This is a genomic window from Rufibacter sp. JT3400010 (assembly GCF_054956755.1).
Genome location: NZ_JBUDXA010000026.1, coordinates 1 through 57,671 on the forward strand (window position 1 = coordinate 1; position 57,671 = coordinate 57,671).

50 protein-coding genes are annotated in these 57,671 nt (G+C 50.0%); 24 read left to right on the forward strand and 26 right to left on the reverse strand.

Going from position 1 to position 57,671, the window contains the following annotated elements:
* Positions 1–276: 276 nt before the first annotated feature.
* A complete protein-coding gene (locus ACY0JR_RS18435; RefSeq protein WP_462635635.1) occupies positions 277–1,536 on the reverse strand; it encodes an MFS transporter in 1,260 nt (419 codons plus the stop codon).
* 185 nt (positions 1,537–1,721) lie between these two features.
* On the opposite strand from ACY0JR_RS18435, the gene ACY0JR_RS18440 reads away from it, so the two are divergent.
* The 4 genes from ACY0JR_RS18440 to ACY0JR_RS18455 all read left to right on the forward strand — a co-directional run bounded on the left by ACY0JR_RS18440 (position 1,722) and on the right by ACY0JR_RS18455 (position 5,315).
* The gene (locus ACY0JR_RS18440; protein ID WP_462635636.1) at positions 1,722–2,156 is read left to right on the forward strand and encodes a hypothetical protein; all 435 of its coding nucleotides are present in this window, start codon (positions 1,722–1,724) and stop codon (positions 2,154–2,156) included.
* A 231-nt stretch (positions 2,157–2,387) separates the two neighbouring features.
* On the forward strand, positions 2,388–2,783 hold the full coding sequence (locus ACY0JR_RS18445; RefSeq protein ID WP_462635637.1) for a group III truncated hemoglobin: 396 nt from the start codon (positions 2,388–2,390) through the stop codon (positions 2,781–2,783).
* 1,029 nt (positions 2,784–3,812) lie between these two features.
* Positions 3,813–4,409 (forward strand): DUF6799 domain-containing protein, encoded by a 597-nt coding sequence (locus tag ACY0JR_RS18450; protein ID WP_462635638.1) that lies wholly within the window; start codon positions 3,813–3,815, stop codon positions 4,407–4,409.
* A gap of 18 nt (positions 4,410–4,427) precedes the next feature.
* Complete coding sequence (locus tag ACY0JR_RS18455) at positions 4,428–5,315, forward strand: YitT family protein (RefSeq protein ID WP_462635639.1); 888 nt, start codon at positions 4,428–4,430, stop codon at positions 5,313–5,315.
* 108 nt (positions 5,316–5,423) lie between these two features.
* Here ACY0JR_RS18455 and ACY0JR_RS18460 read toward each other — a convergent pair whose 3' ends face one another.
* Complete coding sequence (locus ACY0JR_RS18460; protein WP_462635640.1) at positions 5,424–5,633, reverse strand: hypothetical protein; 210 nt, start codon at positions 5,631–5,633, stop codon at positions 5,424–5,426.
* Positions 5,634–5,746: 113 nt separating this feature from the next.
* On the opposite strand from ACY0JR_RS18460, the gene ACY0JR_RS18465 reads away from it, so the two are divergent.
* The 4 genes from ACY0JR_RS18465 (at position 5,747) to ACY0JR_RS18480 (ending at position 9,187) form a co-directional block, all read left to right on the forward strand.
* The gene (locus tag ACY0JR_RS18465; RefSeq protein WP_462635641.1) at positions 5,747–6,346 is read left to right on the forward strand and encodes an RNA polymerase sigma factor; all 600 of its coding nucleotides are present in this window, start codon (positions 5,747–5,749) and stop codon (positions 6,344–6,346) included.
* Positions 6,321–6,551, forward strand: coding sequence for an anti-sigma factor (locus ACY0JR_RS18470; RefSeq protein ID WP_462635642.1), 231 nt, complete (start codon positions 6,321–6,323; stop codon positions 6,549–6,551). Before ACY0JR_RS18465 ends, ACY0JR_RS18470 begins: the two co-directional genes overlap by 26 nt.
* 187 nt (positions 6,552–6,738) lie before the next feature.
* Positions 6,739–7,416 carry an endonuclease III gene (gene nth / locus ACY0JR_RS18475; protein WP_462635643.1) on the forward strand — a complete coding sequence of 226 codons (678 nt, stop codon included), beginning with the start codon at positions 6,739–6,741 and terminating at the stop codon, positions 7,414–7,416.
* 262 nt (positions 7,417–7,678) lie between these two features.
* Positions 7,679–9,187 carry a serine hydrolase gene (locus ACY0JR_RS18480; protein ID WP_462635644.1) on the forward strand — a complete coding sequence of 503 codons (1,509 nt, stop codon included), beginning with the start codon at positions 7,679–7,681 and terminating at the stop codon, positions 9,185–9,187.
* Between the two features lie 4 nt (positions 9,188–9,191).
* On the opposite strand, the gene ACY0JR_RS18485 is transcribed toward ACY0JR_RS18480, so the two are convergent.
* Together ACY0JR_RS18485 and gldB are read right to left on the reverse strand one after the other, a co-directional pair.
* Positions 9,192–10,433 carry a glycosyltransferase family 4 protein gene (locus ACY0JR_RS18485; RefSeq protein WP_462635645.1) on the reverse strand — a complete coding sequence of 414 codons (1,242 nt, stop codon included), beginning with the start codon at positions 10,431–10,433 and terminating at the stop codon, positions 9,192–9,194.
* A 29-nt stretch (positions 10,434–10,462) separates the two neighbouring features.
* A complete protein-coding gene (gldB, locus tag ACY0JR_RS18490) occupies positions 10,463–11,458 on the reverse strand; it encodes a gliding motility lipoprotein GldB (protein ID WP_462635646.1) in 996 nt (331 codons plus the stop codon).
* A gap of 62 nt (positions 11,459–11,520) precedes the next feature.
* Here gldB and ACY0JR_RS18495 point away from each other — a divergent pair, with 62 nt between their 5' ends.
* Positions 11,521–12,213, forward strand: coding sequence for a porin family protein (locus ACY0JR_RS18495; RefSeq protein ID WP_462635647.1), 693 nt, complete (start codon positions 11,521–11,523; stop codon positions 12,211–12,213).
* A 450-nt stretch (positions 12,214–12,663) separates the two neighbouring features.
* Here ACY0JR_RS18495 and ACY0JR_RS18500 read toward each other — a convergent pair whose 3' ends face one another.
* The 3 genes from ACY0JR_RS18500 to ACY0JR_RS18510 all read right to left on the reverse strand — a co-directional run bounded on the left by ACY0JR_RS18500 (position 12,664) and on the right by ACY0JR_RS18510 (position 15,738).
* Positions 12,664–14,268, reverse strand: coding sequence for an Rne/Rng family ribonuclease (locus ACY0JR_RS18500; RefSeq protein ID WP_462635648.1), 1,605 nt, complete (start codon positions 14,266–14,268; stop codon positions 12,664–12,666).
* 219 nt (positions 14,269–14,487) lie between these two features.
* Positions 14,488–15,372 (reverse strand): tetratricopeptide repeat protein, encoded by an 885-nt coding sequence (locus ACY0JR_RS18505; protein WP_462635649.1) that lies wholly within the window; start codon positions 15,370–15,372, stop codon positions 14,488–14,490.
* Between the two features lie 60 nt (positions 15,373–15,432).
* Positions 15,433–15,738: an HU family DNA-binding protein gene (locus ACY0JR_RS18510; RefSeq protein WP_062543741.1), complete on the reverse strand. Its 306-nt coding sequence runs from the start codon at positions 15,736–15,738 to the stop codon at positions 15,433–15,435.
* 191 nt (positions 15,739–15,929) lie between these two features.
* On the opposite strand from ACY0JR_RS18510, the gene mutY reads away from it, so the two are divergent.
* From mutY to gldD, 4 genes are all read left to right on the forward strand, one after another.
* Positions 15,930–17,006, forward strand: coding sequence for an A/G-specific adenine glycosylase (mutY, locus tag ACY0JR_RS18515; RefSeq protein WP_462635650.1), 1,077 nt, complete (start codon positions 15,930–15,932; stop codon positions 17,004–17,006).
* A gap of 45 nt (positions 17,007–17,051) precedes the next feature.
* Positions 17,052–17,537, forward strand: a complete 486-nt coding sequence (locus tag ACY0JR_RS18520; protein WP_462635651.1) for a single-stranded DNA-binding protein — start codon at positions 17,052–17,054, stop codon at positions 17,535–17,537.
* A gap of 134 nt (positions 17,538–17,671) precedes the next feature.
* Positions 17,672–18,910, forward strand: coding sequence for a CBS domain-containing protein (locus tag ACY0JR_RS18525; protein ID WP_462635652.1), 1,239 nt, complete (start codon positions 17,672–17,674; stop codon positions 18,908–18,910).
* Complete coding sequence (gene gldD / locus ACY0JR_RS18530; RefSeq protein ID WP_462635653.1) at positions 18,897–19,496, forward strand: gliding motility lipoprotein GldD; 600 nt, start codon at positions 18,897–18,899, stop codon at positions 19,494–19,496. The genes ACY0JR_RS18525 and gldD overlap by 14 nt, the downstream gene beginning before the upstream one ends.
* A gap of 132 nt (positions 19,497–19,628) precedes the next feature.
* Here gldD and xth read toward each other — a convergent pair whose 3' ends face one another.
* Positions 19,629–20,402 (reverse strand): exodeoxyribonuclease III, encoded by a 774-nt coding sequence (gene xth, locus ACY0JR_RS18535; protein ID WP_462635654.1) that lies wholly within the window; start codon positions 20,400–20,402, stop codon positions 19,629–19,631.
* A 234-nt stretch (positions 20,403–20,636) separates the two neighbouring features.
* Here xth and recG point away from each other — a divergent pair, with 234 nt between their 5' ends.
* Positions 20,637–22,733 (forward strand): ATP-dependent DNA helicase RecG, encoded by a 2,097-nt coding sequence (gene recG, locus ACY0JR_RS18540; RefSeq protein ID WP_462635655.1) that lies wholly within the window; start codon positions 20,637–20,639, stop codon positions 22,731–22,733.
* A gap of 38 nt (positions 22,734–22,771) precedes the next feature.
* On the opposite strand, the gene ACY0JR_RS18545 is transcribed toward recG, so the two are convergent.
* Positions 22,772–23,002: a hypothetical protein gene (locus ACY0JR_RS18545; RefSeq protein ID WP_462635656.1), complete on the reverse strand. Its 231-nt coding sequence runs from the start codon at positions 23,000–23,002 to the stop codon at positions 22,772–22,774.
* 456 nt (positions 23,003–23,458) lie between these two features.
* On the opposite strand from ACY0JR_RS18545, the gene ACY0JR_RS18550 reads away from it, so the two are divergent.
* Together ACY0JR_RS18550 and ACY0JR_RS18555 are read left to right on the forward strand one after the other, a co-directional pair.
* Complete coding sequence (locus ACY0JR_RS18550; RefSeq protein ID WP_462635657.1) at positions 23,459–24,910, forward strand: hypothetical protein; 1,452 nt, start codon at positions 23,459–23,461, stop codon at positions 24,908–24,910.
* 81 nt (positions 24,911–24,991) lie between these two features.
* A complete protein-coding gene (locus tag ACY0JR_RS18555; RefSeq protein WP_462635658.1) occupies positions 24,992–25,624 on the forward strand; it encodes a hypothetical protein in 633 nt (210 codons plus the stop codon).
* Positions 25,625–25,718: 94 nt separating this feature from the next.
* Here the strand turns inward: ACY0JR_RS18555 and ACY0JR_RS18560 are convergent, their stop codons facing one another.
* The 6 genes from ACY0JR_RS18560 to ACY0JR_RS18585 all read right to left on the reverse strand — a co-directional run bounded on the left by ACY0JR_RS18560 (position 25,719) and on the right by ACY0JR_RS18585 (position 34,213).
* Positions 25,719–27,506 (reverse strand): acyl-CoA dehydrogenase family protein, encoded by a 1,788-nt coding sequence (locus ACY0JR_RS18560; protein WP_462635659.1) that lies wholly within the window; start codon positions 27,504–27,506, stop codon positions 25,719–25,721.
* 37 nt (positions 27,507–27,543) lie between these two features.
* On the reverse strand, positions 27,544–27,906 hold the full coding sequence (locus tag ACY0JR_RS18565) for a four helix bundle protein (RefSeq protein ID WP_462635660.1): 363 nt from the start codon (positions 27,904–27,906) through the stop codon (positions 27,544–27,546).
* 36 nt (positions 27,907–27,942) lie between these two features.
* Positions 27,943–29,121, reverse strand: coding sequence for an acetyl-CoA C-acyltransferase (locus tag ACY0JR_RS18570; protein ID WP_462635661.1), 1,179 nt, complete (start codon positions 29,119–29,121; stop codon positions 27,943–27,945).
* An 86-nt stretch (positions 29,122–29,207) separates the two neighbouring features.
* On the reverse strand, positions 29,208–31,610 hold the full coding sequence (locus ACY0JR_RS18575) for a 3-hydroxyacyl-CoA dehydrogenase NAD-binding domain-containing protein (protein ID WP_462635662.1): 2,403 nt from the start codon (positions 31,608–31,610) through the stop codon (positions 29,208–29,210).
* A 111-nt stretch (positions 31,611–31,721) separates the two neighbouring features.
* Complete coding sequence (locus ACY0JR_RS18580; RefSeq protein WP_462635663.1) at positions 31,722–32,165, reverse strand: MarR family winged helix-turn-helix transcriptional regulator; 444 nt, start codon at positions 32,163–32,165, stop codon at positions 31,722–31,724.
* Between the two features lie 281 nt (positions 32,166–32,446).
* Positions 32,447–34,213 (reverse strand): AMP-dependent synthetase/ligase, encoded by a 1,767-nt coding sequence (locus tag ACY0JR_RS18585; protein WP_462635664.1) that lies wholly within the window; start codon positions 34,211–34,213, stop codon positions 32,447–32,449.
* Positions 34,214–34,368: 155 nt separating this feature from the next.
* On the opposite strand from ACY0JR_RS18585, the gene ACY0JR_RS18590 reads away from it, so the two are divergent.
* The 5 genes from ACY0JR_RS18590 to ACY0JR_RS18610 all read left to right on the forward strand — a co-directional run bounded on the left by ACY0JR_RS18590 (position 34,369) and on the right by ACY0JR_RS18610 (position 38,628).
* On the forward strand, positions 34,369–35,517 hold the full coding sequence (locus ACY0JR_RS18590) for a formimidoylglutamase (RefSeq protein ID WP_462635665.1): 1,149 nt from the start codon (positions 34,369–34,371) through the stop codon (positions 35,515–35,517).
* A 454-nt stretch (positions 35,518–35,971) separates the two neighbouring features.
* On the forward strand, positions 35,972–36,202 hold the full coding sequence (locus ACY0JR_RS18595; protein ID WP_462635666.1) for a cytochrome b5 domain-containing protein: 231 nt from the start codon (positions 35,972–35,974) through the stop codon (positions 36,200–36,202).
* A 53-nt stretch (positions 36,203–36,255) separates the two neighbouring features.
* Positions 36,256–37,107, forward strand: a complete 852-nt coding sequence (locus ACY0JR_RS18600; RefSeq protein WP_462635667.1) for a BadF/BadG/BcrA/BcrD ATPase family protein — start codon at positions 36,256–36,258, stop codon at positions 37,105–37,107.
* The gene (murQ, locus tag ACY0JR_RS18605) at positions 37,104–37,910 is read left to right on the forward strand and encodes an N-acetylmuramic acid 6-phosphate etherase (RefSeq protein ID WP_462635668.1); all 807 of its coding nucleotides are present in this window, start codon (positions 37,104–37,106) and stop codon (positions 37,908–37,910) included. The genes ACY0JR_RS18600 and murQ overlap by 4 nt, the downstream gene beginning before the upstream one ends.
* Before the next feature lie 148 nt (positions 37,911–38,058).
* On the forward strand, positions 38,059–38,628 hold the full coding sequence (locus tag ACY0JR_RS18610; RefSeq protein WP_462635669.1) for a hypothetical protein: 570 nt from the start codon (positions 38,059–38,061) through the stop codon (positions 38,626–38,628).
* Between the two features lie 64 nt (positions 38,629–38,692).
* On the opposite strand, the gene ACY0JR_RS18615 is transcribed toward ACY0JR_RS18610, so the two are convergent.
* The 5 genes from ACY0JR_RS18615 to era all read right to left on the reverse strand — a co-directional run bounded on the left by ACY0JR_RS18615 (position 38,693) and on the right by era (position 42,031).
* The gene (locus ACY0JR_RS18615; protein WP_462635670.1) at positions 38,693–38,893 is read right to left on the reverse strand and encodes a hypothetical protein; all 201 of its coding nucleotides are present in this window, start codon (positions 38,891–38,893) and stop codon (positions 38,693–38,695) included.
* A gap of 51 nt (positions 38,894–38,944) precedes the next feature.
* The gene (locus ACY0JR_RS18620; protein WP_462635671.1) at positions 38,945–39,139 is read right to left on the reverse strand and encodes a hypothetical protein; all 195 of its coding nucleotides are present in this window, start codon (positions 39,137–39,139) and stop codon (positions 38,945–38,947) included.
* A 252-nt stretch (positions 39,140–39,391) separates the two neighbouring features.
* Entirely contained in the window at positions 39,392–39,589 is a 198-nt protein-coding gene (locus tag ACY0JR_RS18625) for a hypothetical protein (RefSeq protein ID WP_462635672.1), read from the reverse strand.
* A 63-nt stretch (positions 39,590–39,652) separates the two neighbouring features.
* Entirely contained in the window at positions 39,653–40,966 is a 1,314-nt protein-coding gene (gene der / locus ACY0JR_RS18630) for a ribosome biogenesis GTPase Der (protein ID WP_462635673.1), read from the reverse strand.
* A gap of 174 nt (positions 40,967–41,140) precedes the next feature.
* Entirely contained in the window at positions 41,141–42,031 is an 891-nt protein-coding gene (era, locus tag ACY0JR_RS18635) for a GTPase Era (protein WP_462635674.1), read from the reverse strand.
* Between the two features lie 626 nt (positions 42,032–42,657).
* Between era and hemH the strand changes: the two genes are divergently transcribed.
* On the forward strand, positions 42,658–43,686 hold the full coding sequence (gene hemH, locus ACY0JR_RS18640) for a ferrochelatase (protein ID WP_462635675.1): 1,029 nt from the start codon (positions 42,658–42,660) through the stop codon (positions 43,684–43,686).
* Positions 43,687–43,797: 111 nt separating this feature from the next.
* Here hemH and ACY0JR_RS18645 read toward each other — a convergent pair whose 3' ends face one another.
* Positions 43,798–44,379, reverse strand: coding sequence for an LOG family protein (locus ACY0JR_RS18645; protein ID WP_462635676.1), 582 nt, complete (start codon positions 44,377–44,379; stop codon positions 43,798–43,800).
* Between the two features lie 331 nt (positions 44,380–44,710).
* The gene (proS, locus tag ACY0JR_RS18650) at positions 44,711–46,189 is read right to left on the reverse strand and encodes a proline--tRNA ligase (RefSeq protein WP_462635677.1); all 1,479 of its coding nucleotides are present in this window, start codon (positions 46,187–46,189) and stop codon (positions 44,711–44,713) included.
* 202 nt (positions 46,190–46,391) lie between these two features.
* Here proS and ACY0JR_RS18655 point away from each other — a divergent pair, with 202 nt between their 5' ends.
* Both ACY0JR_RS18655 and ACY0JR_RS18660 read left to right on the forward strand, forming a co-directional pair.
* The gene (locus ACY0JR_RS18655) at positions 46,392–47,513 is read left to right on the forward strand and encodes a hypothetical protein (RefSeq protein ID WP_462635678.1); all 1,122 of its coding nucleotides are present in this window, start codon (positions 46,392–46,394) and stop codon (positions 47,511–47,513) included.
* Positions 47,514–47,534: 21 nt separating this feature from the next.
* A complete protein-coding gene (locus ACY0JR_RS18660; RefSeq protein ID WP_462635679.1) occupies positions 47,535–49,016 on the forward strand; it encodes an OmpP1/FadL family transporter in 1,482 nt (493 codons plus the stop codon).
* Positions 49,017–49,126: 110 nt separating this feature from the next.
* Here ACY0JR_RS18660 and lpdA read toward each other — a convergent pair whose 3' ends face one another.
* The 4 genes from lpdA to ACY0JR_RS18680 form a co-directional block, all read right to left on the reverse strand.
* Positions 49,127–50,530 (reverse strand): dihydrolipoyl dehydrogenase, encoded by a 1,404-nt coding sequence (gene lpdA / locus ACY0JR_RS18665; RefSeq protein ID WP_462635680.1) that lies wholly within the window; start codon positions 50,528–50,530, stop codon positions 49,127–49,129.
* Between the two features lie 107 nt (positions 50,531–50,637).
* Positions 50,638–52,278, reverse strand: a complete 1,641-nt coding sequence (odhB, locus tag ACY0JR_RS18670; protein WP_462635681.1) for a 2-oxoglutarate dehydrogenase complex dihydrolipoyllysine-residue succinyltransferase — start codon at positions 52,276–52,278, stop codon at positions 50,638–50,640.
* Between the two features lie 88 nt (positions 52,279–52,366).
* Entirely contained in the window at positions 52,367–55,132 is a 2,766-nt protein-coding gene (locus ACY0JR_RS18675) for a 2-oxoglutarate dehydrogenase E1 component (protein WP_462635682.1), read from the reverse strand.
* A 924-nt stretch (positions 55,133–56,056) separates the two neighbouring features.
* Entirely contained in the window at positions 56,057–57,655 is a 1,599-nt protein-coding gene (locus ACY0JR_RS18680) for a hypothetical protein (RefSeq protein ID WP_462635683.1), read from the reverse strand.
* Positions 57,656–57,671: the final 16 nt, after the last annotated feature.

Below are 57,671 nucleotides of genomic sequence, written 5' to 3' on the forward strand. Positions count from 1 at the left end.
CGGCTCTACCTTCAAAGGGGGAGTCTCTGCTTTAGAGGGCAGAAGTCCATTGCTACTTTCCCCTTTCCAGTCTTTCCCGAGCGCGCCTCGCTTTTGGCCTTGGATTGGCAAAACTAAGCGCAAAAGACATTGCAGGCCGAAAGGGCAGTGCGCGAGGGGAAGACGGGGCCTCGCGGCCGTGAGCGCACGGAGGGAAACCATGCAACAACAAAGCATAAGGGCACCGCATCAACCCACCGCCACGCCAGCAATGGCAAACTGCATGCACAGCTATCTCTACAAACTCAGCTTCCGCAGCTTATCCGCCTTCCATGCCGTAAACCCCACAATCAAAATTGTCATACTCCCGCCAAACACCACCGAGGGCACCACGCCTAAAAGCTTTGCGGCCAAGCCAGATTCAAAGGAGCCAATCTCGTTGCTGGAGCCTACAAAGATGTTGTTCACCGAAGAAACGCGGCCCTTCATGTGCTCAGGCGTGAGCGTATGAATTAAGGTGGAGCGGATAATGACCGAGATGCTGTCCAGCACGCCACTCAGCAACAGCAGCCCGAATGAGAGCCAGAAAAGCTGCGACAGGCCAAACCCAATAATACAGGCGCCAAAGCCAGCCACGGCCCATAGCATTTTCTTTCCGGCACTGAACGTGATCGGCCGGTAGGCCATGAACAAGGCCATAGTTACGGAGCCGATAGCGGGTGCCGAGCGCAGCAAGCCCAATCCTTGCGGACCAATTTTGAGAATATCTGAGGCGAAAACCGGTAACAGGATCACGGCGCCGCCGAAGAGCACGGCAAACATGTCCAGTGCCAGCGCACTCAGAATGATCTGGTTCCCGAACACGAATTTGAGACCCGTCTGCAGGCTTTCTTTGATCTTGAGTTTAGGGCCTTCGCTGATGGGCAGTGGGCGTCCGGCAATGGAGCTATACAGCAAAAGAGATAAAAACACCAGTGATGCATCTACGCTAAAAGCCGCCGATACGCCACCAAACGCATATACCAGTCCGCCAATGGCCGGACCGGCCACTGAGCCCGCCTGCCAGGTAGTACTGCTCCAGGTAATGGCGTTGGCGTACAGTTTCCGGTCTGGGAGTAGTTGCGGCATAAAGGCAAAGACGGCCGGTCCCATAAACCCACGGGCAATGCCGCTCAGGAAAATAACCGAGTAAATGGGCAGCGTCCCAAAGGCGTGCAGGATTTTACCAACATCTAGGGTATAGAATAGCAGCGCCAATGAACAGAAAAGCAGCACACTAAGCACCGTGGCAATGATGCGCTTGCGCGGAATGATATCGGCCACGTGCCCGGCGTACAAGGCCACCGTAATGGAGGGAATAGCTTCTACCAGCCCAATGAGCCCCAGGGAAAAAGGGTCTTTGGTGATGTCATAGATCTGCCAACCTACTACTACGGCCTGTATTTGCATGGCCAGCGTAATGCAGAAGCGGGCAGAAATGAATCGTCTGAATTCGGGGATGCGGAGAACGGCATAGGGGTCATGCCGCTCCTCGGGGAAAGGAGTAGGTGTCGTCACGGGTTAAAAGTCAAGAAGGCAAAGGTATTGCATTTTTCAATGGAGTTCATTTATTCTGCGTTTTTAACGAACGTTCAGGAGAATATAGATGTTCTCTATATTCTCTGCTCCTGACAAACATTTCGCCTGCGAAATAGCCCTCATTGTACATTAAGTTGTAAGTTTACCTCCTAATAATCCCGTTTATGTCTCCATCATTTTTAGACGCCGTTGCACTCACCTATCGCCCAGACCTGGACGTGTTGTTTATGCGTTGGCCACAGCCGGTGTATGCATTCACCGTGCGGGAAGTGTACCAGCAAGTATTGGAGCTGGCGCAGGACACACATGCCCGTTACTGGCTGTTTGACCTCCGGAGCCGCGGGCCTCTTTCTAAGGAAGACGTAACTTGGTTGCGCGAGTCTTATTTTCCCGCTTTGCATGGTCAGTTAGGGCATATTACACATGTCGCTTATCTGCTTTCACCCGCCCACGCCAATGACCCTGAAACAAAAGCATCGGGGGAAGAAATGAGAACCTTGCCCTGGTACGGAATAGGAGCAGATTTTGAGGGCTTCACCTCAGAAACCGAAGCCTTGTATTGGCTGAAGAGATGCCAGTTAGTAGAGGTAGAAAAGTAGACCTTGATTTCTAATTATAAAACTAGGCCCGGTTGGTTCACCTCCCGGGCCTTTTGCGTTATACCGCCTCCTATTTAAGAAGCGTTTTTACAAAATCGGTTTGGAAACGCGGCAGAGGAATTACTGGCCTGTTTTCCAGAAAAGAAGCTAAAATGACCAAAATCATTTCAGGCGTAGGAAGCTATTCTTATTCTTGCGTTGTTAAAGAGTAAAGATTTTAAGCCGAAGAGCATGCAGGAGAACAGAGCAGATTTACAGACCGAAGAAGATATCCGCAGATTGGTAGACACCTTCTATGACCACGTAAACCAGGACGATTTATTAGGCCCCGTCTTCAACGAGTTTGCTAAGGTTGACTGGGCACACCACCTGCCCAAAATGTATGAATTCTGGAGCACCGTGTTGTTTGGCTCTATGGCCTACAAAGGACAACCGTTCCCTAAACACCTGGCACTGCCTGTGGAACGTACGCATTTTACCCGCTGGATTGCCCTCTTCACCCAAACCGTAGACGAGCTTTTTGTAGGTGCTATGGCCGAACAGGCGAAACAGAAAGCCGCCAGCATTGCCAATATCTTCCAGATGAAAATGGGATTGTGGGCCACACCACTGGTGAAACCTTCCTAAAGCGTTTGAGCCCGGTTTTGCAGAAAGTACCCTAAAAGCAGAGACATGCTTAGTAGTCGGGTATTACAGCACAACCTTGCTTCACATGAACCCAGGAATCAAACAAGAGAGACAATCCACCCCGTCTCTATAGCTTTCATTCTTCCTAAATCAAATACGCATTCCGTCCCCCTTGGAAGGGGTAGGGGGATGATTACTTTTGCTGATTAGGCATTCCCGAGAATCGTTTTGAATTGCTTTATGGCTGTTGCTGATGGTTCTCCAACGGGCTTTGTCATCCCCTACCCCCTTCCAAGAGAGACGGAATGCACGGGAATTCTTGAGTTCACGTTTGGGAATAGTAAGCTCCTCTATAAAACAACAAAGGAAGCCTTACAGGGCTTCCTTTGTTGTTTGGTTAGGATGCAGATATAACTAGATGGCAGGCGGTACGGGTCACTTATTCAAATTCTGCCATTCGGAAAGAGAAAAGAAGAGGAAGCGGGCGGTTTTGCATTCCAACAACACCTTTTCAAATCGCCGCCACACTTCCTTATTCCAGTATAATACAATTACGCTTATGTTTATCAAATCAACTGTTACCAACTGGTTTTCAGTCTAATCACTCTATAAGTTTTTAACAGCATAGGCATCTATTTTACTCAATATGCTAATCACAGATTGAAAAAAGCTCATTAATAGCTTCAACCAACTACCTTAACGGAAAAAAACTCACCTAGTTGCCATGAAGTCTTTATTCTAAGCATTTGTCTTCGCTCTCATCTCTAAGTCTTTTCTGACTCACTTCTTAACTCAGACATCATGCTTATTTCATATTCCTTACACTAGACTATACGCCCCTAAAACCAAGAAGGATATACCCAAATTTTAACTTTTTACAGAACCTTTTTGCATCCTTTTACTAAAACTCACCAAAAGGCCAAATTTCTACTGTTCTCCTCTTTATCGTAGGGATAAGAAGTCGCGTATATAGCACCAGATTCACTTTCTACGACTATGAAAAGATTGGTTCTATACAGCTTATTGCCCATGCTGACATTCCTTGTCTCGCCAAAGGCAGTTTTCGCGCAGCAGAAAGCAGATTTGATTACACGGGCTACTATCAAGGACAATACCATTTTCTGGCACCAGGGAAAGCTGGTGCAGCACCGGGGCGGCAAATTATATGAACTGCAGGAGCCGGTGCAATATAGCAGCGGCACCGTAGTTTCACCCAGCGGGCAGGTACGTTTGCCAGATGGCCAGAACTATACCCTTAAGCCAAAAAACGCCGTCAACCCGCAGGGCAGGGTGGTACTGGTAGCTGATGATATTTTCACTCCTACCACCATAGTAGAGCACGAAAAGAAAGTAGTAGGAGACACCGAGGTGAGAATACAGACGGTAGACGGCAAAATGGTATCGGCGGGGAACAGCGCGCAGAAAGTGACCTACACGCTGCCCGAGGAGAAAAGAATTCGGTTGCTGGAGCAGATTGTGAAACTGCAGGAGCAACGCACGGCGCTATTAGAAGCCAACCTTACCCCCGCTGAGCGCAAAAACATTGAAGCCTACTACAATGGCCTCAACAAACAACTGACAGCCATCAACCAGCAACTGCAGGCACTGTCCCCTGCGGTTAAATAATCTAAAGCCTCCACTTCCTTGAATCAGCCGTTACCCCCAAAACTCTCTGCCTTAAAAATCAAGCGTCCTTGGGGCAGATTCCGTGATGCCCTGCTCATTGTTTTCGGGATTTGCTCTGCGGGCGTAGGCTTGAAAGGCTTTCTGATTCCCAACCATTTTATTGACGGGGGCGTGACAGGACTTTCCATGCTGTTGTCCAAAAGCACCGGCGCGCCTCTCCCGCTCCTGATTCTTTTCATAAACGCCCCATTTCTGATTGCCGGGTACACCTTGGTCGCCCGCTCTTTCGCGCTGAAAAGTTTACTGGCCGTACTGGGACTAGCCGTGCTGTTGCTCACCTTGGATTTCCCCACCATCACCGATGACAAATTGCTGACAGCGGTGTTTGGCGGCTTTTTTCTGGGGGCGGGTATTGGGCTCTCCATCAGGGGAGGCTGCGTGCTGGACGGTACTGAGATTCTGGCCTTGCTTTTAAGCAAACGCACCAGCCTCACCATCGGTGACGTGATTCTGCTCATTAACCTGTTCCTTTTCTTGGGCGCCGCTTTTCTCCTGGGTGCCGAACCGGCCATGTACTCGGTGCTTACCTATCTCACCGCCTCCAAAACCATTGACTTTATCATTAACGGGATTGAAGAATACACCGGCGTCACCATTGTATCGGTGCATAGCAAGACTATGCGGCAGGCTATTCTCACCCAGTTGGGCCGGGCCGTTACCATTTACAAAGGCCAGCGTGGCTTCACAGGCGAAGAGGTAGACATTCTCTACTGCGTGGTTACCCGCCTGGAAGTGCAGCGCCTCAAATCCCTGATTACGGAATTGGACCCAAGCGCTTTCCTTATCACCCACAGCATCAATGACACCTCGGGCGGCATGATCAAGAAGCGTCCTCTCTCCCATTAATTCGTTCCGGTTCTCTTTTTCGGGTTATTTCAGGAAAGTAGCAGGTAAACGCCAAAAGCAGTTACCCAGATAGGCTCTGCCTCAATAGGTTAGGAGCCACCATGCTTCTTACCCAAAAATATTTTCTTTTTTTCTGGCAGAAAAAAAAGGGGAGATCGCTTTTATTTCTCTGGTAGAAAGTAGTATCTTCAAGATCTGATCTAGTGCATTGGTGTGATTTTTGAGGCTTGTTGTTTTTCTTCTTTCTGTTGCTTTCTGAGCAGATTTTTGAAAAGGTCTCTCCAATGAAAAAAATATTTTTAGTTTTATTTTACCCATTGTATTTAGACGTCTTATTTTCTATATTTGGTAATCAGATAAAACCCATCTTAATAATCACCTTACCTCACAATATGGCATAAACCTCTACGTTACTTTAATTGTAGATTTAGATGAATACAGTACAGCTTAATGATTCGGCGTTAGTAACGTCGTATATCGCTGGTAACGAGAGTGCGTTTGAGGAATTGGTGACCCGTCATAAAAGTAAGGTCTACACCACTATTCTACTTATAGTAAAAGATACCTACACAGCTGAAGACCTGTTACAGGAAACCTTTGTGAAGGCGATCCATACCATGAAAAGCGGTCGTTACAACGAAGAAGGTAAATTTTCATCCTGGATCTGCCGTATCGCCCATAACTTGGCTATTGATTACTTCCGTAGGGAGAAGCGGAGCCCAATGATCACTTTGGAAGACGGCAGCAATGTGTTTAACACGTTAAGCTTCTCTGAGGAATCAGTGGAATCCATCCGGATTAAAGAGGAAACCCATGCCCGTCTGCGGGAACTGATTCAGCAGTTACCCGCCGCGCAGAAAGAGGTGCTGATCATGCGCCACTACGCTGATATGAGTTTTCAGGAGATTGCGGAGGCTACCGGGGTTAGCATTAACACGGCTTTGGGCAGAATGAGATACGCATTGATCAACTTGCGCAAAAAAATGTCCAATGATAAAACAGCCTATGACCAAAACCTTTACCCATCATGATCTAGTACAGTACCTTTACAACGAACTGCCTAAGACGCAACGACTTGCCCTGGAAGAAGCCTTAATGGTGGATCAGGAACTAGCCGAAGCCTGTGCTGATCTGCTCCTCACCCAGCTAAGCTTGGAGGAAGCGCTCACCCAACCAAGCGACCGGGTCACCGACGCCATTCTCACTTACTCTAAAACCGTACCCCTGCACCGGTAAAGGAGGCAGGCCATCTAACAGCAAGCGCTGATTGTCTACTGGCAATCAGCGCTTGCTGTTTTACCCCAGGTGAACCTATTACTTACAGCTTCTGGCCCTTTGAAACACCAGAAGGTTCCTACCGGCAAAGGTTAGCCATCATACGGCGAAAACCGTAAATTTGGGTCTAAAAAGACGTAAGCTTCCCATGCGCAAACCAGAGCGGTACCGCCATTTAATCTCCTATTTCACCCAGAACTTCCCAGAGGCCGAAACCGAATTGGATTACCGCAACCCGTATGAATTGCTGGTGGCCGTAGTCCTGAGCGCCCAATGCACCGACAAACGGGTGAACCTGGTTACGCCGCCCCTGTTTGAGGCTTTCCCTTCACCGGAGGTTTTGGCTACGGCTAGCGCCGAGGATATCTTCCCCTACATCAAAAGCATCTCGTACCCTAACAACAAAGCCAAGCACCTGGCAGGCCTGGGCAAAATGCTGACTGAACGGTTTAACGGCGAAGTGCCTTCTTCCATTGAAGAACTGCAACTACTCCCCGGCGTGGGCCGCAAGACCGCTAACGTCATTGCCTCCGTGATTTTCAACATGCCCGCCATGGCCGTAGACACGCACGTGTTCCGGGTTTCCAAACGACTGGGCCTGGTGAGTAGCAAAGCGAAAACGCCCCTGGAAGTTGAAAAGGAGTTGTTGAAGCACATTCCGGTAGATCTGGTCCCCAAAGCCCACCACTGGCTTATTCTGCACGGCCGCTACATCTGCACCGCCCGCACCCCACAATGCGAACGCTGCCCCCTCACTCACTTCTGCGCCTATTACCAAAAGAACTGGCCCAACAAACCAGATGACCCACAGAATAAATTGGGCTAAGCTAGCCGTTTGAAACAAAACACAGCCAAAATCTTTTCCTGCTTACCCATCACCTAGAAAGAACAATCAAGACAGAGTTCCGGCATGAGTATTTCCATCACACATAGTTTGCCTGCTTTTTTCAGAAAACGGCTTTAAAACACCTTGCTGCTAAAATCTTCGCGCTTTTGCCTTAAGCACAGAGGGTAAAAGAGGTTTAGCCTGTCTTTCTTCTAGCAGTGCTTTGGATACCATTGCTTTCCAAAAGAAAAGACCAAAGGTGATGATAACTTCCACAACGCGCAGGGTTCTGGCCCTGCTTCTCTCTTTCTTTTCGGCTCCTTTCCTAAGTCAGGCACAGGAACCTGCTTCGGCAGAACTGCACAAGGCCATCATGCGGCAAGACAGTCTGATGTTTAATGTAGGATTCAATACCTGTAACATTGGTCAGTTTGAGAACCTCCTCAGCAATGATTTCGAATTTTACCATGACAAAGGCGGCATCACCTCTTCCAAGGCGGAGTTTATTGCTGGTTTTAAGAACGGATTGTGTAAATCCCCAACCACCTACCAGTCGCGCCGGGAATTGGTAGCTGGCAGTTCCGCGGTTTTTCCGCTGTTCAAAAACAACGTGCTTTATGGCGCTATCCAGACAGGGCGGCACCGGTTCTATGAGAAAGAGGCGGGCAAAGCAGAGACCTTCGCCAGCACCGCCCGCTTCTCACATGTGTGGCAATTGGAAAACGGAAGTTGGAAATTCCTGCGGGGCTTGAGCTATGACCACCAGAGTGCCTCCACCCCAGACAAGGGCGCTCAGGTGTTCACCAATGATGCCGATCTGGAAGCCTGGCTCACCGACAACAAATTCCCGGCTCTGGCCCTGGGTATCATCAACGACGGCAAACTGCAGCAGATCAAAGTTTTTGGGGAGCTGAAAAAAGGCACTCCGGCTCCATACAACACCATCTTCAACGTGGCTTCCCTAGCCAAGCCCGTTACTACCCTGGTGACCATGAAACTGGTGGATGCCGGGAAGTGGAAACTGGACGAGCCGCTGGCCAAATACTGGACCGATCCAGACATTGCCCATGATCCCAGAAGTAAGAAACTCACCTCCCGCCATGTCCTCACCCACCAGACGGGTTTTCCTAACTGGCGCTGGATGAATGAATCCAAAAAGCTAGCTTTCCAGTTCGATCCCGGGACCAAGTACCAGTATTCTGGCGAGGGCATGGAGTATCTGAGAAAGGCACTGGAAAAGAAATTCAACCGAACCCTGGACCAACTCGCTGATTCTCTACTTTTCAAACCGTTGGGCATGAAAGACACCCGCTTCTACTGGGATAAAACGGTAGACGAAACCCGGTTCGCGCTTTGGCATGACACGCAAGGCGATCTGTACGAAACCTACAAAAACACCAGTGCCAATGCCGCCGATGACCTTTTAACCACGGTGGAAGATTACAGCAAACTTCTGATCTCACTCATGAACGGGGCTGGCCTCTCCAAAGAGACGTTCAATGAAATGGTTTCGCACCAGCATAAAACAAAAGAAGGACTCTACTTTGGGCTGGGCTTTGAGGTGTTCGATCTGGGTAACGGAGAATACGCCCTATCGCACGGCGGGTCAGACAAAGGCACCTCGGCCATCTTCTTTGCTTTTCCCAAATCCAAGAAAGGGCTTATCATCTTCACCAACGTAGACGACGGCTATCGTTCCTATGACAAACTGATTAAGACCTACTTGGGTGACAGGGGTCAGAAACTGGTGAACATTGCGTTGCAGGAGTAGTCTTTTACCGTTTGTTTCGGGTCACCTTTTCGAAAATAGCCTCTAAAACGGGTACCATCTGCAAACGGTCAAATTGCTCACGTGCCACCTGCATCGCGTTCTTCCGCATAGCCGCCATCCCCTGTTTTTCCCCAAGACGCTGTACCAAAGAGTTTGCTAACGCCCGTACGTCACTGGCGGGCACATACCAGCCACAGCTATGTTTCTCCACCAATTCCTTTGTCCAGCCGGGGTTCGTGACCACTACGGGCGTTCCTACAGCCAGACTGTCAAATAACTTCCCCGGCGAGTTCACCGCCAGCACCGGCAAATCAATAAACGACACCACTGATACCGCAGCAATAGAGAATAACTTGAAAACCTCATGCCTGGGAAGCGGGGCCAACAAATGAATATTGTGTTGCTGTTTTGCGGCTTCTTCCAGTAAAGGAGCATCAAAACCCTGCCCGGTGAACACAAAGCAGATATCCGGATGATCTTGGAGCAGTTTCGCCGTGTGTACCAGCAAGGGAATATCATTGGCCCGACCGTACGTGCCCGCGTACAGCACCACCTGCTTTCCTTGCAACTTCAAGCGTTCCCGTAAAGCATTCTGTTTTATCAAAGAGATAGGCTGCGGCGGAATATCAGTGCCGTTGACCAGTGTCGAGATTTTTTGGGGAGAAATGCCTTGCTGCGCTATGTACGCTTCCATGCCGGGAGAAAGCGGAATAAGGTGAGCCGCACTTCGGTACAAAGAGGCTTCCATCTTGTACAACTGTCGCTGAACCAATGCGGAGGGTACTGCGCCCATCTGAATAGGGAAAGAAGGCCAGAGGTCCTGCACCTCAAAGACCCAGGGCACTTTTCTGAACCTGGCTACCTGCGCCGCTGCCCAGGCGGTAGTCAAAGGCGTAGAGACACCCCAAATCACATCGGGCTTAGGCATCCGCAGTCCTTTTACAAACGCCTTGCTTGCGAAGGACCCGAAGGCTTGCAGGCGTTGCACCACTCCCATTTTATTGGAATACGGCGCCTCAATGGAAACCAGCTCTACTCCCGGCGGAACCCAGTCATATAAGTTGGTAAGGCGTTTGCTTTCCCAGGCGTTGGAGGTGATCAGCGTGATTTTATGCCGTTTCACCAATTCTGCCATAAACGTGTAATGCCGGCACGTAGCGGGGCAGTCTGGGTTATGGTGATACTGGTGAAACAGCGCAATATGCATAGAGACGAAGACGGGAAGAACTTTTAGGCCTGTTTTCATAAAAACTGGCCCAAAACAAGGGAAGTACGTTACTTTTTCTGCGGCTTGTATTTAGACCTATCCAGAATCTTACGGGCGTCTTTCTCTTCCATAAGCTGTTGCAGCGTCACGTCTGGGTTATTCTCCATGTACTTGCGCACAATCTGCCAACCTACCCACGCAGCCACTCGGCCCGGGCAACGCTCACTTATCTCGGGCACGTTGGGGCGCTCACCAATGTACTTCCTGATGATGAACTGGCTGGTTTCATAGAGCAACCCTTTCTCAATAAAATGCGCCCAAATCTTGCCTTCGTTGTAGTTCACATCGGCTAGTTCCTGGTCACTGTACCAGATAATGAGCGAGTCTGGGGTGCAGGGCAGCATTTGCTTCGTGAAATAATAAGACTTGCCGTAGTCTATCATCTCATCCAGCATCTCTTTGTTCACGAAATCTGTCTTGTTGAATTTGTTGGACACCAGCAGCATCACAGACGGCACCAGGTTCTCTTTTTCGTAGCGCTTCAGAATGTACTCGGGGGCCTGCGGCCGATAAGCGGCTTTCTTCCCGATGAAGAAGTCCAGCCCCATCACCACCAGACTATCGCTCACCAGCAGATCACGGCTGAGGCCCGAGATGAACGTCTGCACCTTGGGCACCTGGAAAGACGGATAGAAGTGTTTCACGTATTTAAAGCCATTCTCCAGCCCCTGCTCTATGTCTTGCATGTCCTTGAACTGCTCGTCACTCTGTCTGGCCAGTTTATGGATGCTGGTGTCGGTGGCCAGCCGAAGGAGGCTTTGCGCCATCAGCTCCTGGGAAGGATAGCGGTCGCGCAGCAGGAACTTGTCTCGCAGGAGCGACTCTTGTTGCAGAAAGGCCTGCATCTCTGGCACAGTTTTTATCTGGAAAAAGCGTTGCTCCAATCGGTCTATTTTCAGGTCTACCGGAATACGGGATATCTCTTCCGGTATTTCGCACGTTTCCTTTTTGGAACAACCCACACTTAACAATACAGTAATCAGCAGCAACAAATAGCCTCGCATCCTTTTTCTATCCTTTATCTTTAAGCAAATTTAACGTACTAATTCTTAATACCTCTTACCCTATGAAGATGATTCGCTTTACTCCCCTGGTTTTCGTTCTGGCCGCTCTTTTCTTCTGCTCGCAGGAAGCCTCTGCCCAAGTAGAGATTGGGGTGAAAGTATCTCCCTCCATTACCTCTACCCGCACCATTGCCAGAGACCAATATAACTTCAAGAACGACGGAGCCCGCGCCAGCTTCGGCATGGGCATCATTGCCGACTATTTCTTCGGGGCGAATTACGCCTTCAGCTCCGGTTTACTGTACAACGCAAAAGGAGGCGAGGTAGCGTATGACTACATCACGCCAGATGCAATGGGCGTACGCCGGTCAGGCTCTGATGACATTAACCTGCAGTACCTGGAGATTCCGCTTACCATCAAGCTTTTCACCAATGAGATTTCTGACGGTACGCGGCTTTACTTCCAGGCGGGCGGTTCTTTGAACACCATGCTGGCGGCCAAGGTCAACGACCGCAAGGTAGACAATGACAGCGGCGACCGCTTCACCAAACGTTTCAATACCTTTGAGATTGGAGCTTTGGTAAGCGCCGGGGCCGAGTGGGATTTAGGGCAAAGCACCAAGCTTTTCGGCGGACTGTCATACCACCGCGGCCTCACCGACATTGACAACGGCTACTACTCCAAACTCTTCAATGACAACAAAGTAGAACTCAAGAACAGCTCCGTCGCCCTAGACTTCGGCATTAAGTTTTAGTTTCGTTTCAGCCCTCTTTCAGAGAAAACAGCTCTGAAACGAAAGATACCTGAAAAGTTTTCCGCCGTAGTTGGTGCTCTCAAATGCCTACGCTGTTACAGGGTAACGGCGCTACAAAAGAAATGTAGCCTCGTTACCCTATAACGAGGTACTCGTGCAGAGGAAAACTTTGGTGTTCTCACCAACATCTTCTACTCCATTCAGTTTGAGGGCAGTTTTGGGAAAGGAACCGAAAAAAGGATTGTTGGCGATAACACCAACAATGGCACGAATAGCCCTACCTCTACTTAGCCTAATAGCTACAAGGTTACCGCCAACAATGGCGCGGGTTCTAATTCCGTTGCAGCCTTCTTTTAGAGAAAACAGGCCTAAAATGATAGTTACAGTAACGAAAAAGCCCCCGTTTCACAACGGGGGCTTTTCTTTTATATCGCAGGCATTAGAAGGAGTTTACTCGGTTTCTACTGCGCGGTCTTGTAACCCATTTACTTCGGTGTAAGCCGATTTCAGCTCAATTTCGTCGCCGTGTTCATCCATCACCTTGAAATCTGTGAGGGCAAGCGCCGTATCTTTCATCACGTTCACCCGCTTAAAGTGCTTCAGGAACCATCTCGTTTGCTTGGAGAGAATTCCTTTGGTGTAATACGCATGCAAGAACGGATGCACGTACAACGTAATGTTCTTTTGATTCTGCCGGGTCAATAGATCTTCAATGGTCTGATCTATCTCATCGGTTACCAGAATACTGGCAGATATTTTGCCGCTGCCTCCGCAGGTAGGGCATACCTCACCGGTTACAATGTTCTGCTCAGGCCGTACGCGCTGGCGGGTAATCTGCATGAGGCCGAATTTGGAAATTGGGAGAACCGTGTACTTAGACCGGTCTTTCTTCATCTCCTCCTTCACTACATCCTGCACGCGTTGCCGGTTGTCGGCTGATTTCATGTCAATGAAATCCACTACAATGATTCCGCCCAGGTCCCGGAGGCGCATTTGACGCGCTACCTCTTTTGCCGCAGTAAGATTCACATTCAGCGCGGTTGCTTCCTGGTCCGTCTCGGAGTTGGATTTGTTTCCGCTGTTCACATCTACCACGTGCAGGGCCTCTGTGTGTTCAATCACCAGGTATCCCCCGCCGGGAATGCTCACCGTCTTCCCGAAGAGGGATTTCAGCTGCTTTTCAATGTTATAGTGTTCAAAGGTCTTTACCTTGCCCGTGTAATGCTTTAAGATATTAAGCTTATCTGGGGCTATGGTTTCAATGTAAGTTCTGATTTCGTCATGCAATTTGGCGTCATCCACCACAATGCTGTCAAAACTTTCATTCAAGATGTCTCTCAACATGGAGGAGGAGCGTCCTAGCTCCCCAATTACTTTGTCGCGCTCCTTGGCGGTGCGTAACTTAGCAATGCCTTCTTCCCAGGTGGCTAGCATGGTACGGAGGTCTTTGTCTAATTCCGCCACTTCGCGGCCTTCGGCCACGGTACGGATAATCACGCCAAAATTCTCCGGTTTAATGGAGGTGATCAGGCGTTTTAGACGCGTACGCTCCTCTTTGCTCACAATCTTCTTTGACACGCTTACCGTGTTAGAGAAGGGCACAAGCACCAGGTACCGGCCGGCCAGGGAAATCTCACAAGAGAGCCGGGGCCCCTTGGTAGATATTGGCTCTTTTACAATCTGAACCAAGATTTGCTGTCCTTTTTTCAGGACATCGGCCATCTTGCCCAGTTTGTCTATTTCGGGCTCAAACTTCACAGAAGTAAGCTTGGCAGGAGTATTCTTCTGGGTTTGCACCATCTTCACGTATTTATTGAGAGTCTTGATGTTCTCTCCTAAATCATGGTAGTGCAGGAACGCGTCTTTGGTGTACCCAATGTCTATGAACGCAGCGTTCAGACCAGGCATTACCTTTTTCACGGTTCCCAGGAAAATGTCTCCTACAGAGTAGTTGGTATCATTCCGGTCGAAGTGATACTCCACTAATCGCTTATCCTGAAGAAGGGCTATTCGTTCTCCATCTTGAGTAGAATTAATAATTAATTCGTTACTCAATGTATTAGATGCTTAGTTGGAAGAATATACCAAAGCCCAGCATTACCTTAAAGGGTAATGTGGGCTCTTAGAATCAAAGGCCTAAACCTTATTTTTTCTTATGTCTATTCTTACGAAGACGCTTCTTTCTTTTGTGAGTAGAGATCTTATGTCTTTTTCTTTTCTTACCGCAAGGCATAGTGTTGATTTTTTATGTGTGAAAAATATTTTAACTCTGTTTTATTGCGCGCTGTTCAGGCGCTGCAGGTAACTGTCTACCGAGGCCTGCACCTCTGGGTCTTTGCTTATCTGCTTTACCTTCAGGAAAGATTTCTGGGCCTCGGCCTTCTTCCCTGTCTCGGCTAACGCAACGCCCATGTAAAAGGTGCCCTCTACGTGGTTAGGATTTACCACCAGCAACTCCTGAAAACGCTCTACCGCCTTCTCATACTGATTAGACTGGATAGACAAAACGCCCAGGTTGAACAAGGCTTTCTCGTTTTTAGGGTCCGCTGAGATCACTTCCCGCAGCAAGGTAATGCCCCGCATAGGCGTGCTGCTGGAGATATAGGTCATGGCCAGGTTGGTCTTCGCGTCCAGGTTGGTAGGGTTGTTTTTCAGTACCTGCTCATACAAGCCTTGCGCTTTGGCACTCAGCTCCTGCGAGCGTTCCTGCGTAGCGGCAAAGGTGAATGCCTCAAAATACTGGTCAGCCGCCTTCTGGAAGCTTTTCTCGCCTGGTCTTGCCTGGGCTACCTGCTCATAATAATACCCCGCGCTGTCATGCTTGGCAATGGCCGCGTACTTCTGCGCCAGTTCGTCTGCTAACTTTCCTTTGGCTTGCGGGCTGCCAGCCTGGTTGAACTTGGTGCGTAACTCCGCAATCTCTTTCACCTGGGCAGGGGTAGCCACCACGTGTGCAGCAGCGGGAGTCGCGTTTTCAGCGGCATGATCTTCATGGCCCTCATGGTTGGGGTCATGGGAAGACTGGTCTGCGCTGGCAGCGGCTCCGTTAGCGGCAAACGTGCCTTTCTTATCTTTGTTGATAATGACTTTAGGTAACAACGCCATCAAAACAGCCAGCACCACGGCAGAAAGAATAAGGGCTATCCGACCTTTTGACATAAGCTTGTTATCCAGAAATTATTATGACGCAAATAGTTAAGGCTGCAAAGGTACAAAAAACTAAGAAACTACCGTTTCTTTGATTTTTTTGCTGTTTTTGATCTTAGAGACAAATGTCTTTGATGGCTTAAAGGAAGGGATAAAGTGCTCGTCAATGATGATAGACGTGTTTTTAGAGATATTGCGGGCTACCTTTTTCGCACGCTTCTTGTTCACAAAGCTTCCAAAGCCACGCACGTAAATGTTATTACCATCGGCCATGGAGTCCTTCACCACTTTGAAAAACGCTTCTACTGTGGCCGCAACATCAGATTTTTCAATCCCTGTCTTATCCGCAATTTCTGATATAACTTCTGCTTTAGTCACTTGTTTAATCTTTTAAGGGTAATTGAGTAAAGATGAATATGTTTGTACAAACCTTATGCCGTAAATTCACAGCACCCTGAAATCGGGGCACAAAGGTAGGCGGGCTTTTCACAAAATAAAACTATTTCTTCAAAAATCTGTTGGTCTTTGCGCTGCCTACCCTCAGCATACCAATATGTTAAAGCCTTTTCATGGCCACTTCTACCCCTACCTTCTTCAGTAATGCCCTTCTTAACTGGTACCCGCGCCACCGCCGACCCTTGCCTTGGCGCGAGACCACAGACCCGTACGCCATCTGGCTTTCTGAAATTATTCTGCAGCAGACCCGCGTACGGCAGGGCTTACCTTACTATATAAAGTTCATAGAAAGATTCCCTACCGTTCATGATTTAGCAAACGCCCCTGAAGATGAAGTATTGCGTCTCTGGCAGGGATTGGGCTATTACTCACGGGCCAGAAACCTGCATTACACGGCTAAACAGGTGGTTTCTGAGTTTGGCGGCGAGTTCCCCAAAAGTTACGCGGGCCTGCTGCAGTTGAAAGGCGTGGGCTCCTATACGGCGGCGGCCATTGCCTCTTTCGCGTACAGCGAACCCGTGGCCGTGCTGGACGGAAACGTGTACCGCGTGCTGGCCCGGGTGTTTGGGCGGCACGAGAACATTGCCGCCCCAGCCAGTAAGAAAGTTTTTGAAGAGATTGCCAATAACCAGATTCCCGTAGACAATCCAGACACCTACAACCAGGCCATTATGGAGTTTGGGGCCATCCAGTGCACGCCGGTGGCACCAGACTGCCTGTTCTGCCCTTTGCAGCAAGAGTGCTTCGCGTTTCAGCATGGGTTGGTCAATGTGCTGCCGGTAAAAGAGAAAACCACCAGCAGCCGCCAGCGCTTCTTCCATTACTTGGTGCTGCAGCACGAAAACAAGCTCTATTTGAAAAAACGACCCGGAAACGACATATGGCAAGGTCTCTACGATTTTTTCACCGTTGAAACTGACACCCTGCATCCGGACCCCAGCCTTTTTCAGGCCCAGATTTCGGAAACTTTAGGCCTTCCGGCTATGCCTTTTAGGAGCACCGGCAAGGTGTACAAACATGTCCTGAGCCATCAAAAAATATCGGCTCAATTCTATCTCATTTCGCTTCCTTCTCGTTTAAGGGAGGAAACAGAACAAAATATTGGCTTACAACTATATTCTTTGGATGAAATAGAAGCATTGCCCAAGCCAATTTTAATACATTCGTTTTTACATGCGCATTTTTTTTAGTATTTTTATAAGCTAAATCAATTTCAAACCACCAGATTCTACTTTATGGCAAGCATTAATAAAGTTATCTTAATCGGCAACCTTGGCAAAGACCCGGAAGTGCGCCACTTAGAAGGTGGTGTGGCCGTGGCCCGTTTCCCGTTAGCTACTTCTGAAACATTCAAAGACAAGAACGGCGAGCGCCAGGAGCGCACCGAATGGCATAATATTGTAGTATGGCGCGGCCTGGCCGAGGTGGCGGAGAAATACGTCAAAAAAGGCCAGTCTGTGTACATTGAAGGCAGAATCAGGACCAACAGCTACCAGGACAAAGACGGCGTGCAACGCTACAACACAGAGATTGTGGCTGACAACATGACCATGCTGGGCGGCCGGCCTGAAGGCGGCGCAGCGCAGGGCGGCGGAAGCTACAGCAACGAGGCACCTGCTGCTAGCGTAAACAGCACTAGTGGCGGCAACGGCGGTCAGAGCAAAGGCGGAAGCTCCAAGTCTGTAGCCTATGACGAAGAGCCAGACGACCTGCCTTTCTAATCTATTGTTGAACCAAAATTTGACTTTTGGAAAGTATACCTCCATTAGGAGAGCCCTCCAGTTGGGGCTCTCTCTTACTTTTAGCTCTTCCGGTTTCTCATGAAACGGAATGGGTTCTCCCTTTTGCCCTCTTCGTGCTGCTTTTAGGCGGCAACCTAGCCATAACCGCTTCTCTGGCGGCTTACCAACAGTTTCTCAGCACTTCCAACTCAAAGACGGCCTCGCCCAAACCAGCGCTCTATGAGAAGCCGGAGAACGTGCTGTTGGCGGGTGTTTTCCTCACGGCAACGCTTCATTTGCTAGCGGGTCTGTGCAGTTATTGGCTTTTCACCCATCTTTTGGCTTTTTACCCAATAAACCCATGGCTCATTTTGCTGGGGGGCTCTGCGGTGGTGGCCACTCTTCTATTGGTACTCCGGGGGTATTTCTCCCATTGGGGTAGGCGCAAGCAGGAGGCCTCTCCCGGCCCCGTGCTGGTTTCTGTTCTGAAAGCTACCCAAGTCTTGGGGTCGCCATTTGTTTCCTTAATTCTGCCGTTGCGGGGCTTGGTAGGGCAAACGAGAGTCGCCTTCGGTACGCCTTCTCCGTCTGAAGAACTGTCGCATTCCTTAGACCAGGCACCCACAGAACCTGCCTCGCCAGAGGAAAAGGGCTTGTTGAAGGCCATCGTGAATTTCAGCGCCATTACGGTCAAACAAATCATGCGGTCCAGGGTAGATGTGATTGCCTTGCACCGGCGGTTGCCTTTTCCCGCGCTGCTCAAGCAAGTCCATCAGTACGGTTACTCGCGCATTCCGGTCTACACCGATGGGCTGGACAAGCTGGACGGTATTCTGTACGTGAAAGACTTACTGCCTTACCTCAACGCGCCGGTAACCTATGTGTGGCAAAACCTCATCAGAACGCCTTACTTTGTACCCGAAACCAAGAAAATAGACGAATTACTGCGCGAGTTCCAGGAACGCCGCGTGCACATGGCCTTGGTGGTAAATGAATACGGCGAAACTACCGGCCTCATTACGTTGGAAGATGTGATTGAAGAGATTGTGGGCGAGATCCATGACGAACTGGACGAAGAGGAAGACCATTATTACTCGCAACTGGACGAACACACGTTCCTGTTTGAAGGACGCACCTCTCTGCACGATTTCTGCAAAGTGGTAGACGCGCCCGCTGAGCTTCTAAAAGACATCAAAGGCGATGCCGAGTCAGTAGCCGGTTTGATGCTGCGCCTTTTCTCCCGCATACCCCATACCGGCGACGAAACCCAACTGGGGCCTTATGTTTTCCGGATTGAAGCCGCCGACAGTAAAAAAGTAAAGAAAGTACGGGTACACGAAGCAGTACCGCACCCTCATAATGAAAAAGAATAATCCCTTCTATTTTGTCTCCCTACTGAGTGGCCTGTTGTTTTTAGCCGGCTGCGCCGAAGAATACACGCCCAAACCCAAAGGCTTTAACCGCATTGACCTGCCCGAAGCGAAGTACATGACTTTGCAGGAGCGGCACCCCTACGTGTTTGAGCATTCGGTGTACGCCAAAATCCTGAAAGACTCTTCCCGCATTGCCGAACCGCATTGGATTGATATTTATTATCCGCGTTTTAAGGCGAATATTCAGCTTACGTACAAGAACTTCAACCAGGACCCTAAGATGTTCAATGACCTGGTAGAAGACGCGCGCAAACTCACGTCCCGCCACCAGATCAAGGCCTACGCCATTGAAGAAAGCCAGATTAAAACTCCTACCGGCATTACCGCCAGCGTGTTTGAACTGGAGGGTGAAGTGCCCAGCCAATTCCAGTTCTATCTCACAGACAGCAGTAAACACTTCTTCAGAGGGGCCCTTTACTTCAGAACCTCCACCTCCAATGATTCTCTGGCCCCCGTCATTGAATACCTGAAAAAAGACGCCGTACACCTGCTCAACACCCTGCACTGGACCGACCAAGTGAAGTAGAAGCGCCGTTTTGACGCTGATTTCGGGAAAACAGCGTCTAAATGGAATAAACCGATTAGTTCTTAGGTGCAGAAAGGCTTGCTTGGGATGGCATTCACCTCCCAAACAAGCCTTTCTGTTTAGTGTCTGTTTTCAATCTTTCAGCTCAATCCATACCGGAGCATGGTCACTGGATTTCTCCCAGCCTCTTGCCTCACGATCTACCCCGCCGGCCACCAGCCGATTGGTAAGGTTGGGACTGAGTAAAAAGTGGTCAATCCGTAGACCGGCATTCCGGCCAAAGGCATTCCGGAAGTAGTCAAAGAAGGTGTAGATGGTCTCATTTGGGTAAAGCTGGCGAAGGGCATCCGTCCAGCCTTGGGCCATCAGGCTATGGAACGCCGCGCGCGTTTCAGGCCGAAACAGGGCGTCCTCTACCCATCGTTCGGGTTTGTACGCGTCTTGCTCAGTGGGAATAACGTTGTAGTCGCCCGCCAGTACTACCGGGGTCTCTGAAGCGAGAAGTTCAGCCGCATGGGCCGTGAACCGTTCAAACCACCGTAATTTGTAGTCAAATTTAGGTCCCGGGGCCGGATTGCCGTTGGGCAGGTAAAGGCACCCTACCCGTACATCGCTCACCAAGGCTTCCAGATAGCGGCTTTGGTCATCCTCGGGGTCACCCGGCAACCCTCTCCGTACTTCCTCCGGCTGTACACCTCGCGCCAAAATAGCTACGCCGTTCCAACTCTTCTGCCCCTGCCAAATGGCCTGGTAGCCTACGTCCAGCAAGGCCTGTTCGGGAAATTTTTCCTGCGGGGTCTTTAACTCTTGCAGACAGACCACGTTTGGCGCTGTCTCCTCCAGCCAACGGAGCAGAACTGGCAGGCGGGCGTGTATTCCGTTTACATTGTAGGTGGCTATTTTCATGATCAAGGTAGCTAAAGGAACCTTAAAATTTTCAGTTTCATACGGGTAAAGCTTCTTGAAGGCTAAGAAAAACAGTCCCCAGGCAAAAGCAATATTCGTTACCAATCTACGCAAACTGGCTATTCTCATTAGCCAGCCTGCTATCTTTTCTGTAATTTTACACAGCGGCTTCGCTCCTGCTTACAGGCCAATTTTCCTAAAACAGACGTAAAACACAGCTGCTTTTCTTATTACGTGTCTTCCGGCTTCTTCCATACCAAAATAGAGTTTCTCAAGGGCGTTGGGCCACAACGCGCTACGTTGCTACAGACCGAGCTGGGTATTTTCACCTACGGTGACTTAATCCAGCATTATCCATTTCGGTACATGGACCGCACGCAGTTCCACGCCATCGCAGACCTCACCGAAGACATGCAATACGTGCAGATCAAAGGCCGTATTCTGGAGAAAAACCTGCTAGGCGAAGGCCGGAAACAGCGCTTATCCGTGATTATCAGGGATGCATCTGGGGAGCTGGAGTTGGTTTGGTTCAAGGGCGTGAAGTGGCTGAACGTGCAGCTGAAAGTGAACCAGGAATACATCGCTTTCGGGAAGCCCAGTCTGTTTAACGGGCGTTTTAACATGCCTCACCCCGAACTGGAAGAAGCCACCGAGGTCAAACAAGGCCAGAGCTTTCTGCAACCGGTGTACCACACCACCGAGAAGCTGAAGAACCACCGGGTAGACAGCAAAGCGATCAGTAAAATGATGGCCGATTTACTGAAGCAAGCGCCCACGCACCTGTCAGAAACCCTTACGCCCGAACTGGTAGACCACTACCGCATGGTTTCCAAGCGCGAAGCCATGCAGCAGATCCATTTCCCCAGCAACTGGGACACCTTACAAGCGGCGCGTTTCCGGCTCAAATTCGAGGAACTGTTCTATACCCAGCTCAAACTGCTGCGCACCCGCACCAAACGCAAAGCCGAGCTAGCCGGTCAGGTCTTCAGTAAGACGCCCACTTTGACCGAGTTTTACAAAAATCACCTGCCTTTCGACTTAACCAATGCCCAGAAACGGGTGGTTCGCGAGATCTACCAAGACGTGAACAGTGGCAAGCAGATGAACCGCCTGTTACAGGGCGACGTGGGCAGCGGGAAAACTATTGTGGCCTTCGTGACCATGCTTCTGGCTACCGACAACGGCGCCCAGGCCTGTATCATGGCACCCACCGAGATTCTGGCCGACCAACACTACCAGGGCCTGAAACAATATGCCGATAAGCTGGGCATTTTACTGGGCAAACTCACCGGCTCCACCAAAAAAGCCGACCGCCGGGTTTTGCATGAACAACTTCGCTCCGGCGAAATGAAAATGATTGTGGGCACCCATGCGCTGTTAGAAGACGAAGTGCAGTTCCAGAACCTGGGGCTCTGCATAGTGGACGAACAGCACCGTTTTGGCGTGGCTCAGCGCTCTAAACTCTGGCAGAAGAACCCCAGGGTCATCCCACACGTGCTGGTCATGACGGCCACGCCAATCCCCCGCACGCTAGCTATGACGCTGTACGGTGATTTGGAAGTTTCTGTCATTGACGAGCTTCCGGCGGGCCGGAAAGAGATTATTACCGTGCACCGCTATGACAGCAACCGCCTGCGGGTGTTCGGGTTTATACGGGAGCAGATAAAGCTGGGGCGGCAGATCTACATTGTGTACCCGCTCATAGAAGAGTCTGAGGGCCTGGACTACAAAGACCTCATGGATGGCTACGAAAGCGTGACCCGCTCCTTCCCAGAGTACCGCGTGAGCATGGTGCACGGCAAAATGAAGCCGAAGGACAAAGACTATGAGATGCAGCGGTTCGTGAAACACGAGACCCACATCATGGTAGCCACCACCGTGATTGAGGTGGGAGTGAACGTACCCAATGCCAGCGTCATGGTGATTGAGAATTCCGAGCGCTTCGGGTTGGCGCAGTTACACCAGTTACGCGGGCGCGTAGGCCGGGGAGCCGACCAAAGTTACTGTATCTTGATGACGGGCTACAAACTGAGCAAAGAAGGCAAAACGCGCATAGAAACCATGGTGCGCACCAACAACGGTTTTGAGATTGCGGATATTGATTTGAAGTTGCGCGGTCCGGGAGATTTGATGGGCACCCAACAGAGCGGGGTACTGGACCTTTTAATCGCAGATTTGGCCAAAGATGCCAAAATTCTGAAAGAGAGCCGCCACGCAGCCCTGGGCATTATAGAAAAAGACCCGGACTTAAGCCTTCCGGAGCACGCCAACCTGTTGCGGCACATCCGGTCGCTGAGTGCCAACGCCGTAAACTGGAGCCGGATCAGCTAGACTTGAGTCTGGGTCTTCTACAGAAAAAGAAAGAGAAATTAATTCAAAGAGTACGTAAAGGTTTCTCCAGTATTTTCTTTTTTAACGGTTGGTACTACTAGATTCTTAGTCTGCTGGGTTGCCGGAAAGTTCTGCGAATTGTTGAGGGAATAACTATCTTCCGTAGGCACTTTGGCATTGGTGACAACTTCATTGGTAGCATCTTCTTTTAGAAACTTTCCCACTAAAATCATTCCCACCAAGACTAACATCTTAAAAACAAACTTCATAAGCGTACTAGATTAAATGTGTTTCAATACTCTAAAGCAAAATACGTGTGTTCACCAGAATCAATAATTACCAAATCAATATTGTTTTGTTAACAAATATGTCTCTGCTAATTAGTCATAAGCCGGTTTAGTGCACTGGACTCATATGGGCGTATCATTATTTTGACAAGCCTAAGAGTGTACGGACTTACTAACGATGGGTTAAACTTCTTTCAAGAAAGTTTTCCACAGGTGAAAACAGCGTGCATTCTTATATTTTAATATTTTATAATAAGTTTTTGTTTGTCTGTCTTGCTCTTTTACAAGCGGTTGCAAAGGTAGAGATTAAATCCACAATTACACTATTCCGCTACACATTTAACAATTAGTTTAAATAAGGTTTGCGGTACTAGCATATAATTAATGCGATAGCGTGCGTTAAGGGGTATATTTGCCCAAAATCTAAATATTACAATTATGCGTTACAGCGCTCTGTTTACTTCACTTTTGCTTCTGGTAAATGTATGGACTGGAATGGGCCAGGCGCAGGCCCAAAAAATAAAATCATCGGCTTTCACCTATGTTCCTGAGGCCACAGGAGACCAGTACAACCAGCGTATTCCCCAGAAAGCTTTTGCGGTAAGTCCCACAGATTTTGTGATCCTCAGCCGGAAGTCAGATAACACGTACGCTCTCCTCCGGTACGGCGCAGACCTAAAAGAAACCTGGACCACTCCAGTAGCCTTAATAGGTCAGGAAACGGTAGAGGCTTTCTCCCACAACAAACAGACAGCCCTCCTGATTACTCACCGCGTCATGGCTGACCAAGGTAGCCAAGCCCTCTATGGGAGGTTATTTGACATAGCCACGGGCAAGGAAATCAAGCAGACTAAACTATTGGAGGCTCCCAGTAAAAGCCGAAGGTTGGCAGTTGCCACCTCGGCAGACGGGTCTAAGTTGGTCGCCTACCATTCCATTACTCGCAATGATGAACTGCGCTCGCTGCAAGCCGCCGTGTATGACGGTACGCTCACCAAAATCAAAGACCGCACCTATGATCTGGCCGGCGTAGGCAGCCAAGTCAGTGCCCAGGTGCAGATAGACAACCACGGCAATCAGTTCGTGAGCATTCTCACCAACAACTCTATGCGCCTGAGCGTGCGCCGCTACAACAACCGCGACAATGAGATCAAGGTAATGGAAGTAATGCTGGGCGGCGTCTTTGACGGCGAAAAGGTGTACGTGATGGACACGTATTTTCAGATACACCAAGACAGCAGCCTATACGCCGCCGTGCTGGTGGCCGAAGAAAAGAAAGGCGAATACCACAGCCTGAAAATGGTTCGGTTTGACTACGCCGCTGGTAACATGCGCTTCGCCGATGAGTTTCGGTTTACGCCCCAGTTTACCGAAAAGCTCACCAAAGCCACGGGCGCCAAACGCCTGGAAGACATTTACCTCTCAGACATCTTAATCAGCAATGAAGGCCAAACCTTGGTCATAGCCGAGAAAAAATACACCGAAGGCGGTGAGAACAGTCCTTATCACGCCAAAGAACTCCTGCTCTTTGCCTATGACGAATACCTGCACCCCACCTGGAACTCGGCCATTCTCAAAAACCAGACAGCACCCGCCACCGAAGGCTTTGCCGGTATCTCTTACAAGGCCCACCTCACCGGCAACCGCCTGCAACTGCTCACCCTGGAAACCCTCAATGGCAAAACCGACCTCTACACCCGTTCCATTCACCTGCTGACCGGCGTCTCTGAACCACCCAAAGCTGTAGGGCTGAACGTAGCCAATGACAAGCAACTCGCTTTCGCGAAGGATTTCACCACCTGGCTGGACGAACGCACCATCACGGCCGTGAACCGCCCCAACAAAGCATCAGCAGGCTTGCGCCTAAGCCGAATCACGTTTAAGGATTAGGTATGTTTTGGGGCTGTTTTGCAGGAAATAGCCCTGAATCGGAAATTCTACTTACTGAAGATGATCTTAGGCCCAAGCTAAATGCAAGACCTTGATTTCCCTCTGGATTTCACATTTAAAAAATTCACCTTCGCCAACCGATTACAGGTAACAGGTAGCAATGGACGAGCCATATACTTTGTGAAGCAGATTCACTATGATGAGTTTTCTGAATCCAGTCTCCTGAATATTGATCCGTTCATAGATGAAGTAAAAATTTTCAGGGATTTATCTGAAACTGAAGTCCTTTACACCATTAAAGCCGTGTCATGGAAAGATTTCACAGCCTCTTTTGGGTTTCTGGATAAACATGGACAAGTTCTAGGGTATGTAGCCCGCTCTACGTGGGTTCCAGAGTTGGCTGCGCATTATCATATTTTTAACATGTACTTGCAGAAGGTACTCACGGTGCGAGAAGGAGCTGGTTTGGTTAGATTCAATGACACCCTTTTGAGTAAAATTCCTTTCTTGGGACTATTCACAGGTTACTTTTTCAACCCTTCCTACCACGTTATCCGGCAAGACAATACACAGGTGGCTCTACTTAAAAAGCAGAAATCCTTCTTATCACGTAAATTCTCCGTTTATAGAGGAAATCCCTTCACAGACAGTGAGAAAGAACAAATCCTGTTGAGCTTGTTATTGATAACTATCCAAGAAAGGCTTCGTGGGTAGTAATAGAATGATTCACCCCATAAAACAGAAAGCCCCGCTATGTGCGGGGCTTTCTGTTTTTGCCTTGTTTGAGAAAACAGGTGCTAAACGCAAATTAGTACACGTATTCGTTCGCTTTAATCATCTGGGCAGCTACGCGACGACGGGCTTCTTTGGTGTTGAACGGCTCCAGTTTGGTGAAGCGTTTCAAGCCAATCAGCAGTAATTTCTGCTCATCACCAGCTTCGGTCATGGCGGCCAAAGCTTCCTTTCCAGCTTTGTTAATGCGGTCAGCAGCGTCATTGATGACCACACGGGCCATGTCTAATTGCACGGCGTGGGCTTCTTCGCCGTTACGGCTTACCAGTTTCTCCACGCGCAGCAAGGTAGACTCCGCGATGTAGGTCTGGATGGCCATATCCGCGATGTACATCAAGACTTCCTGCTCTTTGTCCAAGGTCATCATGAACTTCTGCACGGCGGTACCTGCAGTCAGCAACACGGCTTTCTTGAACTTCTGCACGGCTTTCTTCTCGTAAGCGAACAACGTGGTGTCTTCGTCGCCGAAGTCTGGAATCTCCATTAACTCCTGTTGTACGTTAGCGGCTGGTCCCATTAGATCCAGTTCACCTTTCATGGCTTTCTTCAAGACCATGTCCACGATGAGCATGCGGTTGATTTCGTTGGTACCCTCAAAGATGCGGTTGATGCGGGCATCGCGGTACGCGCGGTCCATGGGGTAATCTGCGGAGTAACCGTAACCACCGTAAATCTGCACGCCTTCGTCTACCACGTAATCCAGCACCTCAGAACCATCTACTTTCAGAATAGCGGCTTCCACGGCAAATTCGCGGGCGGCTTCCAGCACAGCTTCATTGTAGCTTTTTCCAGCGGCCAGCAGTTCCTGCTCTTTGTTGTGGATGTCGTGCCCGGCTCGGTACAGGGCAGATTCCATCGCGAAAATGCGGATAGCCTGCTCAGCCAATTTGTGACGGATAGCTCCGAATTTTGAAATCGGAATTTTGAACTGGATACGCTCATTAGCATATTTCACCGATAAATCAGCGACCATTTTACAGGCTCCCAAACAAGCGGCAGCCAGTTTAATCCGACCGATGTTAAGGATGTTGAACGCAATCAAGTGGCCTTTCCCCACTTGGCCTAGTACGTTTTCCTTCGGCACTTTGCAGTCGGTGAGGAACACTTGGCGGGTGGAAGAACCTTTGATACCCATCTTGTGCTCTTCGTTGCCCAAGCTCAGACCTTCGTAGCCTTTCTCCACAATGAAGCCGGTGAACTTGTCGCCGTCTACCTGCGCGAACACAATGAACACATCGGCGAAGCCGGCGTTGGTAATCCACATTTTTTGGCCGTTCAGAATGTAGTTCTCGCCAGCCTCGTCCAACACGGCTTTGGTTTTGGCGGCCAAGGCATCTGACCCAGAACCAGGTTCGGTTAAGCAGTAAGAAGACGCCCACTCACCGGAGGCTAGTTTAGGAATGTACCTGGCTTTCTGCTCCTCCGTTCCGAAGTACAGGATGGGCAGCGTTCCAATTCCGGTATGTGCCGCAAAGGCCACCGGAAACGAGTGCCCGGAACCAACAGATTCGGTCACCAACAAAGACGAGTTGAAATCCATGTTCAGCCCGCCGTACTCCTCTGGAATGGCTACGCCGAACAATCCCAACTCACCCGCCTTTTTCATGAGACTTTCCATGAGACCTTCCTCATGGTTATCCAGACGCTCCACCAACGGGTGCACCTCCGTCTTCACAAACTGCTGGGCCATCTCGGCCATCATGCGCTGCTCCTCAGAGAAATCCTCTGGGATGAAAATATCTGCGGCGTTGGTTTCTTTGATGATGAACTCACCGCCTTTTAGTGTTCTGCTGGTAGTTTCCATATTTTAAGATTCTAGATTCTAGTAGTTAGATTGTAGACTATTTGTTCTTTTTGATGATAGACTGTTGGAAGCCATAAATCATGCGCTGCACTTGATTCATCTTTTGCAACATGTTCTGATAATCGCTTTCTCTCACAAAACCGAAAGCATGCGCTAAGACTAATTGGGTATCCACTTCAAAGGCTGAGCCTAGCGCAAAACCTAAGAACTGGACAAACTCTTTGTCTGAATTACGCCCTGCTCCTTCTGAAATATTAGAAGTAATGGAAACAACCGCACGATTCATCTGAGATGTTAGACCGTATTTCTCATTTGCGGGAAAAGATGCAGTCAACTCATACACTTGTTTAGCAAGCGTAATCGCCTCTTGCCACACCTTTAACTCTCTGAAATTATGCATGGGAATGTCTAGAATCTAACATCCAGTGTCTAACATCTATTTCAAAAACTCATAGATACCAGCTACACCCTGACCACCGCCTACGCAGGCGGTCACCATGCCGTACTTTTTATTCTGACGCCGTAGATCACTGAACAATTGCACGCTCAGTTTTGCACCAGTACAACCAAGCGGGTGGCCTAAGGCAATCGCGCCGCCGTTGGGGTTCAGTTTGTCTGGGTCAATGCCCAGTTCCCGCATTACGGCAATAGACTGTGACGCAAAAGCTTCGTTCATTTCGATGAAGTCAATGTCCTGCAGGTTCATGCCGGCGTTACGCAGGGCCTTCGGAATGGCTTTCACTGGCCCCATGCCCATGATGCGGGGATCTACGCCTTCGGCGGCGTAGGACACCAGGCGGGCGATGGGCTCTATGTTCAGTTCCTTCACCATGCGTTCGCTCATGACCAGCACGAAAGCCGCACCGTCTGAGGTTTGGGACGAGTTACCGGCCGTCACGCTACCATTAGCGGCAAATACCGGACGAAGTTTGGCTAATTTCTCAATAGAAGTATCGGCGCGCGGACCTTCATCGGTGTCTACCACGTAGGAGCGGGTTTTCTTTTTGCCGTTCTCGTCCAGGAAAGTCTCTTCCACAGTGATAGGCACAATCTGGTCTTTGAACCGACCTTCCTCAATGGCTCTGATGGCTTTCTGGTGCGAAGCGTACGCAAAAGCATCTTGGTCTTCGCGGCTTACCTTGAAATCATGCGCCACGGCCTCGGCAGTTAAGCCCATGCTCAGGTAGTATTCTGGGTGCTCTTTGGCAATTTTGTAGTTAGGCGAAGTTTTCCAACCTACCACCGGCACCAGACTCATGGACTCCGCACCACCGGCAATCACGCAGTCGGCCATGCCCGCCTGAATCTTGAAAGACGCCGTGGCGATGGTTTCAATACCAGAGCCGCAGTAACGGTTCATGATGGCACCGGGCACGTTGATAGGCAGGGACAAAAGGGAAATCATGCGTCCCATTTGCAGACCTTGCTCAGCCTCGGGTACCGCATTTCCAACCAACAGGTCATCTACGCGGGCGGGGTCTAATTGCGGCACAGAGGCCAGCAAATGTTTGATCACATCGGCGGCTAAATCATCGGGCCGGGTGAACCGGAATACTCCGCGGGGCGCTTTCCCCACGGCGGTTCTGAATCCGGCAACTATATAAGCAGTTTGCATTTTCTTTTCTGTTTTTGAGGTGTTTTGGAGAAAAAAGGCGCTAAACGCGACATCCCTCTTTTCCTGAAACAATTGAATTCACAATCTTAATTCCGCAGCGGTTTACCCGTGGTCAGAATGCTCTTGATGCGCTCCAGAGTTTTGCGTTCGCCGCAGAGGCTCAGGAAGGCTTCGCGCTCCAGGTCCAGCAGGTATTGCTCAGAGACCTCAGACGGCATAGACAGGTCCCCACCGCACATCACGTAGGCCAGTTTCTCCGAGATTTTGCGGTCATGTTCGGTAATGAAACCAGCGGCGTGCATGGCGTGGGCTCCCGTGATGAACATGCCCAGACCGCCTTTGCCTTGTACCTTGATATTGGTTTTAGGCGTAGGCATGGTATAACCGGCCTCAGCTAGGAGAATGGCTTCAGCTTTGGCTTCCGCGAGCTGGCGGTTGGTGTTCAAAGTGATGCCATCGCCGTGGCGCATAAAGCCCAGCTCATACGCTTCAGCGGCCGAGGTGGAGACTTTGGCCGTGCCGATGGTCATGAACACGTTGCGCAGCGCGTTGTATTCGGTATCGCCTTCTTCATAAGCGGCCGAGGTACGCAAGGTCATTTCCTTCGTTCCGCCACCGCCAGGGATTAAGCCTACGCCAAACTCTACGAGCCCGATGTACGTTTCAGCAGCGGCCTGCACCCTATCGGCGTGGAGGCAAAGTTCGCAGCCGCCGCCCAGTGTCAAGCCGTGCGGCGCAGCTACCACCGGCACCGCCGAGTAGCGCATGCGCATCATGGTGTTCTGGAACTGCCGAATCATGAGGTTCAGCTCATCATACTCCTGGTCCAGGGCGTACATGAACACGAGACCAAGGTTGGCTCCCGCCGAGAAATTCGCGGCTTCGTTGCCTACCACTACCCCTCTAAAATTCTGCTCCGCCAGGTCAATGCCTTTGTTCAGTCCTTGGATGATTTCGCTCCCGATGGCGTTCATCTTGGAGTGGAATTCTACGTTCAGGATACCGTCACCCAAATCAATGATGGAGCAGCCCGCGTTTTTCCAGACTACGTTGTTTCCGCGCAGCACATCCAAGAGCACGAAGTTTTCGGTACCCGGAATCTGGCGGTAGTCTTTGGTGAGCAGGTCATAGTACTGGCGCTGGTTGTTCTGGCTGCGGTAGAACGTTTCATGACCAGCTTCCAGCATCTCGTAAATCCAGGCGGCGGGTTTGTAACCTGCGGCTTCCATGGCGGCTACGGTTTCGCGCCCCCCAAAGGCGTCCCAGGTTTCAAACGGACCCAGTTCCCACCCGAACCCGGCGCGCATGGCATCGTCAATGCGGTAGAGTTCGTCAGAGATTTCGGGAATGCGGTTGGTCACGTATTGGAACAGGCCATAGGAAGTTTCCCGGAAGAACTCACCGGCTTTGTCTTGGGCCTGGCTGAAGGCTTTGAGGCGTTTGCGCAGGTCTTCAATAGGCTTGAGCGTTTCCATGCTCTGGAACCGGACTTTCTGCTTGGGCCCGTACTCCATGGTTTTGAGGTCCAGCGTCAGGATTTCGGTGGCACCTTCAGGGGTTTTGGTTTTCTTGTAGAAACCTTGTCGCGTTTTATCGCCTAGCCAGTTTCTCTCCAGCATTTGCTGAACGTAAGCGGGCAATTGGAATAGGTCACGGGCTTCATCGTTTTCACCGGTTTGGTACAGGCCTTGTGCTACTTTGGCCAAAGTGTCCAAACCTACCACGTCAGACGTTCTGAACGTAGCGGATTTTGGGCGGCCTACTACCGGACCAGTTAATCGGTCTACTTCGTCTACGTTTAGGCCGAGTTTCTCCATGACGTGCAGCACCTGCATGATGCCGTAAATACCCACACGGTTTGCGATGAAAGCGGGCGTGTCTTTGGCCAGCACGGTGGTTTTGCCCAGGTACAGGTCGCCGTAGTTTAAGAGGAACTGGGTGATTTCGGGGTCAGTCTCGGGCGTGGGAATAATCTCCAGCAACTTCAAATAGCGCGGCGGGTTGAAGAAGTGCGTGCCGCAGAAGTGTTTCCGGAAGTCATCGGAACGGCCGTCCAGCATTAAATGAATGGGAATGCCTGAGGTGTTGGATGTAATGAGGGTGCCCGGCTTGCGGAACTGCTCTACGCGCTCAAACACGCTTTGCTTTATCTTCAGGTTCTCCACTACTACCTCAATGGTCCAGTCGCACTCAGAGATGCCTTTGAGATCATCATCAAAGTTTCCGGTCTGGATGAGGCGGGCTTCGGTTTTCTTGTAAAGCGGCGCAGGGTTGGAGGTGATGGCCGTCTGCAGCGCAGTATTCACAATGCGGTTACGTACCTGCTTGTTTTCCAGCGTGAGGCCTTTGGCTTGTTCTTCGGGCAGCAGCTCACGCGGCACCATGTCCAGGAGTAGCACCTGCACGCCAATGTTGGCGAAGTGGCAGGCAATGCGCGAGCCCATAATGCCCGAACCTAACACCGCCACTTTCTTAATGATTCTCTTCATAGTTACTCAGTTTTTATATCACGATGTGCGTAGCAAGACACACGATTTTTCTTTGTTGAAGGCGCTGTTTCTAAGCTGTTGTCAGAAAATCAGCCCGAAAACAGTGCGTTTCTAGGTATTTTTGAAAACCTCTTTGGCTTCTATCAGCTCATTGATCTGCCCAATGACCTGGAAGAAGACCTGTAACTGACTTTCTGGAATTACCTCGCGCACTTTCTTATTGAACTGCTTCACGGTCACGCGGCTCACTTCCCGTTTCTCTAGCCCCAGCTCAGTAAGCAAAATGCGCACCGAGCGTTTGTCCTGCTCATCGGCTACCTTGTAGATTAACCCTTTCTCTTCCATGCTTTTCAGAATACGAGTAAGGCTTCTGGCTTCCAGGCCTAACAGAGGGGCAATCTTGGTCGCGGGAGTTCCTTTTTCGGGGTCAATGTTCAGGAGCACAAACCCGATGGACGTGGTAATGTCATTTTTAACGGCCTGGGCGTTGTACATGCGCGCGATGGCGTGCCAACATACCTTAATATTAAAGTCTACCGTTTCTTCTGCTTTCATCTCGTCTTTTGTCTCTTACCAAATTTAGAAAAATTTGTTATGCTTGCATACTATAAATAAAAAAATTTACGGACTAGCAATGAAAAGGATGTGCCGCCCTCATTTCCTTACCCAACCGCTGCTATTACAAGACTAGATTACCACATTGTTAACTGCCTGCTTTTACGGCTTCGCCGGGGAACTGCATTTACGGGCTATTTCTAGGAAAGAAGGGCTAAAGCCGAAACACTCTAAAACAGAAGAGGAGACGTTGCGGCGTCTCCTCTTCTGTTTAGGTTCTATTATACCGCGCGGTACAGGCTTTCAATTAAAGCGCGGTTGTTATTGGTAATGATTTTGCGTTTGATGCTGAGTTTAGGAGTCATCTCGCCAGATTCCACGCTCCAGAGCTTAGGCAGCAGCACAAACTTCTTGATTTTCTCGTACTGCGCCAGATGCTCGTTCGCTTTGTCTATTTCCTTCTGGAACTTGTCCAGCACTTCGGGCTTCTTCACCATTTCCTCGTTGGTGGTGTACGGAATACTGTGGATTTTGCACCACTCCTGCAGCCCTTCAAAGGCGGGCACAATCAAAGCTCCCGGAAACTTCTCGCCTTCACCCACTACCATTACCTGTTCGATCACCAGTGATTCTTTGAGTTTGTTTTCAATCAACTGCGGCGCGATGTATTTACCACCCGAGGTCTTGAACATCTCTTTTTTGCGGTCGGTGATTTTGAGGAACTTGCCTTCTACCAGTTCGCCTATGTCGCCGGTATGGAACCAGCCGTCTGGGTCAATGACTTCGGCAGTAAGGTCAGGGCGTTTGTAGTAGCCTACCATCACGCTTTCAGAACGAGTCAATATTTCGCCGTCCTCGGCAATCTTGATTTCCACGTTGTTGATGGCTGGGCCCACGGTGCCAATCACGTTATTCTCCGGCTCGTAGCGGTTTACCGCAATCACTGGCGAGGTCTCCGTGAGGCCGTAGCCTTCCATTACCCGGATGTTGGCTCCCCAAAACACACGGGCTAACCGTGGCTGCAAGGCGGCTCCACCTGATACAATCACCTTTACATTTCCGCCTAGGGCTTCCTGCCATTTAGAGAAAATGAGTTTACGGGCCAGTTTCAGTTGGGTGTCATACAAAAAGCCCGGCGAGGTACGGGTGTCATATCTCTGCCCCAGGCCCAACGCCCAGAAGAACAGGCCTTTCTTAACCCCGGTCAACTCTCCGCCTTTGGCGACAATCTTATCATATACTTTCTCCAGAAGGCGGGGCACGGTCACGAAGATGTGCGGCCCTACTTCCTTGAGATTATCGGCTACTTTTTCAATACTCTCAGCGAAGTAGATAGACACACCTACTGAGAAATAGATACAAGACACCATGCGCTCATAGATGTGGCAGAGCGGCAAAAAGCTCAAGGCGCGGTGTTCTTGGTTTACGGGCACAAAGGGCTTCACATTGGTGAAATTACTGACCAGGTTGTTGTGCGAGAGCATCACGCCTTTGGGTGCGCCGGTAGTACCGGAGGTATAGATAATGGAAAGTAAATCTGAAGGCTGCACGTCGGCTTTGTAGGGTTCCAGCGTGGCCGCGTCTTCCCCGTCAGCGAGTTTCAGGAGTTCACTCCAGTGTTTGGCACCGGGCACATGGTCAAAGGTGTAGATTTCCTGGATGCCGGGCAGGTCAGTGGCGGCTTCCTTTACTTTGTTGTATAAATCCTGGGTAGAAACCAGAATCAGTTTGGCCTCGGAGTCTTTGAGAATGTAGCGGTAATCTTCTACCGTAATGGTTGGGTACAAAGGTACACTTACCGCACCAGTCTGCTGAATGCCGTAATCAGAGAAAGTCCACTCGGGGCGGTTCATGGAGATCAGGGCCACTTTGTCGTCTTTCCTTATTCCAGATTTAATCAGCGCTAGGCTTAACTTATTTGCCGTCTCCTGTACCTGTTGGGTACTGTACTTCACCCATTCACCATTGATTTTTGCCGCCAGGCAGTCTGGTTGAGGAAACTGCTGTAACTGGTTGGTTAGCAAATCAAAAACCCGGGTTACTTTCATAGATTAGTCCTTGTATGTTGTTTGGTTCGTTAATATAACGCATTATCTATTTAAAAAAAACAAAACCCTGCTGCGCTTTCCCAACTGAATTGTTAAAAATGCTTCGGCCCGCTGGCTGATAATTGCTTAAATTTGATTTTTGCTTTACGCCCGCCATGAACCTTTCCATCTTTTTTGAACCACTTCCGGAAGAACCTTTCGGGCAGGCAGATGCTCCTAAAACCGTGGGCGGCTACCTGGCTCCGTTTATCCATTCTTTTCCAGACTGGCGTTCTTCTGAGGTCGTTCTCCTTGGTTTACCGGAATACCGCGGCACCGCCGGTGCTACGGAAGTCACTTACCAAGGCCCCAACAAAATAAGGCAGGAACTCTACCGGCTCATGAAAGGAACGGGCTCCTGGCTGGTCATGGACTTAGGCAACCTGCTGCCGGGCATTCACCTGGAAGATACGTATCTGCGCCTGAAGGAAGTGGTGGAGATACTGGTAGATGCCGGTAAATTCCCTATTCTGCTGGGCGGCTCCCATGACCTTACCTATGGGCAGTTTCTGGGCTACGAGCACCTGTCCAAAACGGTGAACCTGACCATTATTGACAGCCAACTGGACATGGCCGCGTTGGAAGACACCTCCCCTGACCAACACCACCTGCACCGCATTCTCCTGCATGACCCCAATTTCCTCTTTGGGTTCAGCCATATTGCACACCAAGCGTACCTTTCAGATTCCAGTACGCTGGCAGCGTTTGAAAAGCTACATTTTGAGTTGTTCAGGGTAGGCCAAGTGCGCCAGCAGATGCCCGAGATAGAACCCATCATTCGGCAAGCCGACCTCATCAGTTTTGACGTTTCTGCCATCAAGCACCAGGACGCGCCCGGCCAGCAACACGCCAATCCGTTCGGGCTTACCGGCGAAGAAGCTTGTCAGCTCTGCTGGTACGCCGGGCAAAGCGACCAGCTCAGTTCTTTGGGTTTCTACGGCTACCGTCCTGAGTTGGACCACCGTTCCTTAACGGCTACCACGCTGGCTACCATGGTCTGGTACAGCATTGAAGGCTTCTACCAACGCCAGGGCACCTTGGATTTCACCAGCCAGCAGTTTCTCAAGTTCTCCGTTGGTTTCCATGACAACCCCCACAAAATGTTGTTCTACAAAAACCGGAATACAGAGAAATGGTGGATGCAGATAGACGACCTTTCCGGCTCACGTCCTCCAATGATTGTGCCGTGCAGCTACCAGGACTATCTCACCGCCGCAGATGGCGAGGTGCCCAACAGATGGGTTTTGATGCAAGCGCGGTTTTAATGGGGTAGTGTGCTAATGAGGTAATGTGCTGATGATTTGCTTTATGGCACAGGCTTTTGATGGTTTAGAAAAACATCAATTGAGGCAATGCCCTTCCCTCTTTTGTCAACCTGAAAGGATCTTGTGGGCTAGCTAGGTGGACAGAAGAAATGAAACAGCAAACATTTATAACCTTTAACTCTCTGGAAAAGCCTTTCTAGTTGTATAGTGTACTGCATTACAGTTCGCCCACAAGGTCCTTTCAGGATGACAAAAGAGGAAGAGTGATGCAAAGAAGGGAACGAGGTGAGAAAAGAAGAAATGGCGAGGAGAAAAGAAAAAAAGGATGGAGAAGTTTGCAAAAAGCGTTTTGTGCCAGTTTTTCAAGAAACAGCCTAAAGAAGGAAAACTCTTAGCACATTAGTTCATTCAAAAATCAGCACATTAGCATATTAAATCATTAGCACATTAAACTATGCAAGAATACACCCGTGCCCAGTTGGCCCTCCGGAACGGCCAGGACCGTGATGAGATTTGGGTGGCGTACAACGGCGAGATTTATGATGTGACCAAGTCCAGGTTATGGCGGCGGGGAAACCATTATGAGCATTGGGCGGGCCAGGATTTAACGCAGGAACTAGCCGATGCCCCGCACACCGCGTATGTGTTTGACAAGTTCTCTGTGATAGGAATTCTGAAAAAATAGTTTTTGTTTGGGCAAGTTTTCGGAGATTTGGCCCAGATTCTTCACCTACTTTTATGATTCTACTAGCTGATAGCGGCTCCACCAAAACGGCCTGGCGTTTACTAGATAACGAGGGTGTCACGGCCCAAGCCCATACCATAGGCATCAACCCCTATTACCAGAACACAGATGAGATTGCCCAGTCGCTGAAAGAGAGCCTTTTAGCGCAGTTGCCCGGCAGCGCTCCCCAGGAGATTTATTTCTACGGTGCAGGTTGCAGCGCCCCAGACAAACAGGAAATCGTTAAATCAGCTTTGGCTCAAATCTTTCCGCAAGCGGAGATTCATGTGCACCATGATTTAGAGGCCGCCGCCCGCGCCTTATGCGGAAACAAAGAAGGCATTGCCTGCATTTTGGGCACCGGCTCCAATACCTGCCTGTATGACGGCGAAAAGATTGTGCAGAACATGCCTAACCTGGGCTTTATTCTAGGCGATGAAGGCAGCGGCGGCTACATGGGCAAGCTTCTGGTACAAGCGTTCCTGAACCAGGAGCTGCCCCAAGAGATGCACCAGGCGTTCCTGGACCGCTACCACACAGACCGCGACGAGATTGTAGACCATGTGTACCGCAAACCGTACCCTAACCGCTACATGGCCAGTTACGCCAAGTTTCTCTTTGACCACCAGAAGCACCCCTACATCTACCAGCTCATTTGCCAGTGTTTTACCGATTTTTTCCTGAAAACCGTAGTAAAATACCCAGACTATGAGCAGAAAGAGACGCATTTTGTAGGTTCCATTGCCTTTTACTTTGCAGACATTCTGCGCACAGTAGCCCAACGGCACGGCGTTACCGTAGGTCAGATTTTAGAAAGTCCTATTGCAGGTCTGAGCCTGTACCACCAACAGAAAATCACTGTATGAGCACCACAGAAACCGCATCAAACTACAACCATCTGGAAAAGATGAGCGTGCAGGAACTCCTCACCAACATCAACCAAGAAGACAAAACCGTGCCTTTGGCCGTGGAGAAAGCCATTCCGCAGCTAGAGAAACTGGTAGAAGCCACCGTAGCCAAGATGAAAGAAGGCGGTCGCCTGTTCTACATTGGCGCGGGTACCAGCGGCCGGTTGGGTGTGGTAGACGCCTCTGAGTGTCCGCCTACGTTTGGGGTACCGTTTGACATGGTCATCGGGATTATGGCCGGGGGCGACACCGCCATCAGAAAAGCCGTGGAATTTGCCGAAGACGATGACCAGCAAGCCATCATTGACCTAGACGCGTACGGTGTGAACGAGAAAGACGTAGTGGTGGGCATCGCGGCCTCCGGCCGAACTCCTTACGTGATTGGCGGCTTACAGGCCTGCAACGAACGTGGTATTACCACCGGCTGCATTGTCTGCAACGCAGATAGCAAAGTAGCCGCCGTAGCGAAATTTCCCGTGGAAGTGGTGACAGGTCCTGAGTTCCTGACAGGCAGCACCCGCATGAAAGCCGGTACGGGCCAGAAATTAGCCCTGAACATGCTCACCACATCTGTTATGATTCAGTTAGGTCGCGTGAAAGGAAACAAGATGGTAGACATGCAGCTCACTAACCACAAACTGGTAGACCGCGGCGTGCGCATGATCATGGAAGAACTGAACACGTCTGAAGAAAAGGCCAAAGAATTATTAGACTTACACGGCAGCGTGCGCGCTGCCATTACCGCCTCCGCTGAGCACTAAGATTTGCGTTTTATCCCTGCTTTCTCAAAAGGAAGCTAAAACGAACCGAGAAGATTCGCTGGTGAACGGCGAATCTTTTTTTATGCCATTCTGCCATCCCTAAAGGCTGTTTCTCCGTTATGGATTTCTGCAGTCATTCTCTTTCACTATGCACACCATTGAACCTTTCTATAATTGGATAGAAGCCTACTCAGCTTCAGAAGATGAACGTTCTCCGCTGTATGGCGCAGAGAACAATGAAAACGAATACACCCATACCATTTACGGCTACTACATACACCCGCAGTGGGACGACATTGAGTCTGAGACGCTTTTCCTCAAAATCCTGTATGTGGATTACCATGACAATTACGCCATCATTGAATTCATTGGGGAGTGGAATGATACGCTCAATAATGATATCATGTCTTTGAAGCGCAACATCTTAGATTTGATGATTGGTGAGGGAATCAACCATTATATTCTGATTGGCGAGAACGTCTTCAACTTCCATGGTTCAGATGATGCGTACTACGAAGAGTGGTTTGAAGACGTAGAAGACGGTTGGATTGCGGCCATCGGGTTCCAGGACTTTGTGGTGCAGGAAATGCAGCAGTTTCATGTGGATTATTACATCAACTTCGGGGGTGAGTTGGACAAAATTCCATGGCGTACTTTGGCTCCGCCCCAGTTATTTCACCGGGTAGACAGCCTTATTCAGCGGCGTTTAGGTATGTAAATGTTTATAAACAGAAGCGGGCACCTGTAGGGGTGCCCGCTTCTGTTTATGGGTAAAGGTGAGATTAATCTTTAACGTCGTCTCTAACTTCTTCGGCTTCATCTTTCACTTCTTCAGCACCATCTTCAATCTCATCACCGGCTTCTTCAGTAGCGTCTTCCACTTCTTCGGTGGCTTCCTCGCCGCGCTGCTCGGTGGTGTCACGGCAGGAGCCGAAGGTCATCATACCTGCAGATAATAGCATTACCAACAATGTCTTTTTCATAGTCTTATTTTGTACGTGAAACGGGAATCGCTTTCGCGAAGATGGTTCTTCTTACTCAGGATCAACCTGGTCAACACTGTCCTTCACTTCTCTGGCCTGGCGGGCCAAAGCAGTGTCACCGGCCATCTCAGCGTGCGTTTCTACTTTCTCTGCCTGCTTTTCCATGCTGTTCTCGGTTTTAGAATCACAGGCCGAAAAGCTTGCTACTCCTCCCAGGAAAGCAAACAGAAACAATGTCTTTTTCATAGTCTTATTTTGTACGAACGTGTCATCTTCCGCTCTTTTCTTCGCTGGACTTTTACCAGTCCTAAGAGAAGTAAAGAACTTTGATTCTTTAGGGGATATGTACGGGTGTATGGGGAAATGGATATATTTTCACGCCAGAATATAAAAACAATACAATCAGATTCTTCTAAACGAACAAGGCGCGGGTCCTTCCTGAACGAATTCAGGAAGGACCCGCGCCTTTGTTGTTATACCGTTTAAGGTTAACGGTGATTACTTGTCTACGACAAGAGAATCTTGTGAAAATCCGGCCGTATCAATGGGTGCGGCAGTGGTTTCCGCAATATCAGTGGCGGTGGTCGCTTCTTCCATGGTTTCTGAAGCAGGCGCAGAAGCCTCTTCCACTTGTTTAGATTCGCACGCAGTGAAAGTCAATAGAACCGCTGCTGCAAAAAATAAAATTATCCTCATAAAGGGTAAAGCTAAATAGGGTTTAGTAGGTAAGTCGCAGAAGAAAGAAATAAGCGTTGCCGCTTATTTCTTTCTGAACACTAAATTAACGGGCACTCCTTCAAAACCAAAATGCTCGCGCAAGCGGTTCTCCAGGAAGCGAGTGTAGGATTCCTTGATGTACTGCGGCAGGTTGCAGAAGAACGCGAACGTAGGCGTGTTGGTAGGCAACTGCGTCACGTATTTGATCTTCACAAACTTCCCTTTGATGGACGGCGGCGGATAACGCTCAATCTCCTTCAGCATGGCATCATTCAGCTTGGAGGTCGGAATTTTCATGGTTCGGTTCTCGTGCACCTGAATAGCCGTTTCAATGGCCTTGTGTACGCGCTGCTTGTTCAGCACAGAGATGAACACGATGGGCGGATACGCGATAGGCGCAATCTTCTCCCTAATGGCGTTCTCCATGTCGCGCATGGTGTTGGTTTCTTTCTCCACCAGGTCCCACTTGTTCACCAGAATCACCAGACCTTTGCGGTTTTTATCGGCTAGCCCGATGATGTTCATGTCCTGGGCTTCAATGCCGCGGGTGGCGTCCAGCATTACAATCACAATATCACTTTCCTCCAGCGCGCGCACGGAACGTAACACCGAGTAAAACTCAATGTCCTCATGCACTTTGCTTTTCTTCCGAAGCCCGGCGGTATCTACAATGATGAATTCCTGCCCGAACGCATTATAATGCGAGTGGATGGAGTCACGGGTGGTACCGGCCACATCCGTTACAATGTTACGCTCTTCGCCTAACAACAGGTTCACGAACGAAGACTTGCCCACGTTTGGTCTGCCCACCACGGCAATGCGCGGAATTCCTGCCTCGGGGTTTTCAATGCCTTCCTCGGGGAAGTGCTTTACTACCTCATCTAACAGTTCTCCCGTTCCTGAGCCGTTTTGGCTGGAAACCGGGTAAATCTCGCCTTCAAAACCTAAGGCGTAAAACTCACCGGCTAGGTGACCACGCGCGTGTGTATCGGCTTTGTTGGCTACAATGTACACGGGCTTATCGGTGCGGCGCAGTACGTCGGCAAACTCCTGGTCTAAGCCAGTCAAACCCGCGTCTACGTCTACCATGAACAGGATTACATCGGCTTCTTTGATGGCCAGTTCTACCTGCTTTCTGATTTCTTCTTCAAAGATGTCATCTGACCCGCGTACGTAACCGCCGGTGTCAATCACAGTAAAGTATTTGCCTGTCCAGTTGCCGTGGCCGTAGTGGCGGTCACGGGTCACGCCGCTCTCATTGTCCATGATGGCTTTGCGGTGCCCTACTAAACGGTTGAACAGGGTTGATTTGCCCACGTTGGGGCGTCCTACAATGGCGATTGTATTTTGTGCCATATAACTTGAAATGTGCGTTTTGAGGCTCCTTTTCGGGAATCGCTCCCAAAACGCGGGTTAAACCTGCGGTATCGCCTTCGTGGCGCCGCTAGGGAATTGTCTGTATCACGTAGCGCGTATCGAGTAGCACGACTTTGCTTGAGAATCGTGATACATGATACGTGCGTCTTGATACTAAATGCTGTTGTAGCCGAAACGGTCCAGCAAACGCTTATCGGCGCGCCAGTTTTCGTTCACGCGTACGTAGAGGTCCAGGAACACTTTTTTTCCGAAGAACTCTTCCATGTCAATGCGGGCTTGCGTACCTACTTTTTTCAGTGCCGCGCCCTTATCCCCGATAACGATTCCTTTCTGGCTTTTGCGTTCCACGCTGATTTCAGCGCGCATCCTGATGATGGTTTCGTCTTCCTTGAACTCTTCCACCACCACTTCGCAGCTGTAGGGAATCTCTTTTTTGTAGTTCAGGAAAATCTTCTCCCGTATCATCTCGGCCGCAAAGAAACGCTCAGGCTTGTCGGTTAGTTCATCTTTGGGATAATACGCCGGGTGCTCGGGCAGCAGGTCCAGAATTTTCTGGAACACGCCGGGCGTGCCCTGGCTGTGCAACGCCGAGATGGCCATGTATTCCTGGGCGGGCAGCTGCTCTTTCCAGTACTCCACCTTGGCGACAACCTCTTCCTGCGTGGCCTGGTCAATCTTGTTAATGAGCAGCAGAATGGGGGCTTTGGCTTTGCGCAAACGTTCTACCACTTCACTCTCGTCGTGCTTCTCATAGATATCAGTCACAAACAGGATAACATCGGCATCTTCCAGGGAAGCATGCACGAAACGCATCATGGACTCATGCAGCTCGTACTGCGGCTGAATGATGCCGGGCGTATCTGAGTACACAATCTGGAAATCCTCGGAATTCAGAATTCCCATGATGCGGTGGCGGGTGGTCTGGGCTTTTGAGGTGATAATGGACAGTTTCTCGCCTACCATCACGTTCATCAACGTGGACTTGCCTACGTTCGGCTTGCCTATGATGCTTACAAACCCTGCTTTGTGCGGCTTATCTTCCATTTTTATCACCTCCATTTTGAAATAGTTTGCAAAGGTACAGCTTTTTAATGAGTTCTGAATCAGGAGTTCAAGGGCCATTCTTTTGCTTACGAGGTCCTCACCGTTGCGTTTAGAGGCTTTTTCTGAGAAACAACCCCTAAACGCAACATGAATAGAACGCTGGCGCGAGCCTCCGGCTCGTGTCCGGACGCATTGCTGGTTTTTCTGGCTAGAACCCGCCTTAACTTCTCTGACCCGGATTTACCTCCTATTTGTCACCTTGGAAAGATCTTGTGGGCTAACCCGTAAGGCGTTGCAGTAAATGGTATTACCGTTCGTGCACAAGGCCCTTTCAGGATGACAAAATAAGGGAGAGCGTTCAGGAATGCGTGCTTGCACGAGCCAGAGGCTCGCGCAAATGGTGGGTACTTGCCTCTTGGTTTTAAGGGAAGCCCGCGAAGAAGTTGAAACATTTATCTGTTCCTAACGCTTTATGTTCTGAGCCTGTTTTTAAGAAATAGGCTCAGAACAGGAAAACCATCTCTATCAGGCATAATTAATATCTATTGGAAAATGATGCATATCACCTTTTTGGCTCGCGCCAACTGCTGCTCAATTCCGTATCTTTGCCCCTCAATTGAAAGCGTATGAAAAGTGGAGCCACTGGCAAAACAGGAGTATTATTAGTGAACCTCGGCACGCCGGACTCTCCCAGCGTACCGCACGTGCGCAAATACCTGCGCGAATTTTTGTTGGATAAACGGGTGCTGGACATTGCCGCGCCTTCCAGATACATGTTAGTGAATGGGGTGATTGCCCCTTTCCGGGCACCTAAATCGGCGAAAATCTACGCACAGCTCTGGACCGAACGCGGTTCGCCGTTGCTGTTCCACGGTCTGGATTTGCAGCGGCTGGTGCAGGAAAAGTTAGGCAAAGACTACCACGTGGCGTTTGGCATGCGGTACCAGAGCCCCAGCATTGAAAACGCGTTAAGAGAATTGCAGGAGAAAGTGGTGGACCGCATTGTGGTGCTGCCGCTGTTCCCGCAGTACGCCTCGGCCAGCACGGGTTCTGTGCAGGAGAAGGTGATGGAAATTGTGAGCAAGTGGGAAGTGATTCCTGATATCAGGTTCATCAGCACCTTCTGCAACCATCCCGGCTTTATCGGTACTTTCGCCGAGATTGCGCGCCAGCACATGGCTAAACGCGACTATGACCACTTTGTGTTCAGCTACCATGGTCTGCCCGAGCGCCAGATCCTGAAGGCCAGCACCAAAAGCTACTGCCAGTTGGGCGCCTGCTGCAACACCTACCACAGCCGCAATCGTTACTGCTACCGGGCTCAATGCTTTGAAACTTCCCGGCAACTAGCCAAGGCTCTGAACATACCAGAAGACAAGTACACCGTTTCGTTCCAGTCACGGCTGGGCAAAGACCCTTGGCTGCAACCGTACACCGATTTCATCCTGAAAGACTTAGCCGCCGCGGGTGTGAAAAGCGTCTTAGCTTTCAGCCCTGCGTTTGTCGCCGATTGTCTGGAAACCACCATTGAAGTAGGCAAGGAATTCAAAGAAGAGTTTGAAGCCGCCGGGGGCGAACACTGGCAATTGGTGGAGAGCCTGAACACACATCCAAGTTGGATCAACGCCGTGACCGAAATGATTCTGGAGGCATAAGTAGTTGCTTACCGCATCATTCAAAAACCAAAAGGAGAAGCCTAGGCATTTGCCTGGGCTTCTCCTTTTATGGGCTATTCTGTTTTAGATCTACTTTTAGATAAACGCGCTCTAAATGCGTTTCAAGTCCACCCACTTCTCCGTGATGACAGGGGCATGGTGTACAAGCCGGTTCAACAACTCATCGGCTTGTTCAGCAATGATGATATTCTGGCGGTGCTCGGCCTTCACGAAACCTTCAGCCACGCTGTGGTCCATCATCTGCAGAAACGGGTTGAAGTAGCCGTTGACGTTGAACAACGCCGCGGGTTTCTGGATAATCCTGAGCTGGTTCCAGGTCACAATCTCGCAGAACTCATCAAATGTCCCGAATCCGCCCGGCATAGCCACAAATGCATCAGACTCAGCAGCCATCAGGGCTTTGCGCTCGTGCATGGTTTGTACCACGTGCAGTTTGGTGAGCCCGGTATGCGCCACTTCCATGTCTACCAGACTCTGCGGAATTACCCCTACCACCTCGCCGCCGCCAGTCAGCACCGCATCGGCTATAACGCCCATCAATCCCACCTTCCCGCCGCCGTACACCAACCTAATACCTTTCTCCGCGAACAGCGTTCCCAGCCCGTGGGCGGCTTCACGGTAAATCGGATTATGACCGCTGCTGGCCCCGCAAAAAATAGCAATGCTTTTCATATGTAATACGTTGACGTTACAGGCAGACAAAGGTACGAAACAGTTCTCTATGACACGTAGCGTCGCTACACGTAACGACGTGTTTCCACGCAGCGACATGGCTTCTAATAATACAAACCCCTTCCCCTGCAACAATAGCTTCTGCCATGATTTAAAGTTGATTTAAGGGAGAAACTTTTCCGTTTTATAGAGACACGTCGCTACGGTGTAACGACGCCACATTTCCAAAAACAGATCTAAAACAGAACAGGAGCCACTAACGCAGCTCCTGTTTCGTTTACAGAGAGAGAAAGACATCTCCTCATTTCCTCATTTCCAAACCTTCAAATCATTAGTAAGCTCTGGCAAAATACACGCGTCTGCTGGAAGGCTGACCGGTCACCATATCTACGCCTTCTTCCTCTGGTGAGTCCAAGGCAATACAGCGGATGGTGGCTTTGGTTTCTTCTTTGATGCGTTCTTCGGTTTCTGGCGTGCCGTCCCAGTGGGCCAGCACAAATCCAGGCTTTTCATCCAGCACGCGTTTGAACTCTTCGTAAGAATCTACTTTGGTGGTGTTGGCTTCTCTGAAATCTAGGGCGCGTTGGAAGATGTTGGCCTGGATCTCATCCAACAGGGCTGGAATGGTGTTCACCAGGTCATCAAACTGCTGCGAGCTCTTTTCTTTGGTATCACGGCGGGCTACCTCGGCGGTGCCGTTCTCCAAGTCACGCCCACCAATAGCGATGCGCACCGGCACGCCTTTCAGTTCCCACTCAGCGAACTTGAAGCCGGGGCGCTCGGTGTCGCGGTCGTCAAACTTCACGGAGATGCCTTTTGCTTCCAGTTGCTTTTTCAGGCCTGAAACCTTTTCAGAGATTTGTGCCAATTGCTCTTCGCCTTTGTAAATAGGCACAATCACTACTTGAATGGGCGCGAGTTTTGGAGGTAATACCAGACCCTCATCGTCTGAGTGGGCCATGACCAAGGCACCCATCAAACGGGTACTTACACCCCAGGAGGTTCCCCATACGTGCTCCAGTCCGCCTTCTTTGGTGGCGAATTTCACGTCAAACGCCTGCGCGAAATTCTGGCCTAAGAAGTGCGAAGTTCCGGCTTGCAGGGCTTTCCCGTCTTGCATCAAACCTTCAATGCAGTAGGTATCTAAAGCACCCGCAAAACGCTCATTTGGCGTTTTCTTCCCACGCACTACTGGCAAGGCCAAGAAATTCTCGGCAAAATCAGCGTAGACGTGGAGCATTTGCTCTGTTTCAGCGATGGCTTCTTGCGCGGTAGCGTGAGCGGTGTGGCCTTCCTGCCATAGGAACTCAGCGGTACGCAGGAACAGGCGGGTACGCATCTCCCAGCGCACCACGTTGGCCCATTGATTAATAAGCAAAGGCAGATCGCGGTAGCTCTGTATCCAACCTTTGTAGGTGCTCCAGATAATGGCCTCAGACGTTGGCCGCACAATGAGTTCTTCCTCCAGTTTGGCGTTAGGGTCTACGCGCAGTTTACCGGGTTTGTCGGGGTCGGTTTGCAGGCGGTAGTGGGTAACCACAGCGCACTCTTTGGCGAAACCCTCGGCGTTCTGTTCTTCGGCCTCAAACAAACTTTTGGGCACAAATAGCGGAAAATAGGCGTTGGAGTGTCCGGTGGCTTTGAACATATCATCCAGCACCCGCTGCATCTTTTCCCAGATGGCGTACCCGTACGGTTTGATGACCATACAGCCGCGTACCGCCGAATTCTCGGCCAGTCCGGCCCGTTTTACTAACTCATTATACCACAGGGAATAATCTTCACTGCGTTTAGGCAACCCTTTGCTCATTTTTTGTATCTTTGATAAAGAAGAAATATATAGCGAATCTCGAATAACTCGGCATAGAATTTGCTTCTTTTTTGAAGAATTCTATACCTTTTCGGTTCAAAAATACGTTAATAAATCTGAATAGAAACGTTGGCGAACCGGATACTCGTGTGACTGGGCTTCGTGAATTGATCTGACATCCATTACCAACTACTATACTCCCATGAAATATACTACAAATAAACTGCTGATACTCCCGTTGCTGGGTTTTCTGGCTGCCGGGTGTACCACATCTTCTAACTTGCAAACCAGCGAGGTAGATGATGTCTATTTTTCCTCCCAAGACAAGGTAACCTATGTGGAGCCTATGGCTGCGGAGCAAGCAACGGAAGAAGCTTATGCAGCGGAGACAGATGATGCCTCGCAGGACATTACCGAACGCGTGAGTGATCCAGGGTCTTACGCCCAAACCAACCGCAGAAACAATACCCCTTACCAGTACTCTTATTACGATGCCCCGTTCGGGAACCCGTTTTATGCGTATGCCTCGCCTTTCTACTATCCGGGACGCTATTATTCCAGGGCGGTGATGATGGACCCCTGGATGGATCCTTTTTACGATCCGTTCTACGGCCCAAGCATGGCAAGTATGGCCATGTATGATCCGTTCTGGCCGCGCACCGGCATTTCTATTGGCATAGGCCTGGGCTTTGGAAGGTACTACAATCCTTGGGGATATGGTTATGGCTATGGTAACCCTTACAGATACGGCGGCTTGTACGGCGGTAGCTACTATGACAACTATTATGGTGGCGGAAGAGCAGTAGCTAGCCGGGTGGCCTATGGTCGACGTGATGACAGAAGTTCTAACGTGGGAGGACGCAACCCTAACATCTCCCGTGAAAACCGCGGCAGCATTGCGGCTCCTGCTACTAACAGATCTTCCAGAAACGCCATCCAGCCAGGCAGCAGAGTTAGTGACGCTACTATTCAACCTAGTAACAGAACGCGCTCCAACGCCAGAACTGGCGCAATCAATCCAGACGGCACCGTGCAACCGCGCCGCAGAATGATCTCTACTCCGTCAGAAAGCCAGACCCAGGGCATTAGTGTTCCGGCCCTGGAAAGAAGATCACGCACCAGCACTGGTTCTGAAGGCACTGCCCAGCCTACCAGACGCCAACGGACAGAGTACACACCTGCTCCCACCCGTTCTTATGAACCAAGCCGTTCGTATGAACCATCACGCTCCTATGAGCCATCCCGTTCTTCTTCGTCTTCTTCTGGTAGCAGCAGTGGTGCCGGCAGCAGCTCAGGTGGTGGTGGCCGTAGAGGCAGAAATTAACCCTTTTCCCTTAAAAACTACATGAAACGATATAGTGTTCTTCTGGCCTGCCTGGCGTTGCTAGGCAGTGCCGGAGAGAGCTTTGCCCAAAATGAGGTAGATGCTCTTCGTTATTCCCGCACAGATTTAGGCGGGACCGCTCGTACCCTGGGCCTTGCTGGTGCCAACGTAGCCCTTGGCGGCGATGCTGGTTCTTTCTCTTCCAACCCGGCCGGTTTAGGCCTTTTCAGACGATCTGAAATCACCGTCTCTGCCGGTGTCAACGTAAATGAGGTAAACAGCACTGTTTATGGCTCTATGGGCACCAACAGCCGCAATAATCTCAATATTCCTGGTTTTTCAGCAGTGTTCTCTACCCGCAAAGCAGATGACGAGGAAGGCGACTGGCGTTCCAGTTCTTTTGGGATAGGGTTCACCCGGCAGAATAACTTCAACCAACGCAGTTTCTACCAAGGCACCGCCGGTGGTGATAACATGACGTTTGGCCAATATGCTGCTCAACGAGCCAATGCTTTTGGGTTGCCGGCTAATTCAGTTCAGGAACTTGCTTATGAGACGTATCTGATTGATAAGGATAACCTAGGCTACTTCTCCCCGAATGTATCTGCCTCTAACACGTTCCAGGAAAATATTGAAACCACCGGTTCTCAGAACCAATGGGATTTTGCCTACGGAGCCAGTTTCCGCGATAAGTTCTTTATAGGGGCCTCTTTAGGTTTAAGCACCATCCGCTTTAAGCAAACCAGAATCTATTCTGAACAAGGCCCAGCCACAGACATAACAGACTTGAGCCTTAGAGATGAGTTGACCACCGAAGGTAATGGTCTGAGTTTACGGGTGGGTGCCATCTATAGACCAAGTGATGCTTTGCGCCTTGGCTTCTCGGTACAAACGCCTACCTGGTACACCATGGTTGACCAATTCAGCACTAACCTGGCCGTTAACTTCAATCAGGCACCAGCAGAAGGGGTTTCTTTGAATCAGTACTTTGCCTCTGATTTGGGGGAATATGAGTACAGCCTAACTACTCCTTTCAGAGCCAGTGGCGGAGCAGCTTTCTTCCTGGGCAAAAACGGTTTTATCACCGCCGATGTAGAATACGTGGACTACAGCAATGCTCGCTTAGATGCTGATGATTCTTTCCAAACCGAGAACCAGAACATCCAGAATGTGTATGACAAAGCACTTAACTACCGCTTAGGCGCTGAAGCCCGTTTTAACATCTTTAGAGTAAGAGCCGGTTATGCCCTGCAAGGCGACCCGTTTAAAAACAGCGATGTAAACCAAGCCAGAACTTACTATACCGGTGGGTTCGGGATCAGACAGAACAACTTCTTTATTGACGGCGCTTTGGTGTATAGCAAATACAACAGCGTGTACTCTCCTTACGTGAACAGTGAATTTGATGTGCCTGGCTCTGAATTCGAAGGTCTATCAACGCCTACGGTGACCAACAAGCATAAGAACACCAACTTTATCGCTACGGTTGGCTGGAATTTCTAAAACTGTTTAAGTCCTGTTTTAACGAAAACGCCTTTAAAACCATAAAAGCGAAGGGCTCTCCTGAATCATCAGGAGAGCCCTTCGCTTTTATGGTTACTGTAAACTCTTGCTTAAATATGGATGGCTCTGTTCTCAGTGGCAGCCAAACAAGCTTCTTTCATAGCCTCGGTATAGGTTGGGTGCGCGTGGCTCATGCGGGCGATGTCCTCGGCGGAAGCCCGGAATTCCATAGCCACCACGGCCTCGGCAATCATATCCGCAGCACGTGGCCCAATCATGTGCACGCCTAAGATTTCATCGGTCTTCGCATCTGCTAGCACCTTCACGAAACCATCAGTGTCCATAGACGCTTTGGCCCGACCTGATGCTTTGAACGGGAAGGAACCGGTTTTATATGCTACGCCTTGGGCTTTCAATTGCTCCTCGGTGAAGCCTACGCCCGCCGCTTCTGGCCAGGTGTACACTACGCCCGGAATCAGGTTGTAGTTAATGTGCGGCTTCTGGCCCGCCATAATCTCGGCTACCAAAACTCCTTCTTCCTCGGCTTTGTGCGCCAGCATAGCACCCCTGATTACGTCGCCAATGGCGTAGATGCCCGGTACGTTAGTTTGCAAGTGATCGTCCACGGCAATCATGCCGCGCTCACCTAATTGCACACCTGCGTTCTCCAGACCCAAGCCCTCGGTGTACGGTTTACGGCCTACGGATACCAGGCAATAGTCACCTTCAAACGTTACAGTCTGGCCTTTTGGAGATTCGGCCGTTACCACAACACCTTCGCCTTGCACTTCAGCACCGGTTACTTTATGCCCGAAGAAGAACTCAAAGCCGAGGGTCTTTTTCAACACGCGCTGTAATTCTTTTCCAAGGGAACGGTCCATGGTAGGTATGATGGCATCGGTGTATTCCACTACAGACACTTTTGAGCCTAAACGGGCGTACACAGAACCTAACTCCAGACCAATTACCCCACCACCAATTACAATCAGATGCTTCGGTACTTCTTTCAAAGTCAAGGCCTCGGTGGAAGTGATAATACGGTTCTTGTCAACCGGAAGGAACGGCAGGTTGATAGGCTTAGAACCAGTCGCGATGATAGCCTTGTCCGTTTCAATCTGCTGCTCAGCTCCGTCTTGGCCCGAAATCTTAATGGTGTTTTTGTTCACGAAAGAACCATGGCCGTTGTACACGTCCACCTTGTTCTTTTTCATGAGGTACGCAATCCCGTCGTTATTGGACTTGATGACATCGCTTTTGCGGGCAATCATCTGCTCCAGGTTCACCTTCAAGTTCTCCAATTCAATGCCGTGCGTCTTAAAGGTATGCGCGGCATTGTGGAAGTGCTCAGATGAATCCAACAAGGCTTTAGACGGAATACAGCCTACGTTGAGGCAAGTTCCTCCCAATACTGAATATTTCTCAATAATGGCGGTTTTCAGACCCAACTGCGCACAGCGAATTGCTGCCACGTAGCCACCCGGACCGGAACCGATTACCGTTACATCGTATTTCATGTTCTTTCTTTTTATGTGAAGAAAGGCTCCGTACCCGCTCTTGTCCAGCAGCACGGAGCCTTTCGTTTTTTAACTCATTTTCACGAATTCACGCGTAAAGCACAAGTTTAGACTCCCAGTAATAAACGCATCGGGTCTTCCAGCAACTCTTTCACGCGCACCAGGAAGCTCACAGACTCACGACCGTCAATGATGCGGTGGTCATAAGACAACGCCAGGTACATCATTGGTCTGATCTCCACCTGGTTGTTGATAGCCACCGGACGGTTCACGATGTTGTGCATCCCTAAGATAGCAGACTGCGGAGCATTGATGATTGGCGTTGACATCATAGACCCGAACACCCCACCGTTGGTGATGGTGAAGGTACCACCGGTCATTTCGTCAATACCCAGTTTGTTTTCGCGGGCACGCTTGGCCAGACGTACTACTTCTTTCTCAATACCATCCAGGCTCAGACCTTCGGCATTCCGGATAACTGGTACCACCAAGCCCTTCGGCGCAGAAACCGCGATAGACACGTCACAGAAATCATTGTACACAATCTCGGCACCGTCAATCTGGGCGTTTACCGCTGGCCACTCTTGCAGGGCAACCGTACAAGCCTTCACGAAGAACGACATGAAGCCTAAACCTACTTCGTGCTTTTCCTTGAACTTGTCTTTGTATTTGGCCCGGATGTCCATGATCGGTTTCATGTCAACCTCGTTGAAGGTAGTCAACATGGCCGTCTCATTTTTCACCGCCACTAAACGCCGGGCTACTGTCTTACGCAAGCTGCTCATTTTCTCGCGACGGCTGTTGCGGGAACCTGGGGCGGCCGGAGCCGAACCAGCAGACTCCTTGGCGGCTGGCGCAGCAGAAGCGGCGGCAGGCTGGGGTGCCGGAGCAGCCGGACGAGCCTGGGCGTTTTGTGCGTCTTCTTTGGTGATACGTCCGTCACGGCCCGTACCATTCACATCAGAAGCAGAGATACCTCTCTCAGAAAGGATTTTACCGGCAGCTGGCGATGGCGTACCGCTCGCGTATGTGGTAGATCCACCGTACCCGGAAGACGCCGCTTGCGCTGGTTGAGCAGCCGGTGCGCTTGCCTGTGGCGCAGGAGACGTAGAAACACCAGAACCGGCACCTACTTCAATACGGCAGATAGTAGCACCAATTTCAACAGTATCCCCTTCCTGGGCCACAATTCTCAGAACACCCGCCGCTTCAGCAGGCAATTCAAACGTTGCTTTGTCAGACTCCAGTTCGCAGAGAACTTCGTCCATAGAAATCTGGTCGCCATCGGCTTTGAGCCATTTGGAGATAGTTACCTCAGAGATAGACTCGCCTACCGTTGGGATTTTCACGTCTAAGGTTTGACCAGCTCCACCACCTTGCGGTTGGTTAGGCATGCCTTGGCTTGGCGTATTTTCAGCAGCTACAGTGCTTTGCGGATCAGTCACAGATTTAGACTCGGTAAGAGTGTGCTCTGTAGAAACAGTAGTAGGCTGAGGCGTAGAAGCACCTTGTCCGGCGCCATCAATAGAGCAGATTACCTCTCCAATGGCAATGGTATCGCCTTCCTGGGCTTTGATTCTTAAAATTCCGGCAGCCTCAGCGGGCAATTCAAAGGTGGCTTTGTCTGATTCCAGTTCGCAAATCACCTCGTCCATGGCCACTTGGTCGCCATCTTGTTTGAGCCACTTGGCAATGGTTACCTCCGTGATGGATTCGCCCACTACCGGCACTTTTACGTCTAATGCCATAATCTCTTTTTAGATTAAGTTATGTTGTTAAAAGTCCGTTTAGGGCTTGTTTTCAGAAAAACAGGCTCTAAACGGACATACCTTTTACTTAGATACTGAATGCTTTTTCTACCACCGCGCGCTGCTCTTTCTGGTGGATTTTGTTGTAACCAGTAGCAGGTGAGGAACTTGGTTTACGGGAAACCACGTCATCAATGCCTTTGCGCATCACGCTCAGGATGTACGTCCAAGCACCCATGTTGTATGGCTCTTCCTGCACCCAGAAGATTTGTGTGTTCGGGTATTTGCTCAACTCGCGGTCTAACTGTACCTGCGGGAACGGGTGCAACTGCTCCAGACGGATGATGGCCACGTCTTTGCGGTTGGTTTTCTGCTGTTCCTCCAGCAAATCATAGTACACTTTACCAGTACACAGCAACACTTTGGTCACCGCTTTCGCCTCGGCGAAGTTATCGCCAAGCACTTCCTGGAACGAGCCCTGCATGAAGTCTTCCAGCGGCGACATCACGTTCTGGTGGCGCAGCATAGATTTAGGCGACATGTGGATACATGGTTTCCGGAACGGCGTAGCCAATTGACGACGCAGCATATGGAAGAAGTTTGCCGGGGTGGTACATTGGGTCACGTACATGTTGTACTCAGCAGCCAACTGCAGGAAGCGCTCAGGACGAGCATTGGAGTGCTCAGGGCCCTGGCCTTCGTAACCGTGCGGCAACAACATTACCACTCCGTTCATACGCTGCCACTTAGACTCCGTGGACGAGATGAACTGGTCAATCATCACCTGTGAGCCGTTAGCGAAGTCACCGAACTGTGCTTCCCAGATCACCAAGGCATTAGGGTTGGCCATGGCGTAGCCGAACTCGAAGCCCAACACGCCATACTCAGATAATAATGAGTTATAGATCTGCAGTTTCTGCTGATTTTCCTGGATATGGTTCAGGTTAGTATATGCAGCGCTGGTATTGGCATCATGCAATACGGCATGACGGTGCGAGAAAGTACCCCGCTGCACATCTTGGCCGCTCATGCGCACAATCTTGTTTTCTAACAGAAGTGAACCGTAGGCCAGCAGTTCAGCGGATGCCCAGTTAAGTGCACGGCTATTGAAGAACATATCCTGGCGCTCTTTGGTCAGTTTCTCAATCTGCTTCAACGGCTTGAAGTTCTCTGGCAAAGTGGTCAGGGCCTTCCCTACTTTTTCAATAGCCTCAGCAGAAATACCAGTTTCTGGTGATTGGTTGAAGTCTTCTGGTCTTGAACGACGAAGCTCTTGCCACTCTTTCTCCAGTACCTGGTAGTTGTACGGCAATGGCTTTTGCTTCACCATGTCCAGACGGTCTTGCAGCATCTGACGGAACTCTTTGTCCATCTCCTCGGCTACCTTCGCGTCTAACTCACCACGTCTGATTAAGTCTTTATTATAGACTTCCCGTGGGTTGTCATGCTTGGAGATAAGATTGTACAACTGCGGCTGCGTGAATTTAGGCTCATCTGCCTCATTGTGCCCATGGCGGCGATAGCACACCATGTCAATGAAGATATCGTTATGGAAACGCTGACGATATTCCGTCGCTAAACGTACGGCAAACACCACTGCTTCCGGGTCGTCACCGTTTACGTGCAGCACCGGTGCGTCAATGATTTTGGCTAAATCGGTGCTATAGATAGAAGAACGGGCGTCTTCAAAGTCGGTGGTGAAACCAACCTGGTTGTTGATTACGAAGTGGATGGTACCGCCGGTGCTGTAGCCTTCCAGGTTTGCCATTTGGGTTACCTCATAGCCAATTCCTTGTCCGGCCACGGCCGCATCGCCGTGAATCAGGATAGGAAGGATTTTATTGGTGTCACGGCCATACATGGAGTCCAGTTTGGCGCGCACAAAGCCTTCTACCACTGGGTTCACCGCTTCTAAGTGCGAAGGGTTAGGGGCAAGTTTCAAGTTCACTTTACCGCCTGATGGCGTGTTTACCTCGCTGGAGAAGCCCATGTGGTATTTCACGTCCCCATCGCCCATGGTCAAATCTGGTACGGCCGTTCCCTCAAATTCTGAGAAGATCTGCTCATAGGTTTTGCCCATGATGTTGGCCAGCACGTTCAACCGGCCGCGGTGCGCCATCCCAATCACTACTTCCTCCACGCCCAGCTCAGAGCCTTTGTCAATGATGGCATCTAGCGCCGGGATAGTGGTTTCGCCACCTTCCAAGGAGAAACGCTTCTGACCCAAGAATTTAGTATGCAGGAAGTTTTCAAACACTACTGCCTCGTTCAACTTAGACAGGATGCGTTTTTTATAGTCAACTGATGGGTTAAAAGCAACCGACTCTTTCTCAGCTTTTTCCTTAAACCAGGCCAAAACTTCCGGGTCCCGGATGTACATGAACTCAAACCCGATGGTTCCTTCATATACTTTTTTCAGGGTAGCCAGGATATCGCGCAGGGTGGCTGCACCTAAGCCTAGCTCGGACCCGCTCTGGAATTTAGTATCTAAATCAGCCTCAGACAGCCCGAAATCTTTCAGGTCTAACAAGGCCTTACGGTCTTTACGCGGACGAACCGGGTTCGTATTGGAGCGCAGGTGACCACGGGAACGGTAAGCGTAAATCAAATTACGCACCTGGATTTCCTTCTCTATCTCACTTGCAGAAGCGGTTGCCCCAGTTGTTGGTGCAGCCGTGGGAGCCGCCGCAGTGGTCGCCTGCCCGTTACCGTTCGGATAGGTTTGGGAGAAATCAAATCCTTCAAAGAATTTTTGCCAGCCAAAATCCACGGAGGCTGGGTCTTGCTGATACTGCTTGTACAGTTCATCAATGTACGCTCCGTGTGCATTGGCTATATATGAGTATTTATCCATAAAAATTGATAGTACATGCCTTAGTTTCGGCAAATTATAAAATCCTCATCAATACACATAACCATGCATTCGCATAAGCAAATATAAAGCTTCAATCATTAGTTTACTATTGGTTCTCTGAAGCAATGGCTTGTGCGTATAAATCTCATGTATGGGATACGTGAAAATTTTTGGTTTTGGCGAAATTATAGATAAATAGATAAGGGACAAACCTTTATCTGAACTGACTCTTTTATTCCTGCTTTTTCTTCCTTTCCTGCCAATATTCAATTTCCAGCCCGTATTCCCTCTGGGAGAAACGTACCATCCGGCACATCATTGCAGGCAGAAAAGATTTTAAAATAAGTATTTATACTTACCGGTTGAAAACTAGATGAAAGAGGCACCAATTTTAGGGAAGACCTATTCTTTTTCTTCTCTATGGATGAAGAAAATTCTAATACCTAGTCAGTTGAAGGACCTTCCATCTTAGACTAAGTAAATTCTGGCGCAAGCGTCCGCTTGTGTTCCCGTTTTGCAGATCTGCTACGCAGGCGGACGCTTACGCCAGAAATATTTTGGAAGAAAGTAAATATTGGAGGGTATAACTGATCTATTTATTTGATTTCCGCTGCCACCAGTGCTGGCTTGCAATTACTTACCTAATGGTCTTCTGCTTTTAGTGCACTTTCAAGAAAACAGCCTAAAATAGGGCTGAGTAATTAGCTAAAAATAACTGATGGTGGTTCCTATCGAGTCTAGAGTCTCGCGCCGGCACTTTTTATACCTGTGAGACCTTGGAGACCTCACAAGGATCACGTTTCCGGCCTGTTTTCAGCAATACCGCTTGTCCAAGGACCTCATAGTACGCGCAGCTTTCATATGTATCTGCACCAATGCTGTTTAGAGCCCACTTTCCGCAGAACAGGCTTAAAAGGATGGCTTCTACTCCCCCCGAATTCTGACTCGTACAAAGGAGGGAACCTCGGCTGAATTGTCTGAGAGCCTAGTTTGGGTGGTGGGACCTTTCTGTAACCGGACTCCCTGGGTCTCGTCTACCACCACGGTTTTCTTGCGCCAGCCTTCCACGTTTGACTTGTCGGTTATTTGGTCTGTTCCAGTTCCTCCGTAAATATGAACGGAGCTTCCTTTGCTGGCGGCACCACTTAGATCAAAGACATCATCGCCGTTAAGGCCAAAGAGGTTGATCTGCTCGGTTTCACCCGCAAAAAAGGTACGGCTGTACACTTTACCGTTATTCCTGTTGTTTTTGCCTAACCGGTAGATTTCTACCACGGTTCTCCCTTGCGGAAGACGCTGCACCACAAACCGCTCCGGCTCATCGGTGCCGGCTACGGCCACTTCTCTGGATAGGATTTTATGGTACTCTTCCGCCACTTGCACCAACAACCGCCTGCGGCTCCTCAGTTTCTGGAAGGTTTCTTCTCCTACTAACTTGTACACCGGTGGGGGCAAGCGTTTGGTGGCGGCTCGCAGGACAGAATCTGACAAAGCGATCTGCAGTTCCCGGGCAATCCTTCTAAAATCTACCAGGGTTACTTCAGACAAAGCCCTGGCATCTAAGAAAGCGGCATTGATGGTGAGTCCGAAGACATCTTTGAACTGAGGGTGGAAAGACTCAAACTTGCGGGCTGCGAATTTGCGGGTAGCCAACCACGGAATCACGCCGTCGTCATACAGGCAGAGTGCCTGGTCACGGTCTTTGGGAATAGGTTTGTACCAGACTTCGCCCTCTTGGGAATAAACCGCCCAATCCCATTGCCCCTCATGCCGGTCCCAGTCGCTGATCAAAAAATCCAGCAGACGGGCTCGGGCGAAAGCCCATTGATCAATGCGGTGGCTATTGGAACGGTAAAGGCGAGTCAGCATTACGTTAGTGTCTACCAGGTCAATGGCGGGCCCAAATGCTTTGGTGAGAGAAGCTTTGGAGTTGAATTTCTCTTCCATCATGAAAAGCCTACCCCCTATCTGTTTGGAGTATTGTTTGAAATTCTGGTCTGAAGGAAGTACATACACCAAACGCGGCGTGTGATGGAACACATGGGCAGCCTGGGCCAAAGGCGCCACTACCAGAGCCGCATACGGATTAGTGGCAGATACTTGGTCGCGCACAAAGGAACCTATAAACGTTCTGCGCCAGAAAGGAGAAAGCACATTGATGGGATCTTTATCCAATGACCGCAGGGCAAACCTTCTGCCAGCCGAATTCAGGAGGGTGATGCTGGTGGTCTGCATGCCGCCGCCTATCTTCTCAATGGCAAGGCCGCCTTCAGCTTCCTGCATGCGAAAGACTTTGGCCTTTACGGGAACAGCCCACACCGGGCGATAGTGCCTGCCCAGAAAGAACTCACCTACCTTGCTTCTCTGGTAATAAGGGCTGGCACTCACCAGCACACTGTCTGAATTAGTGACAACAGCGGGTGCCGGATTCCTGTCTTCAGGAGTTGGATTGGCAAAGAAAAAGTGCACTAGTCCATATAGGAAAAGCACTCCTACTAATGCCAGCAAAATCCTTCTCTTCATGTAAGCGGTTTCATTA

Excerpts from the sequence above, each read along its gene's own strand:
- ACY0JR_RS18590 (WP_462635665.1), top strand. The coding sequence starts at position 34,369 with ATGAACCTTTCCATCTTTTTTGAACCACTTCCGGAAGAACCTTTCGGG.
- ACY0JR_RS18555 (WP_462635658.1), top strand. The coding sequence starts at position 24,992 with ATGCAAGACCTTGATTTCCCTCTGGATTTCACATTTAAAAAATTCACC.
- ACY0JR_RS18585 (WP_462635664.1), bottom strand. The coding sequence starts at position 34,213 with ATGAAAGTAACCCGGGTTTTTGATTTGCTAACCAACCAGTTACAGCAG.
- nth (WP_462635643.1), top strand. The coding sequence starts at position 6,739 with ATGCGCAAACCAGAGCGGTACCGCCATTTAATCTCCTATTTCACCCAG.
- ACY0JR_RS18610 (WP_462635669.1), top strand. The coding sequence starts at position 38,059 with ATGCACACCATTGAACCTTTCTATAATTGGATAGAAGCCTACTCAGCT.
- lpdA (WP_462635680.1), bottom strand. The coding sequence starts at position 50,530 with ATGAAATACGATGTAACGGTAATCGGTTCCGGTCCGGGTGGCTACGTG.
- xth (WP_462635654.1), bottom strand. The coding sequence starts at position 20,402 with ATGAAAATAGCCACCTACAATGTAAACGGAATACACGCCCGCCTGCCA.
- ACY0JR_RS18600 (WP_462635667.1), top strand. The coding sequence starts at position 36,256 with ATGATTCTACTAGCTGATAGCGGCTCCACCAAAACGGCCTGGCGTTTA.
- proS (WP_462635677.1), bottom strand. The coding sequence starts at position 46,189 with ATGAGCAAAGGGTTGCCTAAACGCAGTGAAGATTATTCCCTGTGGTAT.
- gldD (WP_462635653.1), top strand. The coding sequence starts at position 18,897 with ATGAAAAAGAATAATCCCTTCTATTTTGTCTCCCTACTGAGTGGCCTG.
- ACY0JR_RS18485 (WP_462635645.1), bottom strand. The coding sequence starts at position 10,433 with ATGAAAACAGGCCTAAAAGTTCTTCCCGTCTTCGTCTCTATGCATATT.
- ACY0JR_RS18560 (WP_462635659.1), bottom strand. The coding sequence starts at position 27,506 with ATGGAAACTACCAGCAGAACACTAAAAGGCGGTGAGTTCATCATCAAA.
- murQ (WP_462635668.1), top strand. The coding sequence starts at position 37,104 with ATGAGCACCACAGAAACCGCATCAAACTACAACCATCTGGAAAAGATG.
- ACY0JR_RS18440 (WP_462635636.1), top strand. The coding sequence starts at position 1,722 with ATGTCTCCATCATTTTTAGACGCCGTTGCACTCACCTATCGCCCAGAC.
- ACY0JR_RS18575 (WP_462635662.1), bottom strand. The coding sequence starts at position 31,610 with ATGAAGAGAATCATTAAGAAAGTGGCGGTGTTAGGTTCGGGCATTATG.
- ACY0JR_RS18565 (WP_462635660.1), bottom strand. The coding sequence starts at position 27,906 with ATGCATAATTTCAGAGAGTTAAAGGTGTGGCAAGAGGCGATTACGCTT.
- ACY0JR_RS18470 (WP_462635642.1), top strand. The coding sequence starts at position 6,321 with ATGACCAAAACCTTTACCCATCATGATCTAGTACAGTACCTTTACAAC.
- hemH (WP_462635675.1), top strand. The coding sequence starts at position 42,658 with ATGAAAAGTGGAGCCACTGGCAAAACAGGAGTATTATTAGTGAACCTC.
- ACY0JR_RS18545 (WP_462635656.1), bottom strand. The coding sequence starts at position 23,002 with ATGAAGTTTGTTTTTAAGATGTTAGTCTTGGTGGGAATGATTTTAGTG.
- ACY0JR_RS18570 (WP_462635661.1), bottom strand. The coding sequence starts at position 29,121 with ATGCAAACTGCTTATATAGTTGCCGGATTCAGAACCGCCGTGGGGAAA.
- ACY0JR_RS18480 (WP_462635644.1), top strand. The coding sequence starts at position 7,679 with ATGATAACTTCCACAACGCGCAGGGTTCTGGCCCTGCTTCTCTCTTTC.
- ACY0JR_RS18660 (WP_462635679.1), top strand. The coding sequence starts at position 47,535 with ATGAAACGATATAGTGTTCTTCTGGCCTGCCTGGCGTTGCTAGGCAGT.
- ACY0JR_RS18580 (WP_462635663.1), bottom strand. The coding sequence starts at position 32,165 with ATGAAAGCAGAAGAAACGGTAGACTTTAATATTAAGGTATGTTGGCAC.
- ACY0JR_RS18620 (WP_462635671.1), bottom strand. The coding sequence starts at position 39,139 with ATGAAAAAGACATTGTTTCTGTTTGCTTTCCTGGGAGGAGTAGCAAGC.
- odhB (WP_462635681.1), bottom strand. The coding sequence starts at position 52,278 with ATGGCATTAGACGTAAAAGTGCCGGTAGTGGGCGAATCCATCACGGAG.
- ACY0JR_RS18505 (WP_462635649.1), bottom strand. The coding sequence starts at position 15,372 with ATGTCAAAAGGTCGGATAGCCCTTATTCTTTCTGCCGTGGTGCTGGCT.
- ACY0JR_RS18615 (WP_462635670.1), bottom strand. The coding sequence starts at position 38,893 with ATGAAAAAGACATTGTTGGTAATGCTATTATCTGCAGGTATGATGACC.
- ACY0JR_RS18495 (WP_462635647.1), top strand. The coding sequence starts at position 11,521 with ATGAAGATGATTCGCTTTACTCCCCTGGTTTTCGTTCTGGCCGCTCTT.
- ACY0JR_RS18680 (WP_462635683.1), bottom strand. The coding sequence starts at position 57,655 with ATGAAGAGAAGGATTTTGCTGGCATTAGTAGGAGTGCTTTTCCTATAT.
- ACY0JR_RS18450 (WP_462635638.1), top strand. The coding sequence starts at position 3,813 with ATGCTGACATTCCTTGTCTCGCCAAAGGCAGTTTTCGCGCAGCAGAAA.
- mutY (WP_462635650.1), top strand. The coding sequence starts at position 15,930 with ATGGCCACTTCTACCCCTACCTTCTTCAGTAATGCCCTTCTTAACTGG.
- ACY0JR_RS18645 (WP_462635676.1), bottom strand. The coding sequence starts at position 44,379 with ATGAAAAGCATTGCTATTTTTTGCGGGGCCAGCAGCGGTCATAATCCG.
- der (WP_462635673.1), bottom strand. The coding sequence starts at position 40,966 with ATGGCACAAAATACAATCGCCATTGTAGGACGCCCCAACGTGGGCAAA.
- ACY0JR_RS18550 (WP_462635657.1), top strand. The coding sequence starts at position 23,459 with ATGCGTTACAGCGCTCTGTTTACTTCACTTTTGCTTCTGGTAAATGTA.
- ACY0JR_RS18595 (WP_462635666.1), top strand. The coding sequence starts at position 35,972 with ATGCAAGAATACACCCGTGCCCAGTTGGCCCTCCGGAACGGCCAGGAC.
- ACY0JR_RS18445 (WP_462635637.1), top strand. The coding sequence starts at position 2,388 with ATGCAGGAGAACAGAGCAGATTTACAGACCGAAGAAGATATCCGCAGA.
- ACY0JR_RS18625 (WP_462635672.1), bottom strand. The coding sequence starts at position 39,589 with ATGAGGATAATTTTATTTTTTGCAGCAGCGGTTCTATTGACTTTCACT.
- gldB (WP_462635646.1), bottom strand. The coding sequence starts at position 11,458 with ATGCGAGGCTATTTGTTGCTGCTGATTACTGTATTGTTAAGTGTGGGT.
- ACY0JR_RS18460 (WP_462635640.1), bottom strand. The coding sequence starts at position 5,633 with ATGGGTAAAATAAAACTAAAAATATTTTTTTCATTGGAGAGACCTTTT.
- ACY0JR_RS18675 (WP_462635682.1), bottom strand. The coding sequence starts at position 55,132 with ATGGATAAATACTCATATATAGCCAATGCACACGGAGCGTACATTGAT.
- ACY0JR_RS18520 (WP_462635651.1), top strand. The coding sequence starts at position 17,052 with ATGGCAAGCATTAATAAAGTTATCTTAATCGGCAACCTTGGCAAAGAC.
- ACY0JR_RS18655 (WP_462635678.1), top strand. The coding sequence starts at position 46,392 with ATGAAATATACTACAAATAAACTGCTGATACTCCCGTTGCTGGGTTTT.
- ACY0JR_RS18465 (WP_462635641.1), top strand. The coding sequence starts at position 5,747 with ATGAATACAGTACAGCTTAATGATTCGGCGTTAGTAACGTCGTATATC.
- era (WP_462635674.1), bottom strand. The coding sequence starts at position 42,031 with ATGGAAGATAAGCCGCACAAAGCAGGGTTTGTAAGCATCATAGGCAAG.